Genomic DNA, 56623 nt, shown 5'->3' with positions numbered 1-56623 from the left:
CCTGATCTCCGCGATCCAGGTGCTGCTGCCGGGGCTGCTGTTGATCGCCGTCGTCTGGTACGGCGTGCATCTGGCCCGCCAGGGCCGGATCACCATCGGCGAACTGGTCACCGTCTACAGCTCCGTCATGATCATGACCTACCCGCTCAGGCACTTCGAGGAGATCGCCATGGCGTACTCCTTCTCACGTCCGTCGGCCCGGCGGGCCGCACGTGTGCTGGCGCTGGAGCGCGCCACGGACACCGGCGGATCGCGGGCCGCCGAGGTGCCGTCCGGGGACCTCTACGACCCGGCGACCGGTCTGCTGGCTCCTGTCGGCCGGTTCACCGCGGTGGTCTGCGGCGACCCGGACGCGGCGGGGCGGCTGGCGGAACGGCTGGGCGGGCACCCCGCGGAGGAGGGCACATCGGTGCTGCTGGGTGGAGTGCCGCTGGACGAGCTGCCGCTCGACTCCGCCCGGACGGCCGTCCTCGTCCAGGACAAGGACCCGGTACTGCTGTCGGGTTCGCTGCGCGAACTGCTCGACGTGCCCGCGTCCGGTGCCGTGGGCGCCGAGCAGGCACTGGCGGCGGCGCAGTGCGACGACGTCCTCACGGCGCTCGTGCAGGGTTCGCTCGACGCCGAGGATCCGCTGGACGCCCGGATCACCGAGCGCGGACGCTCCCTGTCCGGCGGCCAGCGCCAGCGGCTCGCACTGGCCCGGTCGCTGCTGACGGACCCTGAGGTACTCGTCCTCGACGAACCGACCTCCGCCGTCGACTCGCACACCGAGGCACGGATCGCGGGAGGCGTGAAGGAGCTGCGCGAGGGGCGCACGACCGTCGTGTTCACCTCCTCGCCGCTGCTCCTGGACCGCGCCGACCGGGTCGTGCTGGTGCACGAGGGCGAGGTCGCGGCAGTCGGCGTACACCGCGAACTCCTGCTCAAGGCGCCCCGGTACCGCGCCGTCGTCACCCGCGAGACCGACGAAGAGGCCGCGCTGGACGACGTATGGGAAGAACTGGAAGAGATCGAGGAGACAGCATGATCGGCGTGGCGCCACCGGCGTACGACCCGGCGGCCCCGACTACGGCGAACACCCTGCCCGTCGGCGCCACCGCGACCGTACGCGCCTATGTGTCCGAACTCTTCCGCCGGCACCGCCGTGCCTTCCTGCTCCTCGTCGGCGTCAACACGGTCGCCGTGATCGCGTCGATGGCGGGCCCGTACCTGCTCGGCGGGCTCGTGGAGCGTGTGTCGGAGGGGGCGCGCGAGCTTCATCTGGAGCTCACCGCCGCGCTGTTCCTGGTCGCGCTCGTCGTCCAGGCCGTGTTCGTACGAGAGGTGCGGCTGCGCGGGGCGATGCTCGGCGAACGGATGCTGGCCGATCTGCGCGAGGACTTCCTCGTGCGGTCGGTCGGGCTGCCGCCGGGCGTCCTGGAACGGGCCGGGACCGGCGACCTGCTGTCCCGGATCACGACCGACATCGACCGGCTGGCCAACGCGATGCGCGAGGCCGTGCCGCAGCTGGCGATCGGTGTGGTGTGGGCGGCTCTGCTGCTCGGCGGACTCGTCGTCACGGCGCCGCCGCTCGCCGCGGCGGTACTGCTCGCCCTGCCGTTGCTGGTCGTCGGCTGCCGCTGGTACTTCAAGCGGGCGCCTGCCGGCTACCGGTCCGAGGCCGCCGGATACGCGGCCGTGGCCGCCGTGCTCGCCGAGACCGTGGATGCCGGGCACACCGTCGAGGCCCACCGCCTCGGTGACCGTCGTATCGAACTGTCCGACCGGCGGGTCAAGGAGTGGACGGCCTGGGAGCGCTACACGCTGTGGCTGCGGTCGGTGCTCTTCCCGGTCATCAACATCACCCATGTGATGGTGCTCAGCTCCGTCCTGATGGTCGGCGGAGTGTTCGTCCTGCACGGCTGGATCGACGTCGGCCAGCTGACGACGGGTGCGCTGATCGCGCAGATGCTCGTCGACCCGGTGGGGCTGATCCTGCGCTGGTACGACGAGCTCCAGGTGGCCGAGGTGTCGCTGGCCAGGCTGGTCGGGGTCCGGGAGATCGAGCCGGACGCCGGTGACGCCGGGCTCGACCCCGACGGGCGCGAGGTGCGGGCGGACCGGGTCCACTTCGGCTACCTCGAAGGCGTGGACGTGCTGCGCAAGGTGTCCCTCGACGTCGCCCCGGGCACCCGGCTGGCGCTGGTCGGCCCGTCCGGCGCGGGCAAGTCCACGCTGGGCAGGCTGCTCGCCGGGATCTACGCGCCCCGGGACGGGCGGATCACCCTGGGCGGCGCCGAACTGTCCCGGATGCCGGCCGAGGCCGTCCGCTCGCACGTGGCGCTGGTCAACCAGGAACACCACGTGTTCGTCGGCTCCCTGCGGGACAACCTCCTGCTGGCCCGCACCGACGCAACCGACGCCGAGCTGTGGGCAGCGCTGGGCGCCGTGGACGCGGACGAATGGGCGCGGGCGCTCGATGAGGGCCTGGACACCGAGGTCGGCTCGGGCGGGGCGGCGCTCACTCCGGCGCAGGCCCAGCAGATCGCGCTGGCCCGCCTGGTGCTGGCCGACCCGCACACACTGGTCCTGGACGAGGCGACGTCCCTGCTCGACCCGCGGGCGGCGCGTCACCTGGAGCGGTCCCTGAGCCGGGTCCTGGACGGCCGCACGGTGGTCGCGATCGCCCACCGGCTGCACACCGCCCACGACGCCGACGTCATCGCCGTCGTCGAGAACGGCCGGATCAGCGAGCTGGGCAGCCACGAGCAGCTCGTCGCGGCGGAGGGGGCGTACGCGGCGCTGTGGCGGTCGTGGCATGGGTGAGCGGGGGCGGGTGGCCGCGGTTGGCGGGTGAGCTGCCGTTTGTCTCGTACGGCAGCCCGGGCGTGCTCAGTAGCCGTAACCGCCGGTGCCGTTGTCGTCCGCCGGCGGAACGGCACCGGTGACGGCCTTGCCTCCGGCGTCGAGCACGTACCAGATCCTGTCGATGCCCTGCCCCTTCAGATCGCCCTCGGCCCGGTCCTCGGCGTAGTAGTACAGCGGGTGCCCGGCGTACGTCGCCTGCGTCTCGCCGTCGCCCTTCGTGGTGCCGATGAGGTTCGCGTCGACGCCGGGGCCCGCTTCCGGCTTGCCTTCCATGGGCGGCCACAGCTTGAGACAGGCCGCGTCGCAGTCCATGGAGTTGGTGTTCTCGCCGTCCTCGGTGAAGAGGTACAGCGTGCGGCCGCTGCCGTCGACGAGGATGTCCCCCAGCGGCGACTCGCTCGTCCTGACGGTGGAGGTGTCCGTGGCCGCCGATGTCCCGCCGCCGGCCCCGTCCCCGCCTCCACCGCCACAGCCGGCCAGCGCCAGTGCCGCCGCGAGCGCGAACCCGGCCACGGTGATCCTGCTTCGCCTCATGATCTCTCCGTCCCTTCTGACGGAGGTTGTACGGGCGAGCGGCGCGAAGGGATTGTCCGGGAACAACTCAGGGGTCCGGGAGGCAACCCCTGAGGCGTCACCCTGAGCAGAACCCTGATCACGTCCCGGTGCCTTCCCTGATTCCCGTCTCGCACGGTTGCGACCCCGGTCGCCTCGCTGCCAGGTTCGCCCAACGGGCGACCCCGTGATCCATTTCGCAAGGCCCTCGGAAGGGACTTCATGCAACTGCTCTTCAGAGCGCTCACTGGAGTGCTCGCCGCTGGAGTGTTAGCCGGAGCGTCGGCGCCGGGCGTGGAGGCGGCGGACGCCGACCTTCGTGGCACGAGCGTGCCGACGCAGGAAGCGATCGACTGGAAACCATGTCCTCAGGACCCCTCAGCCGAATGCGGCACCCTCCGCCTGCCCGTCGACTGGGCACGCCCGTCGGCCGAACAGTTCGATCTCGCGGTGGCCCGTCGCAAGGCCACCGATCCCGATCGCCGGGTCGGTGTGCTGCTGGTCAACCCGGGTGGGCCGGGGGAATCCGGTGTGAACTTCGCCGTGGGACGTGCCCCGTCCCACTTCAGCGCGGACATCCAGGAACGGTTCGACATCATCGGGTTCGACCCGCGAGGTGTCGGTGGCAGCAGTCCGGTGAAGTGCTCGACGAAGCTGCTGGCCCAACGCCCGGCGCCATACCCCCGCAACCAGGCGGAGTTCGATCGACTCGCCGAGTTCAACCGCACATTGCGCGAGGACTGCCGACGACACAGCGGTCCGGTCTTCGACCACGCCGACACCTTGAGCGTCGTCCGGGACATGGACGCGATCCGCAGGGCGCTGGGCGAGCAGAAGATCAACTTCTTCGGTCACTCCTACGGAACGTTGATGGGTGAGCAGTACGCGGAGCAGTACGGCGACCGGATCCGGTCCATGGCCCTCACCGCGAACATCGACCACAGCCTCGGCACCCGGGAGTTCCTCGTCTCCTCGGCCGCCACCGCGGAGGACTCGTTCCGCCAGTTCGTGAGGTGGTGCGATCGCACCAGCTCCTGCGCACTGCACGGCCGGGACGTCACCGCCCTGTGGGACAGCCTGCTCGCCAGGGCGGACCGGGGCGAGATACGCGATCCGAAGAGTCCGGACCAGGTCCTCACGGCACACGCGATCGCACTCGCCGCCTTTGCGGAGTTCTACGGCCCGGACTGGGACGAACTGGCCGCGTATGTGGCAGCCCTCGACGCACAAGGGCCGAAGGAACCGCGGCAGCCCCAAGCGGGGACGTCGCAGGGGACGGGGACAGGGCCGGAGACGACCGCCGAACCGTTCCACGCCGTGTTCTGCCAGGACTGGCGATTCCGGCCGAAGAACTACCGGGAGTTCGCCCGTCTGACCGAGGCCGAACTGCGGGCCGCACCGCACATGCGCGGCACCCCACGCGTACACGCCGCGGTAGCCGGCTGCGTCGGCGGGCCGAACGACGTGAACAATCCCCAGCACCGTCTGCGCATCACCGACGCACCCAAGATCCTCATGCTGCATTCGCTGCACGATCCGGCGAACAATTACGCATGGGCGATCAATGTGCACCGTCAGACCCGCGGGACGACCGTCCTGGTGCCGTACGAGGGCGCGGGACACAGCGTCTACGGCCGCAGCGACTGCACACGCAACGCCGTTGACGACTACCTCACGGAGCTGAAGATCCCGAGCGCTGGAACCCGTTGCGCCCCCGCCGCGGAGAACTGATGCGGAGTGGGGCAGCCCCGGGCCGACGACTGGACGGCTGGACGACTGAAGGCGCTTCGCCTCTGAGCCAGGCTCCTCACGCACCAGCTCGTCGACAGCAGCCGAGTCGGGCGTACGTCCCATTCAATCCCTTCGGCTCTCTCGTGCGTACATAGGAGTGTGGAGCTGTTCCCGCGCGCCGACCGGGTGGACGACGCCTCGCTCGTCGCCGGCCTCGCGCTGGGCGACGAGCAGGCGGCGGTCGCCTTTGTCCGCCGCTTCCAGGACGCGGTCTACGGCCTCGCGCTGTCGGTGACCCGCGATCCGGGCCTGGCCGAGGACGTGAGCCAGGAGGTGTTCGTACGGGCCTGGCGAGCCGCGGGAAACTACGACGCCCGGCGTGCGTCGGCCCTCACCTGGCTGCTCACCATCACGCGCAACGCCGCCATCGACGCGGTCCGGGCCCGGCGCTCCACCCCCGTACTGGCCGACACCCTGGAGCGGCTGCTCACCGTGACCCTCCGAGCCGACGCCGAGGCCGACGGCGCCGCACGGCCGGCGCTGGCCGCGCTGGAGAGCGAGCGCGCCCTGCGGCGGCTGCGCTCGCTGCCGATCGAGCAGGCACGCGCGGTGGCACTGGCCGTGCTCGGCGGCAGTACGGCCGCCGAGGTGGCCCGGCACGAGAACATCCCGCTCGGCACCGCCAAGACCCGCATCCGCACCGGTCTGAAGAGACTGCGCGACTCGCTGAAGGAGGGAAGCCCCGATGGCACACCACCCTGAAGAGGACGAGCTGATCGCTCTGGCCCTCGGTGCGCTCCGCGGCGAGCAGGCAGAACTCCTGCACCACCTCGCCACCTGCCCGACCTGCCGCTCCTCGTACGACGACGTCTCGGCGGCCGTCGACTCCGTGCTGCCGGCGGCCCCCGCGGTCGCCGCCCCGGCCGGGTTCGACGCCCAGGTCCTCGACCGTCTGGAACTGCGCCGCCCGCCCGCCGCCCGCCGCTCCTACCGGAAGCCCTTGCTGGTCGCCGCGGCCGCCGCGGCCGGTCTCTGCCTGGGCGCGGCGGGCGCGACGCTGCTCGACCGCGACCCCGGCCCGGTGCAGGTGACCGCGAGCGACCGCGGAGCCCTGCTGGTCACCGGCGCCGGGACCACGGTCGGCACCGTGGAGCCGAGCCGCTTCGGCACCGAGCGCGTGGTGGTCATGCAGATCACGGACGGTCCTCCCGGTACCCACTACACGTGCCGGCTCCTGCTCGCCGACGGAACCACCCGCGACGCCGGCGCGTGGTGGATGCCGTCCTCCGGCCGGGCCACCTGGATCGCGTACGGGGATGCCGCCACCGTCGATCGTGTCGAACTCGTCGCGGACGGCGGGCAGGTCTGGTCGTCTGCGGACCTGGACGACTGACGTCGCGCCACCCGGTCTCCCCTTGACGGCACGGGCGGACACGGGCCAGTCCTCGCCGCTCGGCAGGCGGTCTGACGTACGGGCCGATCCAGTGGCCGGGCGGGCGGGCACACGGGCCGGCCCGTCTAACCCGGACCGTCTCCGCCTCGTGCCGTTGCGCGGTCCCGAACCGGGGTGGAAGGCTGGATATCGGTACCGGCTCGCGGAGTGCGCCGGGGAACCGCTCGGTTCCCATCGGGTGCCACCCGTGCCCCGCGCACCGGCCGCCCGCCGCCGACCATGGTCGGAACGGGCCCGTCCCCATCACCTGGAGGTACCCGTGAACAGCGCCGACGGATGGGGAGACGACGTCTACCAGCCCGACGGATCCGAGGTCCAGGACGACGCGGGGCTGCTCGACGCGGAGGACACCCTGGACAACGACGGTGTCGACGACCCCCTCGACCGGGGCTGGTCTCCTCCGGACAGACCATGGGCGGTGGAGCGCTCCGATGTGACGGCCGCCGAGCGACAGCAGGGCGAGACGCTGGACCAACGGCTCGCCGAGGAGCTTCCGGATTCCGCCGAGCCGGACGGGGACGGCATCGGCGACTGCCAGGGCACCGATGGGGAACTCTGGGACAACGAGGTCGGCGTCGTCCGCTCCGGCCGTCTCGTGGCCCCCGACGAGGGGGCGCACGAGGACGAGGAGAGCGCAATGGTCGCCACGGATGTCGGCATCGACGGAGCGGCCGCCTCGGCCGAGGAGGCAGCGATGCACATCGTCGACGAGGACACCCTCTCCGGCTGACCCCGTCGTTCCCGCGCCGCCGCCGGCGGCCATCCGCACGCCGTACAAGGAGGCCCCATGCAGCAGGACAAGCACCCCGACTACCACCAGGTCGTCTTCCGCGACCGCGCCGCCGGCTACGCCTTCCTCACCCGGTCCACCGCCACGAGCGACCGGACCATCGAGTGGGACGACGGGGAGACCTACCCGGTCGTGGACGTGGAGATCTCTTCCGAGAGCCACCCCTTCTACACCGGCAAGGCACGGACAGTGGACACAGAGGGCCGCGTCGCCCGGTTCGAGAAGCGCTACGGCGGCACCGGCCAGGGCGGCTGACGACAGACCCGATTCATGACGTACGGCGGTCACCCAACCCCCTCAAGCTCGTCCCCGAGTTCGGTCCGGCCACCGGTGCCCTGTTCAAGGCCGGCGAGTCCGAGGGGCTGATCACGGGCGTGGCGACCTGGCAGGACGCGCCGTACGCCCAGGGGGTGGGGAAACGACAGCCGGGCCCCACCCCTGTGAGCGGCGTGGTCAGATGAAGTTCAGCGCCGCCGCACAACCCACGCCGCCGAGCAGCATGAACACCGGCATCAGCACCTTGAGCTCGACCCAGCTGCCCGCCCGGAAGCGCATCACCTTGGGCGGCCCGATCGGGTACCAGCGCTTGCGGCCCACCGGTATCGGCCACAGGATCGGGCAGCCGGAGACCGTCAGGGCATCCCCGATGTCGTGCACCAGCGCGCCCAGCAGGATCGGCAGCCCCAGCCACAGGTACTCCTGACCAGGTGCCGTGAACAACCAGTCCGCGCCGTTGCCCGGCTTGTCCAGGACACCCGCGAGAATCCACGCACTGGTGGCCGCCAGCAGCCAGACGAGGACGTCGGCGCTGGATCCCCGGGTGGCCCGCCACAGCAGGCCCTCGATGGCGAGAACTATGTGCGCGAACAGAATCCCCAGCACCGCCCAGCGGCCCCCGGTGATCGCCAGGGCCGAGGCGCCCGCACCGATCAGGACCGCCCACAGCCAGGTGTGCGTGAGCGTGCGGTGTCCGCCGGAGCGGCGCGGGTCGCCCTGCTTCTTCGTGGCCTTGTAGACGCCGTACGACAGCTTGTCGACGATCTCGCAGAGCCCGCGGGAGAGCGGCCCGAAGGCCCGCGAAATGGTCGCCGCCTTGTGGTCGAGGTCCGGGGCGAGCGCGGCGCCGGCGCAGATCAGGGCTCCGACCAGGAGGACCGGCCAGGGCATGGTGCGCCCGGTCGCGGCGGCCGCCGCACCGACGCCCAGCCAGGCCGCGGCTCCCGACAGAGAGTGTGCTGGTCCCATCATCGCCGTTGCCCGCCCCATTCCTCGTGTACCACTGTCCAGTTGACTTGCTGCGCTGACATTCCGTCGGCGACACAGCGTAGCGTTCGCGATCTTCGGGCCTGCATCCGATTCCCCCATCGGGCAGGAGGGCAGGCAAGATGGGTGCGTGACCCTCATCGATCAGCTGCCGCCGACCGCCGACCCCGACGCTCTCTATGAGGCCTTCGAGTCGTGGGCCCAGGAGCGCGGCCTCACCCTCTACCCCCACCAGGAGGAGGCGCTGATCGAGGTGGTCTCCGGTGCGAACGTGATCGTGTCCACGCCCACCGGCTCCGGCAAGAGCATGATCGCGGCAGGTGCGCACTTCGCCTCCCTCGCCCGTGACGAGGTCACCTTCTACACCGCCCCGATCAAGGCGCTCGTCTCGGAGAAGTTCTTCGAGCTGTGCAAGCTCTTCGGCACCGAGAACGTCGGCATGCTCACCGGCGACGCGTCCGTCAACTCCGACGCTCCCGTCATCTGCTGCACCGCCGAGGTGCTCGCGTCGATCGCCCTGCGCGACGGCAAGAACGCCGATGTCGGCCAGGTGGTCATGGACGAGTTCCACTTCTATGCCGAGGCCGACCGGGGCTGGGCCTGGCAGATCCCGATCCTCGAACTTCCGCAGGCGCAGTTCGTCCTGATGTCGGCCACACTCGGCGATGTCTCGATGTTCGAGGAGGACCTCACGCGGCGCACCGGCCGCCCGACCTCGGTGGTCCGCTCGGCGACCCGCCCCGTCCCCCTCTCCTACGAGTACCGGCTCACCCCGCTCACGGAGACGCTGACCGAACTGCTGGACACCAAGCAGGCGCCGGTCTACATCGTGCACTTCACCCAGGCACAGGCCGTGGAGCGGGCACAGGCGCTGATGAGCATCAACATGTGCTCGCGCGAGGAGAAGGACCAGATCGCCGAGCTGATCGGCAACTTCCGCTTCACCACCAAGTTCGGTCGCAACCTCTCCCGTTACGTCCGGCACGGCATCGGTGTCCATCACGCCGGCATGCTGCCCAAGTACCGCCGCTTGGTGGAGAAGCTCGCGCAGGCCGGACTGCTGAAGGTCATCTGCGGCACGGACACGCTCGGCGTGGGTGTCAACGTGCCCATCCGCACCGTGCTGTTCACGGCTCTCGCCAAGTACGACGGCAATCGTGTCCGCACGCTGCGCGCCCGTGAGTTCCACCAGATCGCGGGGCGTGCCGGGCGGGCGGGCTTCGACACGGCGGGCTTCGTCGCGGCGCAGGCGCCCGAGCATGTCATCGAGAACGAGAAGGCGCTCTCCAAGGCGGGCGACGACCCGAAGAAGCGCCGCAAGGTGGTCCGCAAGAAGGCACCCGAGGGTTTCGTCGGGTGGACCGAGAACACCTTCGAGAAGCTCATCACCTCCGATCCGGAGCCGCTGACCTCCCGCTTCCGCGTGACGCACACGATGCTGCTGTCGGTGATCGCCCGGCCCGGCAACGCCTTCGAGGCGATGCGGCATCTCCTGGAGGACAACCACGAACCGCGCAAGCAGCAGCTCAGGCACATCCGGCGGGCGATCGCCATCTACCGCTCGCTGCTGGACGGCGGCATCGTCGAGAAGCTGGACGAGCCGGACGCCTCGGGCCGCATCGTCCGTCTCACGGTCGATCTCCAGCAGGACTTCGCGCTCAACCAGCCCCTGTCCACGTTCGCCCTCGCCGCGTTCGAGCTTCTGGATCCCGAGTCGCCGTCGTACGCCCTGGACATGGTGTCCGTCGTCGAGTCGACGCTGGACGACCCGCGGCAGATCCTCGCCGCCCAGCAGAACAAGGCGCGCGGCGAGGCCGTGGCCGCGATGAAGGCGGACGGTGTCGAGTACGAGGAGCGCATGGAGCGGCTCCAGGACATCTCGTACCCGAAGCCCCTGGAGGAGCTGCTCTTCCACGCCTACGACACCTACCGCAAGAGCCACCCCTGGGTGGGGGACCACCCGCTGTCGCCGAAGTCCGTCATCCGTGACATGTACGAACGGGCGATGTCGTTCACGGAGTTGGTGTCCCACTACGAGCTGGCCCGCACCGAGGGCATCGTCCTGCGCTACCTCGCCGGCGCCTTCAAGACCCTCGACCACAACATCCCCGACGACCTCAAGTCCGAGGACCTCCAGGACCTGATCGAGTGGCTCGGCGAGATGGTGCGCCAGGTCGACTCCAGCCTGCTGGACGAGTGGGAACAGCTCGCCAACCCGGAGGAGATGACCGCCGAGGAGGCCCAGGAGAAGGCCGACGAGGTCAAGCCGGTGACCGCGAACGCACGCGCATTCCGGGTCCTCGTCCGCAATGCCCTGTTCCGCCGCGTCGAGCTGGCCGCACTCGACCAGGTCGAGGAGCTGGGCGAGATGGACGCGGAGTCCGGCTGGGACGCGGACGCCTGGGGCGAGGCGATGGACAAGTACTGGGACGAGTACGACGACCTCGGCACCGGCCCCGACGCCCGCGGCCCCAAACTGCTCGTGATCGAGCAGGAGCCGCAGAACGGTCTGTGGCGCGTACGCCAGATCTTCGACGACCCGAACGACGATCATGACTGGGGCATCAGCGCGGAGATCGACCTCGCCGCCTCCGACACGGAAGGCCGAGCGGTCGTCCGGGTCACTGACGTCGGCCAGCTGTGAGCACAGGAGAATCCCACCCATGACGAATCCGGCCGAGAGCCTCGTCGACCTGCTCGACCTGGAGCAGATCGAGGTCAACATCTTCCGGGGCCGCAGCCCGCAGGAGTCCCTGCAACGGGTCTTCGGCGGGCAGGTGGCGGGCCAGGCGCTGGTCGCCGCCGGGCGCACCACGGACGGCGACCGCCCGGTGCACTCGCTGCACGCGTACTTCCTGCGCCCGGGCCGACCGGGCGTGCCGATCGTGTACCAGGTCGAGCGGGTCCGGGACGGGCGGTCGTTCACCACTCGCCGGGTCACCGGCGTGCAGCAGGGCCGCACGATCTTCAATCTCACCGCCTCCTTTCACAAGCCTGAGGAAGGTCCCTTCGAGCACCAGCTGCCGCCGGCCCGCAAGGTCCCGGACCCGGAGTCCCTGCCGACGGTGACGCAGGAGATCCGGGAGCATCTGGGCGCGCTTCCCGAGCAGTTGGAGCGCATGGCCCGGCGTCAGCCCTTCGACATCCGCTATGTGGACCGGCTGCGTTGGACCACCGAAGAGGTCAAGGACGCCGAGCCGCGCAGCGCCGTGTGGATGCGTGCGGTCGGGCCGCTCGGTGATGACCCGCTCGTGCACACCTGCGCGCTGACCTACGCCAGCGACATGACCCTCCTGGACGCTGTCCGGATCCCGGTCGAGCCCCTGTGGGGCCCGCGGAACTTCGACATGGCGTCGCTGGACCACGCCATGTGGTTCCATCGGCCGTTCCGCGCGGACGAGTGGTTCCTGTACGACCAGGAGTCACCGATCGCGACGGGCGGACGGGGCCTTGCCCGTGGTCGCATCTACGACGTGGAGGGGCGGCTGCTCGTGTCCGTCGTCCAGGAGGGGCTGTTCCGGGCGCTGTAGGTCACGCTCCTCTGCGGCGCAGCCAGCCCAGCAGTCCTCCCCGTGATCGCCCGGGCTCGTCGGTCCGGGCCGGGGTGCTGTCCGGGGCGGCGGGTGGATCGGGCTGCTTCGCTTTTGGCCGTGGCGCGGGGCGGTATGCGCGCGCCTCGTTCAGCGCCTGTGTCAGGTCCGCCCGCAGCCAGCTGATCTCGTCCGGGTCGTCCGCCGTCATGATCCGCTCGGCGAGATGCGCGGCGGGCGATCCGGGTGAGCCGTGGGCGGGCGGACCGGGCCGGAACCTGTTCAGGTGGGCCCGCTCGTACGGGTCTGTGGCGATCTCCGCGATCTGGACGGGGTCGAGCAGGGCGGCCACGGCACCGGCATGCTGCCAGGGGTCGTCGGCCTGCCGCAGAAGGAATCCCAGGTGCCGGCCACGCCAGTTGCGGGGCCGTAGGTCCAGGCCTGCGTCCAGCTGGTCCTTCAGCCCCTCGGGCGTCCGGCCGTTCAACAACGGAGCGTTCTTCGCATCGGCCGCGAACTGGCGTAGTTCCTCGGCCAGATAGAGCCAGACCACCGCTCGGTAGCGGTTGAGGTAGAACTTGACCGGCACCACAAGACCGAGCCGCGCGAGGCGGGTGAACCTCGCTGGGGTCACCTCCATGATGTGGGCACCCTCTGTGGTTCCCACGGCCTTGACAGCCCCGAGCAACCCCTCGGGGAAACCCTCGTCCGCGCGCAATCGCTCGATTTCCTCGTGGGACACGCGGCGGCCCACGCCCCCTTCGTCGGGCACGGTCCGGATGCGGCCGAGGTGTACGGCCAGTTCGAACTCTCCCCGTTTGAGCCCGAGTTCGCGGGCGGCGCGGCTCGGCGCCCAAGAGAGTCGGTGCGGTTTTGTGATGGTGTCGCCGGACATGTCTCCCCCGTGGAGTCAGCGGCTCACGCCGTGTGCGCTCGCCGTGAAAAAACCGTAGCCGGTCCGGCGGATCTCGTGGCGAGCCTGTGGATAACTCCACGGATGAGGGTAAACGCGCAGGTCAGGTCTCTGTGACCGGCCCCTGCTCGGGCTGGCGGGCGTCCACGCCGAGGTGCTCGCCGACGCGATTGACGAGCAGGGTCATCTCGTAGGCGATCTGGCCGATGTCTGCCTCCGCACCGCTGAGGACGCAGAGACAGCTGCCGGTGCCGGCCGCGGTGACGAACAGGACCGCGTCGTCGAACTCCACCATGGTCTGGCGCACTCTGCCCGCGCCGAAGTGGCGTCCCGAGCCCTTGGCCAGGCTGTGCAGCCCGGACGAGACGGCGGCGAGATGTTCCGCGTCCTCGCGTCGTAAGCCCGTACTCGCTCCCGTGACCAGCCCGTCGTTGGACAGGACCAAAGCGTGCCGTACCTGTTCGACGCGCTCGGTCAGATCGTCCAGCAGCCAGCCGAGTCCCTGGTTCTGCGCCATGGTCCTGTCTCCCCGTGTGATGTCTCCCCCTGGCTGGAGGATCTGTCGGCCAGCCTTCCGGACGAGCGGGCGTCGGAGCAAGGAGGATGGGCGGCATGGCGCAGAAGATGACTGATGACGAATGGCGGGCGTTCGTCTCGCACGGCACCCGCACCGGGAAACTGTCGACCGTCCGTGCAGACGGGAGCCCACATGTGACGCCGATCTGGTTCGTGCTCGACGGGGACGAGGTGGTGTTCAACACGCACGGCAGGAGCGTGAAAGGGCGCAATGTGGCCCGTGACGGACGCGTCGCGCTGTGCGTGGACGACGACCGGCCGCCGTACGCCTACGTGGTGCTGACCGGTCGCGCCCGCGTCTCGGAGGATCTCGCGGAGCTGCGGCACTGGGCCGGACTGATCGGTGCGCGGTACATGGGCGAGGAACGCGCCGAGGAGTTCGGGGACCGCAATGGCGTGCCGGGCGAACTCCTCGTCCGTGTCTCGATCGACAAGGTCCTGGCGGAGAAGGACATCGCGGACTGAGCCGAACTCCCTTCTCAACCCACTGAGTCGAGCAGCCGGGCGGTGTGCACGCGCCCGGCGTACTCGACGAGTCGGATCAGCACCTCCTTTCCCGAGTCGCGGTCGCGGGCGTCGCAGAGCACCACGGGCGTTCCTTGGTCGAGGTCGATTGCGCGGGAGACGTCATGGGCACCGTAGGTGCGCGCGCCGGCGAAGCAGTTCACGGCCACCACGAACGGGATATGCCGGTGTTCGAAATAGTCGACTGCGGGGAAACAGTCCTCCAGGCGGCGGGTGTCCGCGAGGACCACGGCACCGAGCGCACCCTGCGACAACTCGTCCCACAGGAACCAGAAACGGTCCTGGCCCGGCGTACCGAAGAGGTAGAGGGACAGACCGGACCGGATGGTGATGCGTCCGAAGTCCATGGCGACGGTCGTGGTGACCTTCTGGTCCACACCGCCGGTGTCGTCCACCAACTGACCGGCTTCACTGAGCAGTTCCTCGGTGCGCAGGGGCCTGATCTCGCTGACCGCGCCCACCAGGGTGGTCTTGCCCACGCCGAATCCGCCGGCGACCAGTATCTTCAGCGCCAGGGGGGCAGATTCGCCGCCCTGGGCGTCGGAGTGCTCGGAGACCATCGATCACTTCTCTCGGGAGTGCCGGCAACGGTCGACGTGTGAAGTCAGCATCATGGCAACTGCGGATTCGTCTTGAGGGATTGGACCGCTATTGGCCTGTTTCCGAACGTTCATCTACAGCGCCCGCAATCCCTCGATCACCTCGCGCAGAATCCGTTCGTCGGGCAGCTGCGCCGGCGGCACCGGGCGGGTGACGGTGACGCAGCCCAGTTCCAGCAGGTCTCCCAGAAGCACGCGCACCACACCCACGGGCAGTTCGGCGCCCGCGGCGAGTTCGGCGACCGACTGGGTCTCGGTGCGGCACAGGCCGATGAGGGCGCGGTGTTCCGGCCCGAGCGCGGTGTCGTCGTCGAATCCGGGTGCGCTCGCGTCCAGACTGACAAGGGCGATGAGGTCGAACCGCACTCCGGTGGGGCCGGGTTTGGTGCGCCCACCGGTCATGGCGTACGGACGGACCAGGGGCCCGGCCTCGTTGTCGTACCACTGGCTGCCCTGCTCCCGCTGGGCGCCCGTGATGTCCTCGGTCATGTGCGCGGACCGCCCTCTCGGCTCATCCGGCGGCGGGCGGCCGTGCGGCGACGCGCGGCGCCGCGTAGAGATGTTCACCGACGCGCTTGACCAGCCGCGCCATCTCGTAGGCCACCAACCCGATGTCGGCGGTCGCGGCGGTGAGGACGGCGAGGCAGGAACCGTCGCCCGCCGCGGCCACGAACAGGAAGCCGTCGTCCATCTCCACCATGGTCTGGCGTACGCCGCCCGCGCCGAAGTGCCGGCCGGCGCCCTTGGCCAGGCTGTGGAAGCCGGATGCGACCGCGGCGAGGTGTTCCGCGTCCTCTCGACGGAGGTCGGTGGAGGCGCCCACGGCCAGTCCGTCGTTGGACAGCACCACGGCATGCCGTACTTCGCTCACGCGCAGCACCAAGTCGTCCAGCAGCCAGTCGAGTTCGCCGGACCTCTGGGCTGATCTCATGCTCGGGTCCTGGATCATGCGGGGTCTCCTTCGCTGCTGTCGCTGCCCACTGGGGTCTCTGGGGTGACTCCGTGTCCCGGCTGCCTGCCGCCGCCGCGCACCCAGCCGTCGCGGTACGCCGCCATGCGGTCCCGCACGAGTTCGGGTGTGCGCTCGTCGTCACTCCGGGGGGCGGGTCCTGGTGCCGGATCCTCGGGGCGTCCGTCGCGCAGTTGAGGGGCGAGGCTCGCCTGCCGTACTCGGCGGGGGAGATCGTCGGAGGCTTCGGAGTCGTCCGGGGGGCGGTGCAGTCGCAAGGTGGTGACTCCGGGGGGTGGTGTGTCTTCCGCGGTGTCCGCAGCGGCCGTTACGGGGGCCACCAGTGCGGGGCGGTCCGCGGGCGCGGTCACCGACTCCTGGTGCCGGGCGGGGCCGGGCACACGCGTGTACTCACGCTCCGGGGGCCGTTCCGCCTCGGCCGCCTTGCGGGGGGAACGTTCCGCCGCGCCACTGTGCAGCAGGGCCGTGGGCAGCAGGACGACCGCGGTCGTGCCGCCGTAGGGCGAGGTACGCAGGTGCACCTTGATGCCGTGCCGGGCCGCGAGCCTGCTGACCACGAAGAGGCCGAGCCGGTCGCTGTCGAACAGGTCGAGGGTCTCGGACTGCTCGATGCGGCGGTTTGCTTCGGCGCGGGTCTCCTTGCCCATGCCGAGGCCACGGTCCTCGACCTCGAGGGCGTAGCCGTTGCCGACAGGTTCCCCGGTGATGCGCACGCGCGTGTGCGGGGGCGAGAACTGGGCGGCGTTCTCGACGATCTCCGCGAGGAGGTGGGTGAGGTCGGCGACGGCCGCGCCGATGACGGAGGCCTCGGGGAGTTGTCGTACCTCCACGCGCGCGTAGTCCTCGACTTCGGAGACTGCCGCCCGGACCACGTTCGTCAGGGAGACCGGCATACGCCACGCCCGGCCGGGCGCCGCTCCGGAGAGGATGATCAGGCTCTCGGCGTGACGCCGCATACGCGTGGTGAGGTGGTCGAGCCGGAACAGGTCGCTCAGCTCGCCCGGGTCCTCGGAGCGGCGTTCCATGCTGTCGAGGAGGCTGAGCTGACGGTGGACGAGGACCTGGCTGCGACGGGCGAGGTTGACGAAGACCCCGGAGATGCCGCTGGCGAGCTCGGCGCGTTCCACGGCGGCCCGCAGGGCTGCGCGGTGCACGGTGCCCAGGGCCTCGGCGACCTGACCGGCCTCGTCCTCCGCGGGCGGACCGGGCGGCGCCTCGGCACTGACGTCGATCTCCTCGCCCGCGCGCAGTTTCCCCATGGCCTCCGGGAGTTTGCGCCGGGCGATCTCCAGGGCGCTGTTGCGCAGACTCACCAGCTCGACGACGAGGGCGCGGCCGATGCGTACGGAGATGACGAGCGACGCGGCGACGGCGGCGAGGCCGAACAGGACCGCGGCACCGGCCGGGGTGAGCAGACCGCGGGTGAACGGGTCGGCCCGGACGGCGCCGCCGCGCCCGGCGTCCTCCTCGATCGTGCGCATCGCGTCCTGCACGCGCGCGTGCGCCTGGTCCCAGGTGGCTTCCGGTGCGGCGTCGACCGCCCGGGCGCCCGACCCGGTGGCGAGGACTTTGTCCTCGGCGGCGCCCACGGCGGCATAGGCGCTGCCGTCGGCGAGTTCCCGCCAGGCGGTGCGTTCGGGGCCGCGCAGGTCCGCGACGGCGGATTCGGTGAGGGCGCGGCGGGTGTCGACAGCTCCGGTGAACAGCCGCATCCGCTCCCCGTCGAGCCGGCCGGCGAGGCGTGCGCCGGCCAGCACGACGTCCTCTTGAGCCAACGCCTCTCCCGCGCGGGAGAATTCGAGCAGCACGCGCGCGTCCGAGCCGAGTTCGGCATCCTGGATGCCGGTGAGCGCGCCGCCCACACCGAAGGCCGTCGCGATGGTCTTCGTGTACTGCCCGTACGTCTCGTCCCACCCCGCGCGCCGGTCCAGCACCGCGGTTCGCAGCGGACGCAGTTCCTCGGCGGCGGTGACGAACGCCTCCAGACGCGCGGCCACTCCTGCGGGCAGCTCTTCGCTTTCGGCGACGGTGTTGCGCTCGCCGAGCCGCAGTTCCGCGACGGCCCGGTCCGTGCGCTCGGAGAGCCGCTTGATGTCACCGCTCTGCCCGGCGGACGGATCGGTCGCATGGCGCACGGCGGCCTCCCGCTCGGCCTGGAGCGCGGCGACGGCGTCCGCGACGGGAGCCCGGATCGCTGAGTCCACGCGCTGCAACTGCCGTAGCCGGGAGACGTCCTGGGCGGTGCTGACGGTGGCGTACGCCCAGAGGGCCAGCAGCGAGACCACCGGCACCATCAGCAGGCAGACGATCTTGGCGCGTACGGTGCGCGGTCGTATTCGCCATCGCCCCCCGCGCACGGGGGCATCGTCCACGACCGTGCCCGCGGGCTCGTCCGGACCTTCGTCAGCGGGTGGTCCGGCATGGGCGCGGCGGCCGCGCACGGTGGGCTGGGGCGGCGTCTCGGCGCCGGCTTCACGGGTCCTACGGGGTGTACGCATGGCCTCCTCGCTCGGAAGTCGTTCGGGGCTGCCGGTCCGTCACCGGGCCGGACCCGCCGCTAGCGGGCGACGCTCTCGACCGGACGCTGGGCCGAGGCGGATGCCTCGCGCTCGCCCTTCGTGGGCGACAGGGCGACGAAGGCCGAGGTCAGGAACAGATAGGACCCGAGGCCGACGGCGAGGGGGAAGATGAACTGCATCGCCGTGGCCCCGGGCAGGACGTCGCCGGACGGCGTGACCTGCACGCTCACCGCGAACATCCCGGTGTAGTGCATGCTGCTCACCGCCGCCCCCATGATCAGCGAGGCGATGGTGACGGCGACCGGCGACTTGATGTTGAGCGCCGCCCACAGGGCCGCCGTGGCGGCGATGACGGCGATCAGCACGGAGAGTCCGACAAGGACCGGGTCGTAGTCGACGTCGCCATGGAGGCGCACCGCCGCCATGCCGAGGTAGTGCATGCTCGCGACGCCGAGGCCGGTGGTGAGCCCGCCGATCAAGAGCGCACGGCCGCGGTCGCGGCTGTAGCCGACGGCGAAGACGCCGGCACAGACGACGGCCATGGCGACGAGGAGGCTCGCGATGGTGAGCGGCACGTCGTAGTGGATGTCGGTGCCGCTGACGCTGAAGCCGAGCATGGCCACGAAGTGCATGGTCCAGATGCCGGTTCCGATGGCCGAGGCGGCGGTGATGAGCCAGTTGCGGCGCGACCGGCCACCGGCGCCGAGCGCTCGGACGGTGCAGCGCAGTCCGAGCGCGGCGCCTGTACACGCCATGAGGTACGACAGCACAGGTGTCAGCCAGCCGAGGGCGGCGTGGTCCAGGTGTCCCATGGCTCAGGGACGCTAGCCGGGGCAGGGGCGCACAAGGGGGGCGCAGTTCGAAAGGTGCTGGAATATGACGCAGAGAGGTACCTGAACGATCGCGTCACGCTCGAACGTGTGCGCCGCGACGTCACCCCTGTCGGTGAGGGATCATGCGGACCATGAGCGACGACCACACACACGTCCAGGAGTTCTTCACCGCCCGCGCCGCGGACTGGGACGCCCGCTTTCCGGACGACGGCCCGGCCTACGCGTCCGCGGTCGCCGAACTCGCTCTGCACGAGGGAGCTCGTGTGCTCGACGCGGGCTGTGGCACGGGCCGCGCCCTGACGCCGCTGCGCACGGCCGTGGGGCCCTCCGGAGTGGTCCTGGGAGCCGATCTGACCCCGGCCATGCTGGAGGCCGCCGTGCGGGCCGGACGGGACCGTGACGGGCTACTGCTGCTCGCCGACGTCGCCGCGCTGCCGCTCCACTCGGAGTCACTCGACGCGGTGTTCGCGGCTGGACTCGTCGCCCACCTGCCCCAACCGGCGCAGAACCTACGGGAGTTGGCGCGTGTGGTGCGACCTGGCGGCACGCTGGCGCTGTTCCATCCGATCGGCCGAGCGGCGCTCGCGGCACGCCAGGGGCGGCAGATCACCCCGGACGACCTGCGCGCGGAACCCAACCTGCGCGCTCTGCTGGCGCGTTCGGGGTGGCGGATGACGTCGTACGTCGACGAGGACGCCCGGTTCTTGGCACTGTCCGTGCGCGAAGGCTGAGCCTCACACCTGTCCGGTGACAGCCGCCGCGAAAGCGTCGGGACGGTCGAACATGACGTTGCGACCGGCGCCGGACACGCTCACCACGCGCACGCCCGCAGCCTCCAGGCCCTCCCTGCCTTCGATGAGCGTGTAGCCGAAGCGGGCGGGCCGGGCAGCGATGTGCGCGTGGTACACGGTCGAAACCGATCCCAGGCCGTGCACGTAGACGCACGCGGGTTCCGCACCCGGCGTCTCCGTCCATCGGATGCAGCTTCCCTTGCCGTCGAACTCCGCCTGTTGCATCGCGTCCTCCCCCGCAGGGCTACGTCTGCCCTCTCAAGAGAATACATCGAAACCGATGTATCAAGGTAGCGATGTACCCTTCCTTGGATGTACCGCGAACGTGCGAGACAATGCGCTCATGCTGGAGCTCGCCATCCTCGGATTCCTGTACGACGCCCCACTTCACGGCTATGAGCTGCGTAAACGCATTACCGCGCTGACAGGCCATGTGAGACCCGTCGCCGAGAGCACGCTGTACCCGGCGATCAAGCGCCTGGAGCAGGCGGGGCTGCTCGAACGCGCCACCGAGCCCGGCTCCGTGGCCGCTCCTCGGCACGTTCTGACGCTCACCGAGGAGGGAAGACGGGAACTGCGCCGCAGGCTCGCCGAGCCCGTCCAGCGCGACATCACCGACGAGAACCGCTGGTTCGCGGTGCTGGCGTTCCTCCGCCACCTGGACGCCCCGGCGGCCCAGGCAGCCGTACTGCGGCGCAGACTGGCGTTCTTGGAGGAACCCGCGAGTTTCTTCTACGAAGGTGACCGGCCGCTGCGCCCCGAGGAACTGGACGACCCGTTCCGGCGCGGCGTGCTGACCATCGCGCGTGCCACGTCCCGCGCCGAACTCGCCTGGCTGCGGGAGACGATCGACTCACTCGACGCAAGGCAGGTCTAGGAAACCTCGGCGAGCCTGCGGCGCAGCTGTACGGTCCATCCGCCGCATCCGTTCGAGTCACTCGAAACGCTTCACTGCGCCGTCCCCCTTATGCCGCGGGAACTCCAACTCTACGTTGAGGAGCAGGAGATGAAGGATCAGCCGTGGCAACCACGCAGGGGGAAGGTGGTCAGCATGTTCGGGAGGGTCCGCAAGTCCGGTGCGAGGGTTCTCAACGCCTTGCGCGCGGAGCGGGAAACCGGTCGGGACAGGCGTACGCACAATCTGTTCGAGGCCGCCGCCGCGTATGTCTCGGCGTGCGCCGAGGACGACCAGGAGCAGATCGAGGAGACCTCGGGCTGGGTGTCGCCGGAGGCACTGTCGTTCGGGGTGAGCGAGCTCGCCTGCCGGGCCGTCATCGCGCTCGCTCGGGAGCGCGACGAGTCGCCACGGACCGTGGCCCGGGAGCTCCTTGGACTGCCGGCGGCCTGACGCCCGGGAGCACCTACGGTCGATTCGCCCCGTCGGGACGGAAAACTGCAGCTCCGGCTGCGCCTGTGAGTCGTGACAACGGCCTTCCGGTCGCACTAGGGTGCGCCGTTGTACGAACCGATGGGGAGGCTGGGATGGCCGGGACGGACGAGGACGCCGTCGCCGCCGAGGACGACGCACTCTTTGTGCTCACGGCGGTGCTGCTGACGCCGGCGAAGTTCCCGAGCGTGCTGGGCGACGACTATCCGGCGGCCTGCGCGTCGCTCGGTCTTGCGCCGCTGGCCGACGGGTACGGCCTGGTACTCGGCCAGGACGGCGACGGCGCCCGCTGGACGGTCGCCATCGACGACGTGTCGCTGGTCGCCGTCGCCATCGCGTCCTGGGACTGCGGTATGGAGTACGACCTGTCGCCCGACGAGCGGACGGTCGTGGCCGCCCTGCCCGGCTGGCCGCTCGATGTCGCCGTCGCGGCTCCCGGTGTGCCCGCGCCGCACGATCCCGGCCCCGACATCGCGGACGGCCCCCCGCTGATGCCGCCGGACACCAGCATCTGGGGGCCGGCCCAGCGCCGCCTTGGCGCGGATGAGATCGCACGCCAATGGGCGATGTGGCGCGAGCAGATCAACGATGCGGACTTCACGAAGCCGAACGGCTCGTCCGCCACGGCCGCGGACACGGACGAGGCCGAGCAGGACGAGAAGAACGAGAAGTCCGAGGAAGACGCCAAACCCGGCAACAGCAGCATCCGGCGCGTCCTCGCGGAGGCCCGCGCGTACGTCGACACCCCGCCGCCGCTCGGCCGGGTACGGTCGTCCTTCGCGCCGGGCGACGCACGGATACTGCGCGCCGACGGCCCCGGCTGGTCTCTCGTGGCCAGGACCGACGACATCGCCTTCGTGCTGCTCGACGAGGAGCCCGGCGAGGTCATGCCGGTGGGCCGGGGACCTGAGCTGCCAGGGCTGCTTGAGGCACTGGACAAGATGGCCGTACGCCCCAGCTGAGCAGGCCGCTGCCCGGGGCTCAGCATCGCGTGGCGGCCGGGCACGGTATCCGAGCCGAGTCCTCCCCTCTGCACGCCTGTTATGAACCTCCATGCGCTGCCGCCGTTCCATGTGGTCCCAACCCATGGATGGTCTACAGGCGGGACCGCACCATGCTCTGGACACCCCGCTGTCTCGCGTCCGCCTGGAGGCTGTCATGCGTCTGTCCCGAGGTGCTCCCCTCCTCGCCGCCGCGGTGGTGGCTGCGGCTGTCACCTGGCCGATTCCCGCCGCGGGCACGGCCGTCCGGGACGGTCACTGTGCACGCCAGGAGCAGGTACGGGTGCCGGGTTCGGCCTTCCAGCGGAGTGCCTGCCTCCCGGATCTGACGACCGCCGGACTCGCCGGCACTCCGTACACGGACCTGGCCGACCAGGCGGGTCTGACCGCGGCCGGCACACGAACGCCGTCCGGTGTGCCCGGTCTGCAGATCGACGGCTACTTTCCGGACTCCTCGCACTTCAACGCCACGCACGGCTGGCGGCACGACGCCCAGTTCGTGATCCGGTTGCCGCACCGCTGGAACGGCGGCCTGGTCGTCACCGGCGCGCCCGGCACGCGCAGGCAGTACGCGACGGACAAGGCGATCTCCGACCAGGTCCTCGCGCAGGGCTACGCCTATGCGGCGACCGACAAGGGCAACAGCGGCTCCGACTTCTACCGGGACGGCACCCGCCCCGGTGACGCGGTCGCCGAGTGGAACGCCCGGACCACGCAGCTCACACGGGCGGCGAAGCGGACGATTGCCCAACGCTATGGGCACGCCCCGCGGCGCACCTATGTCACCGGCATCTCCAACGGCGGCTATCTCACCCGCTGGCAGTTGGAGAACCACCCGGAGCTGTACGACGGAGGCGTGGACTGGGAGGGCGCGCTGTGGACCACGGACGGACCCAGTCTGCTCACCTCGCTGCCCACCGCAGTGGCGCGGATGCTCGGCTCGGCGCGGGACGAGGACCTGTACGCGGTGGGCTTCGCACACGGCTCGGAGTTTCTGTGGCCGTACCACGAGAATGCCTATTGGGGAGTCACACAGAAGATCTACCGCGCCGAGTTCGACCCCACCTACGACCCCGCCTGCCCGGGCCCGTCCGCCGGGAACACTCCGGAGCAGATTCTCGCCCCGTGTCCCGGCGACGCGGCCTACGACTACGCGTCACGTCCCGCGTCCGTCCGGCGCGCCGTGGCCAGGGTGGCGCTGACCGGGCACATCGGCAGGCCGCTGATCACACTCCACGGCGATCTGGACGCGCTGCTGCCCAAGACCTCCGACTCGGACGTGTACGCGCGCATGATCGACGCGAGCGGACGGGACGCGCTGCATCGCTACTACACGATCCGGGGCGGCACACATGTCGACGGGCTGTACGACACCTTCCCCGACCGTTTGCGGCCGATCCTGCCCTGCTACCGGTCGGCGTTCGACACGCTGGTGACCTGGGTGGAGCGGGGCACCAAGCCACCCGCGGACCGTACCGTCGGCAGGCCCGCGGGCGGCGATGTGGTCGACTCCTGCGCACTGGCCGACCGAGATGCGCCGATGCCGTAATGCCTCAGCGGCCGAGCTCCTTGCGGGTGACGCGGCGCAGCCTGCGCCGCTGCGAGGGGTCCAGCGCCAGGTAGGCGCCGGCCGGGACTCCCACCACGATCAGCAGCACTGCCCACAAGGGCAGCCAGATCCACAGGAAGAGCCCGACCGCTACACCTCCTATGGCGATCTTCGCGTTCTTCGACATGCTGTCGCCTCCTTCGCGGCCACTGCCGCTCTCTGTCCTGAAAACGGGTCCGCGCTTCCCGCAGTTCCGGACCACGACCCTGAGACGCCCCTGAGGTGCGACCCCGAGACACCCCTGATTGTCCGTCTCCACAGTGGGTGGATACCCAGCCGGAGCATAGAGTGACCCGGTTCACTGCCCGGTCCTGCCGGGCACGCCGCCGCAGTGCTGTACCCTCGGCGACCCCGACCACGGTAGTCAAATTTGAGGAATAAGTCATCGCTGTGCAGATGCCGCCCGTCGCAACGCCGGCCGAGATCGCTGAACTGGCCCGTTGCTGTGCCGTCTTCGTACCCGGCGATCCAGCCCGCACCGGCCGCGTCGCCTTCTGGCGGCCCGATGGTGAAGCCCCCGCTGTCGTCGCCTCGGGTTCCGTCGAGGACCTGACTGTCGCTCTGCCCGGCCAGAACGGTGTCGAGCCGGTCACCGTGCCCGCCATGCTGCTGCCGATGCGGGCCGCCCTGCCGGTGCTGACACGCGCGCGTGCCTCCGCGCACGCACACAGGGCGCCCGTGTTCTGGGGCGCGGCCACAGTGCAGGCACTACAGCTCGCTGCCCGCGGGCTTCTGTTGCCCGGCCTGTCCGAGCGTGACCACGACGCCTGGCGGGTCGGCCCCCTGCGCACGGCCGACGTCGAGCGCCTGCGCGAGCTCGCCGCCGCCATGCCGCCCGAGTCGCACGCCGTGCCGGTGGAGGGCGACGGGCCATTGCAGCTGCCCGACCCGGAACGACTGCTGCGCGCCTTCCTCGACGCGGTCGCCGACGCGCTGCCTCGCTCCCCCGCCGCCTCATTGGTGACCGGCGGACCCGCCTACGCCGCCCATGAGCCGCAGCGTCTGCCGGATCAGCGCGCGTGGGCCACCGATGTCGCCGCGGGGCACGATGCGGGCGTACGGCTCTCGCTGCGCATCGAGGTGTCCGGTCTGGCCGCCGTGACGCAGGACGACCAGGCACTGTCCTTCCTGGCCGTGCCTCAGGTGCACAGCGTCAGCGATCCCGCCCTCGTCGCGGACGCCGCTCAGGTGTGGGCGGGATCCGGCGCCTTCGGAACGCGCGCCCCGATGGACGCCCTCCTGGCTCTCCGCCGCGCCGCCCGAGCCTGGCCCCCGCTCACACCCTTGCTCTCGGCGGCCGTGCCGGACGCGGTCGAACTCGCCGACGAGGACGTCACCGACCTGCTCGGCGAAGGTACCCGCGCACTCGCCGGTGCCGGAGTCGACGTGCACTGGCCCAGGGAGCTCGCCCGCAAGCTGACCGCCCACGCGGTGGTCGGCCCGCCGGACGACGACTCGGTGCCGGGCACAGTCCCCTCGAACACACCCTCGTTCCTGTCGGCGGACGCCCTGTTGGCGTTCAACTGGCGGTTCGCGCTGGGCGACCAGCGGCTCTCCCGAGAGGAACTGGATCACCTCGCCGAGGCGAACCGCCCGGTCGTGCGGCTGCGTGACCAATGGGTCCTGATCGACCCTCGGGAAGTGCGTCGCGCCCGCGCGGAGCAGGACCGCAAGGTCACACCCGTCGACGCCCTGAGCGCCGCCCTGACGGGCTCCACCGAGATCGACGGCCGCCCGGTCGACGTACACCCCACCGGGTGGCTGGCAGCCCTGCGGGAGCGGCTCGCGGACCCAGAGGCGCAGGAGCCCGTCGAGCAGCCGGCCGCGCTCGCGGCCACCCTCCGCGACTACCAACGGCGTGGCCTGAACTGGCTTGCTCGCATCACGTCCCTGGGTCTGGGCTGTTGTCTGGCCGACGACATGGGGCTCGGCAAGACGATCACGTTGATCGCCCTGCATCTGCACCGGCAGACCGACGAGTCGGCGGCCGGGCCCACACTGGTGGTGTGTCCGACGTCCCTGATGGGCAACTGGCAACGCGAGATCGAGAGGTTCGCGCCCGGCACTCCCGTGCGCCGCTTCCACGGCCCGCGGCGCGATCTGGGGGCGCCGGCCGCCGGGGAGTTCGTGCTCACCACGTACGGCACGATGCGCCTGGACGCGGGCCGGCTCGCCGAGGTGCCGTGGGGCATGGTCGTGGCGGACGAGGCCCAGCACGTGAAGAACCCGTACTCGACGACCGCCCGGGAGCTGCGCTCGATCGGCGCACGCGCGCGCGTGGCGCTCACCGGTACCCCGGTGGAGAACAACCTGTCGGAGCTGTGGGCGATCCTCGACTGGACGACCCCGGGTCTACTGGGCCGGCTCGGCGCCTTCCGCACCCGCTACGCGCAAGCCGTCGAGGGTGGTCAGGACCCGGCCGCCGCGGAGCGGCTCGCCCGGCTCGTACGGCCGTTCCTGCTGCGCCGGCGAAAGTCGGATCCTGGGATCGCGCCCGAGCTGCCGCCCAAGACCGAGACGGATCGGGCCGTGTCGCTCACGACGGAGCAGACGGGTCTGTACGAGGCCGTGGTACGCGAGACGCTGGCGGAGATCTCCGGTGCCGACAGCATGGAGCGGCGCGGGCTGATCATGAAGTTGCTGACTGGCCTGAAGCAGATCTGCAACCATCCGGCGCAGTTCCTCAAGGAGGAGCGGCCCAGGATCGCCGGGCGCTCGGGGAAGCTGGAGCTCCTGGACGAACTGCTCGACACGATCCTCTCCGAGGGAGCAAGCGTCCTGGTCTTCACCCAGTACGTGCAGATGGCGCGGCTCATCGAACGGCACCTCACGTCCCGTGGAATGCCCTCGCAGTTCCTGCACGGCGGTACACCCGTCGCGGCACGGGAAACGATGGTGCGGCGTTTCCAGGATGGTGAAGTGCCTGTCTTCCTGCTGTCGTTGAAGGCTGCGGGTACGGGGCTGAACCTCACCCGCGCCGAGCACGTCGTGCACTACGACCGCTGGTGGAACCCGGCGGTGGAGGCGCAGGCCACCGACCGCGCCTACCGGATCGGGCAGAACAGGCCGGTGCAGGTGCACAAGCTGATCGCCGAGGGAACCATCGAGGACCGCATCGCCGAGATGCTGAACCGCAAGCGGGAACTGGCCGACGCGGTGCTCGGCTCCGGCGAGGCCGCACTGACCGAGCTGACCGACGCCGAACTGGCCGATCTGGTGGAGCTGCGAGGGGGCACGCGATGAACCGGCCCGACCATGACGCAGAGCGCACGTTCGCGGCGCTGCCTCCCGCGCACGGGAGGGGCTTCGCGCAGACCTGGTGGGGCCTGGCCTGGTTGAAGGCACTGGAGGACGCGGCGCTGGACTCGGAGCAGGTGAAGACGGGCCGCAGGCTCGCGCGCGCGGGTGCCGTGGGCGCGGTGTCCGTGCGTCCGGGACGTATTACGGCCGTCGTCCAGGACCACGATCGCACGATGCACCGCGCGGACGTCCTGCTGGAGGAGTTGACCGCCGATCAGTGGGACCGTTTCGCGGTCATGGCCGTCGAGCGTGCCGGTCATGTCGCGGCGCTGCTGGACCACGAGATGCCTCCGCACCTCGTCGAGGACGCGGCGGCCGCGGGGATCGAACTGCTGCCGGGCCTGGGCGATCTGGAGCCGGAGTGCGACTGCGACGCCTGGGACCACTGCGGACACACGGCCGCGCTCTGCTATCAGGTGGCACGGCTGCTGGACGAGGATCCCTTCGTGCTGCTGCTGATGCGGGGACGGGGCGAACGCGCCGTGGTGGACGCCCTTCAGGCCCGCAGTGCCACACCCGCCGAAGAGCCCTCCGCGCCGCAGGGAGTGGACGCCGCGGAGGCCTACGCGGCCGGGGACATCCTGCCGCCGCTGCCGGCGCCGCCCGAACTTCCCGACGAGCCCGGAGTTCCTCCGTCGCTGGACACCGAGGCCCCGCCCGCGCCCGGCATCGATCCGGCCGCTCTGGAGTACCTGGCCGCGCGAACCGCCGCCCAGGCGCACCGCCTGCTCGCCGAGGCGCTGCGGCCGAGGTCGGAATCGGACGCGCCCGAGACTGAATTGACCACTGCTCAGGACGCCGTACGCCTCGCCGCGGGCACCCCTGAACAGGGCGTCCTGGAGCGGCTCGCAGAGGGTTCGGGTCGCAGCCGGGACTCACTGGACCTGGCCATCCGCGCCTGGCGGCTGGGAGGTACGGCCGCGCTGTCCGCGCTGGAGGAGGAGTGGTCTGTCGCAGGAGAAGCACTCGCACGCGCGCGTGCCGCCCTGGAGTCGGCCTGGGAAGAGGACGAACGGCCGCCGCTGCGCGCGCGGAGCAACCGGTGGACGGTCGTCGACGCGCCCGCTCAGTTGCGCCTGGGCCGGGACGGCCGCTGGTGGCCGTACCGGAAGGACCGGGGCCGCTGGGTGCCCGCGGGGAGGGCGGCCCAGGATCCGGCGACGGCACTGGCGTCCGCGGAGATCCACTCGCCTGAAGAGGCCGTCTAGGAAAGTGAGTTGGTGCGCCGTGAAGCACTTCGGCCGGGACGTCCTCACCGTCGCCGACGACCTCAGCGCGGCGTACACGGAGGTCTTCACCGCGCCTCCGTGGGAGCACCGGGAGCCCGAGGCGACCCGGGTGGAGTTCCGGGAGCGACTGGAGACGGACGCCCGTCGTCCCGGATTCCGCGCCGTACTGGCGCTGTCCGACGCCGGTGAGGTGGACGGCTTCGTCTCGGGATGGATCACTCAGGCCCCGTTCCGCACCGACCGCGCCTACGGAAAGGTGACCCGCCGGCTCGGCGCGGACCGAGTGAACCAACTGCTCGTGGGCGCCTTGGAGATCGACGAACTGGGAGTGCGGGCACGCGCGCGTGGCGCCGGTCTGGGCCGCCGGCTGCTGTCCGCCCTCACCGCCACTGCACCCGGCGGCCGGGCATGGTTGCTGACCTGGAATCAGGCACATGACACGCTGGCCTTCTACCGGCACATCGGCTGGCAGGAGCCCGAACCGCTGCCGGGCAGCGAGACGGACATCGTGGTGTTCCTCTCGACGAGCGCCCGCCGCCCCTCGTTCACCTGACGGTCGCACGGCGTTCGATGCGAGGCCGAAATCTGGCCGCTGTCATCGAACTTGCTCCTCAGGAGGCCCTGATGTCCCCGTATGCCACCGGCCGGCGCCGCGTCCACCGTTCGCTCGCAGCGGGCGTTCCGCTGGCGGTGGTGGCCGCCGCGCTGGTGGCGGCCGGTCCGGCAGCGGGATCGACGACCGCGGCTCCGTACGTCACCCGTACGGCCACGCTCGGCGACATCCCGCTCGGCACGTTCAGCAACGCGCTGCTGGCGGGGACCGTGGCCGACGACCGGGGTGTGGACCTCGGCGGCATCGGCAGTGACATCTATCCGACCGGCCGTAAGGGCGAGTTCTGGACGGTCACCGACCGCGGGCCCAACGGCCAGATCAAGGTGGACGGCACCAAGCGCCGTACCTTCCCGGTACCGGGCTTCGATCCGGCGATCGTGAAGATCCGGGTGTCCGGCGACACCGTGAAGGTGCTGGACGCGATCCCGATCACCACGTCGTCCGGGAAGCCGGTCACGGGCCTGTCGAATCAGGAGGGGCGTGACGAGGCGCCGTACTCCTTTGACGCACAGACGCCCCAGTCGTACAACGCGAACGGGCTGGACACCGAGGGCATCGTGCGGGCCGGGGACGGGAGTTTCTGGCTCGTCGACGAGTACGGGCCCTCTCTCGTGCATGTCTCCGCACGCGGGAAGGTGCTGGCGCGCTATGTGCCCGAGGGGCTGAACCTCACGGGTGCGGACTACCCGGTCGTGGAGGCACTGCCTTCCGTCCTGCTGCACCGCAAGATCAACCGGGGCTTCGAGGGACTGGCCCAACTGCCGGGCGGTGACCTCGTGATCGCCGGGCAGAGTCCCCTGTCACTCCCCGACGGTGATGCGGGAGACGCCTCGCTCACCACCCGTCTGCTGCGCTTCTCGCCGAAGAAGAAGGCGGTCACCGCCGAGTACGCGTACCGCTTCGACCCGGTGAACGTGGTCGACCCGAGTGAGGACGACACCTCCGAGCTCAAGATCTCGTCGGTGGTTGCCGTGGGCCGGGACCGGCTGCTGGTCGAGGAGCGCACGGACAAGGCCGCGCGACTCCAGATCGTGCACCTGGGACGCGCGGCGAACATCCTCGGTGGCCCCTGGGACGACGACACGATCTCTCCGTCACTGGAGCAGCTCGACGACCCGGCGGCCTCCGGTGTGCCGGTCCTGGCCAAGCGCCTGGTCGTCGACCTGGGCACGGTCGACGGCGTGCCCGGGAAGATCGAGGGCGTCGCGCGCGTGGATCGCGACACTCTCGCCCTGATCAACGACAACGACTTCGGCATGACGGACGGCAGCGGCGCGTTCGACGCGAACGGCCTGCTCGTGGACAGCGGCATCGAAACGACGGTGACCTACGTGCGGCTGCCGCGCGGCATCTGATCCCGGGCCCGGTCAGTGAGAGTGCGGCACGCACGCGTGCCGCACGAACACGCCGCCCTACGGCAGATCGACCCCCAGCGACGGCAACAACGACTCGAGGTCGCTCGGCAGCTCGCTCGGGAAATCCGAAGGCAGCGACGGCACCTCGCTGGGCACTCTGCTGGGCAGCTCGGTCGGGATGCCCAGGGAGGGGCCCGGCGAACTGCTGGTGCTGCTCTCGGCAGGCGCCTTCTCGTCCGGCGAGTCGTCGCTTCCCGAAGCGACCAGCACCACGGCTACGACGACCGCGATGCCCACGAGGGCGGCGATCAGGATGAAGAGCGGATTGCGGCGCCGTCCGGAGCCACCGTCCGGTGGCTGCTCCGGCGGCGGCCAGTCACCGTACGAGGGCGGTCCGAAACCGCCGCCCGGAGGCGGCGTCCCACCCGGTGGCCCGGGCGGCTGAGGCGGTACGGGCGGCATGGCCATACCCTCAAGCGTCGCCTCGGACGGGGCAGGGCGCGACCCCCGCACGGCAGTTGATACGGGCTCATGGCGTGGACCGCATGATTCCGGAGCATTCCCGCGCGGAGATCGTCCAGCAGCCGGCTCTCACCGGCACGCGCGCGTACTCAGCCGCGCGCGCCCAGCAGATGGTCCATGGCCAGCTGGTCGAGCCGCTCGAAGGCCATACCGCGCGCGGCGGTCGCCTCCACGTCGAACTCCTCGAACGCCGAGCGGTCCGCGAGCAGCGCCTTCAGACCGTCCGCCGCCGTGGGCTGCGCCAACTCGTCCAGACGCGAGGCGCGCAGCGCCTCCTGGACCTCCGGGTCGGCGCGGAAGGCGGCGGCACGCTCCTTGAGGATGAGGTAGTTGCGCATGCAGCCCGCGGCCGACGCCCACACACCGTCGAGGTCCTCGGTCCGCGGCGGCTTGAAGTCGAAGTGGCGGGGCCCGGCGTACCCGGCGGTCTCCAGGAGGTCGACCAGCCAGAACGCGGCACGCAGGTCGCCGGCGCCGAAGCGCAGGTCCTGGTCGTACTTGATGCCGGACTGGCCGTTGAGGTCGATGTGGAAGAGCTTGCCCGCCCACAGGGCCTGCGCGATGCCGTGCGGGAAGTTCAGCCCGGCCATCTGCTCGTGCCCGACCTCGGGGTTGACGCCGTACAGCTCGGGCCGCTCCAGGCGCTCGATGAATGCCAGGGCGTGGCCGACGGTGGGCAGCAGGATGTCGCCGCGCGGCTCGTTCGGCTTGGGCTCGATCGCGAACTTCAGGTCGTAGCCCTGGGAGGTGACGTACTCGCCGAGAAGGTCGAAGGCCTCCTTCATGCGGTCGAGGGCGACACGGACGTCCTTGGCGGCGCCGGACTCGGCACCCTCGCGGCCGCCCCAGGCGACGTAGGTCTTGGCGCCGAGCTCGACCGCCAGGTCGACGTTGCGGATCGTCTTGCGCAGGGCGTAGCGGCGCACGTCACGGTCGTTCGCCGTGAAGGCTCCGTCCTTGAAGACCGGGTGCGTGAAGAGGTTCGTCGTGGCCATCGGCACGGTCATGCCGGTCGTGTCGAGCGCCTGACGGAAGCGCTTGATGTGGGACTCGCGCTCGGTCTCCGAGGATCCGAAGGGGATCAGGTCGTCGTCGTGGAAGGTCACTCCGTGGGCCCCGAGCTCGGCCAGGCGCTGCACCGACTCGACCGGGTCGAGGGCGCGCCGCGTGGCGTCGCCGAACGGGTCCCTTCCCTGCCAGCCGACGGTCCACAGGCCGAAGGTGAACCTGTCCTCGGGGGTGGGCTGGTAGTTCATGCCGCGGCTCCCTTGCTCGCTTGCGACTGTCGCACACGACTATTTCGTCATGGCGCTTTACAAATTAGTATGCGGAGGCATCTCTGGGAAGAGACACAGGTGTCTTTCGTCAGACATGAGCCAGACATGAGCCGGGCATGAGCCGCAGAAAAGGGAGAGCCTGATGTCAGCAGCCGAGGGTCCGCTCGTCGTCGGCGTGGACACGTCCACCCAGTCCACCAAGGCGCTGGTCGTCGACGCGTCCACCGGTGAGGTCGTCGCGAGCGGCCAGGCGCCGCACACCGTGTCCTCCGGGGCGGGCCGGGAGAGTGATCCGCGCCAGTGGTGGGGCGCCCTGTGCGAGGCCCTGAGCCAGTGCGGTGACGCGGCGCGCGAGGCCGCGGCGGTGTCGATCGGCGGGCAGCAGCACGGCCTCGTCACGTTGGACGCCCAGGGCGACCCGGTGCGTCCGGCCCTGTTGTGGAACGACGTGCGCTCGGCGCCGCAGGCGCGTCGACTGACCGAGGAGCTGGGGGGCGCGAAGTTCTGGGCCGAGCGCACCGGGCTGGTGCCCGCCCCGTCCTTCACTGTCACGAAGTGGGCCTGGCTGGCCGAGCACGAGCCGGACGCGGTCCGCGCCACCAAGGCCGTACGCCTCCCCCACGACTACCTCACCGAGCGCCTCACCGGGCAGGGCACGACCGATCGGGGTGACGCGTCGGGAACGGGCTGGTGGGCGTCCGGATCCGAGGCGTACGACGCGGAGATCCTGGCGCACGTCGGGCTCGACCCCGCGCTGCTGCCCCGAGTGGTGCGGCCCGGCGAAGTCGCAGGCACCGTGCGCGACAGCCACGACCTGCCCTTCTCCAAGGGCACGCTGGTCGCTCCGGGCACCGGTGACAACGCCGCCGCCGCGCTGGGCCTCGGGCTGCGCCCCGGCACCCCGGTGCTCAGCCTGGGCACGTCGGGCACGGTGTACGCGGTGTCGAAGCGGCGCCCCGCCGACCCCACCGGAACCGTGGCGGGATTCGCCGACGCCCACGGCGACTGGCTGCCCCTGGCCTGCACCCTGAACTGCACGCTCGCCGTCGACCGCATCGCGTCCCTGCTGGGCCTCGACCGCGAGGCCGTGGAACCCACCGCCGACATCACGCTGCTGCCCTACCTGGACGGCGAACGCACCCCCGCACTCCCCCACGCCTCGGGGCTGCTGCACGGCCTGCGCCACGACACCACCGCGGGCCAGCTCCTCCAGGCCGCCTATGACGGCGCCGTCCACGCGCTGCTGGGCGCACTGGACCTGGTCCTCGACGAGGACGCGGACCGTTCGGCCCCGCTGCTGCTGATCGGCGGCGGCGCCCGGGGCACGGCCTGGCAGCAGACCGTACGGCGGCTGTCGGGGCGTCCCGTCCAGGTGCCCGAGGCCAAGGAGCTGGTCGCGCTCGGCGCCGCCGCGCAGGCGGCCGGGCTGCTGACCGGCGAGGATCCGGCCGCGGTGGCCCGGCGCTGGCGCACCGCCGAGGGCCCGGTGCTGGACGCGGTGGAGCGGGACGAGACGACCCTGGCCAGGATCTCCGGGGTACTCTCCGACGCGGCCCCGCTGCTGGAGCGGAGCGCTGAGAACCACTGAGGACGACGGGGGCGTGACCGCACCGCTGCACGACGCCCACCCGGCAGGTGCTGCTGGAACGGAGCGGGGGAAACCATTGAGGACGACCGAGGCATGACCGCACCGCTGCACGAGGCCCACCCGGCAGGTACCGGGCGCGCGCTGCCCAACACACAACAGGGCATGCGCCGCCGCAACCTTGCCCGGGTGATGCACACCGTCAGCGCCGAGGGGCCCCTCTCCCGTGCCGCGGTCGCCTCACGCATCGGGCTGACCCGTGCCGCGGTGTCGACCCTCGTCGACGAGCTGATCCGCTCGGGGCTGCTCGATGAGCTGGGCCCCGAGCGTCCGGGCCGGGTGGGACGGCCCGGCTCGGCGCTCGCCGTCAGCGGACGCGGCCCGGCCGGGATCGGTGCGGAGATCGGGGTCGATCACCTAGCGGTGTGCGCCGTCGATCTGCGCGGAGAGGTCCGGGCGCGGGCCGTTCGGTACGGCACGAACCGTGGGCGCTCGCCCGAACCGGTGATCGAGGAACTCACCGAGCTGGTGCGCCGGATGGTCGCGGAGACAGGGCGCGAGGGCTTGTGGCCGGCCGGGCTCGCCGTGGCCGTGCCGGGCCTGGTGGCGCGCGACGCGCGAACGGTCGTACGCGCCCCGAACCTCGACTGGCACGACACGGACCTCGGCGCCCTGCTGCCCGCGGACCTCCCGCTGACCGTGGACAACGAAGCGAACTTCGGCGCGCTCGCCGAACTCCGGCTCGGCGACGGCACTCCGCGGGACTTCCTGCATGTGTCCGCCGAGATCGGCATCGGCGCGGCGGTCGTGGTGGACGGGCAACTGCTGCGAGGTACGCGGGGTTTCGCGGGCGAACTGGGGCATGTGCCGGTCCGTCCGGACGGACCGGCGTGTCCCTGCGGGGGCCGCGGGTGCCTGGAGCAGTACGCCGGTGAGGAGGCGGTGCTGCGTGCCGCCGGTCTGGAACCGGGCGAGGACCGCGTCGGGCTCCTCGCGGGGCGCGCGGCGGACGGCGACACGGACGTACGACGTGCTCTGTACGACGCGGGAGAGGCGCTCGGTATCGCGCTGACCGGGGCCGTCAATCTGCTGGACCCCGAGGGCGTGGTGCTGGGCGGTGCGCTGGCCGGGCTCGCGCCGTGGCTGCTGCCGTCGCTGGAGGCCGAGTTGGCGCGGCGGACGGCGGGGCCGGCCTGTCCGGTGGCCGTGTCGCGGCTGGGCCCGCACGGGCCGTTGCTCGGTGCCGCCCACTCGGTCGTCCGGACGGTGCTCGACGACCCGGCGACTGTGGCCGAACGGGCCTGATCACCAAAGGACTTCACCCGTTCGAGTGAGCGAGTTTTCCACAATCCCGCACCCGTCCACGGATACGCGGCGCGCACTTCTGCCCAACCCGCATGCGCCGTACCGTGATCCACGCGAGGCGCAGCTGTCGTGTCATGGCGGCGGTGGGCGCGGCGAGGTGAGCGAGAGGGAATTCACATGTCGGGGGAGACGGCACCATCCGGGAAGGCAGGGGTTGGGCTGCGGCGCGACGCGATCGGCTTGCGCGAGGTCCTCTTCCAGAGCGTCACAGCGATGGCGCCGGCCGCGGCGGTCGCCGCGTCCATTCCGTCGGGCGCGGGCTTCGCGGGCGGAAGTCTGCCCTTGTCCGTGCTGATCGCGTTGGTCGCCTGTCTGTTCACCGCGTCCAGCGTGGCCGAGCTGGCCCGGGAGTTACCGGCCGCGGGCTCGGTGTCCACCTACGCGGCGCAGGGTCTGCACCCGACCGTCGGCTTCCTCGTCGGCTGGGGCTATGTGTTCGTCGAGGCCCTGGTCCCGCCGCTGCTCCTGCTGCAACTGGGCTTCACGACGGCGGGCACGCTGCACCAGGAGTGGTCGTCCTATCCAGCGGATCTGTGGTGGCCGTGGTCGCTCCTGGGTGCGGCGATCATCGCGGCCGCGGGCTGGTTCGGGGTGCGCGCCTCGGCCCGCTTCGGCACGGTCCTGGGCGTCTTCGAAGTACTCGTCTTCCTGGTCTTCGCCGTCTGGCTGATCGGCAAGGCGGGCGGTGACAACACCTGGTCCGTGTTCGGTACGTCGCACACGGCCGACGGCTATGAGGGCATCACTGGGGTGTTCGCCGGTTCGGTCTACACGGTGCTGGCCTTCGCCGGATTCGAGGCCGCGGCACCGCTGGCCGAGGAGACGCGCAACCCGCGCACGACGATGCACCGCGCGGTGCTCGGCGCGGCATTGGCGATCGGCGTGTTCTACGTGGTCACCACCTACGCCATGACGGTGTACTTCGGGCCGGACCGCTTCGGGGAGTTCGGGGCCTCCGGCGCGGCGTCCTGGGAAGGCGTGGCCCGGGCGTCGTTCGGGTTGTTCTGGGTGCTGGTGTTCCTGGCCGTGATCAACTCGGCGATCGCCAACGCCAACGCCTGCGCGAACGTCTCGACCCGGACGGCCTATGCCCTGGCCCGCATCCGTGTCCTGCCCCGTTTCCTCGCCGCACTGCACCCCAAGTACCGCTCCCCCGTCGCCGGTATCGCCGTACAGACGGTCGTGGCGGTCGGCGCGGTGCTGGGCCTGGGGTTCGGCTATGACCCCGTGACGGCGTTCCTCCTATTGGCTACGGTGATCGTGACCGTGGTGATCGGCGTCTACATCGTGGTGAATCTCGCCTGCGCCGGCTACTTCCTGCGCCGCAGGCGCGAGTCGCTGAAGCCGGTACGGCATCTGCTCCTGCCGCTCCTAGGCATCGTCGCGTTCGTCCCCGCACTGCTGACCGCGGCCGGGCTGCCCGTCTTCGACTTCGTCTCCGAGCTGACCGCACCGGTGTCGTACGCGGGTCCGGTCGTCGGGGTCTGGATGGCGGCGGGAGCCGTCGTACTGGTCGTGCTGCTGCGGCGCCATCCCGAGCGAATAGCCGAGACCGCGCGTGTCCACCTCGACGAACCCTCCCCCACCGACCTTCCGCAGAACGGAGCTGTGCAGCGATGAGCGACCCCCGGATTCTGACCGTGCGCCCCGAACCGGGCGAGTACGCCTGGACGTTCGGCGGCGCGCCGCCCGTGGCCCGTATCGCGCCAGGCACCGTCCTCGACCTCTACACGGAGGACTGCTTCGACGGACGGGTGCGCTCCGAGAAGGACCTGGTGTCGGAGGTGTGCGAGTTCCCGTTCCTCAACCCGCAGACCGGCCCCTTCCACATCGAGGGCGCGGAACCGGGTGACACCGTCGCCGTGCACTTCGTGTCGATCGAACCGGCCCGGGACTGGGCCGCGTCGACGACGGTCCCGCTGTTCGGCGCGCTCACCTCGACGCACACCACGGCCACTTTGCAGCCGCCGCTTCCGGAGACGGTCTGGATCTGGCAGCTCGACCGGACCCGCCGCACGGCACTGTTCCGGGCGCACGACAGCGACATCGAGGCCGAGCTGCCCCTCGACCCGATGCACGGCACCGTGGGCGTGGCTCCCGCCAATCTCGAAGTGCGCTCGGCCCTCGTGCCGGACGCGCACGGCGGGAACATGGACACGCCCGAGATGCGGGCCGGCGTCACCTGCTATCTCGGGGTGAACGTCGAGGGGGCTCTGCTCAGCCTCGGTGACGGTCACGCCCGGCAGGGCGAGGGCGAGACCTGTGGCGTCGCCGTCGAGTGCGCGATGAACACGATCGTGATCGTCGAACTGCTCAAGGGCCTCGCCACTCCGTGGCCGCGCATCGAGTCGGACACCCACATCATCTCGACGGGCTCGGCACGACCGCTGGAGGACGCGTTCCGGATATCCCAGCTCGACCTGGTGCAGTGGCTGGTGCGCGACTACGGGTTCAGTGAGCTGGACGCCTACCAGTTCGCCACCCAGTCCGTCGAGTCGCCGCTGGCCAACGTGTGCGACACCAACTACACGTGCGTGGCCAAGCTCCGCAAACAGTGGCTGCCCGCCCGGGAAACGCATCGCGGCGTGCATGCCCAACTGCGGGAGACGGCGGCAACCCTACGGCGCTGAGCAAGACCGACCTTCCATGTCGCGTACGGCGAGACGGCCCGTGTGATCGTCCGCCCTGACCACCGAAAGGCACCGCCCCCTATGGAACGGGCAAGACCGCTCCCCACGAGGCGTCGGCTCCTGAAAGGCGCCGCCCTGGCCGCCGTACCGTACGCGCTGCTCCCCGACGCGCGGGCCGGAGCGCGGATCCAGGCCGTCGACCACCCGTCGGCCGAGTGGCAGCCGGCCACGACCGCCAACTACACCGCCGCACCACGCCCTGCGGACCGACCCGTGGATCGAGTGATCATCCATGTCACGGAGACGGTCTACGCCGCCACCCTGTCCATCTTCCAGAACCCGAGGAAGCAGGTGTCCGCGCACTACGTCGTCCGCTCGGCCGACGGTCATGTGGCGCAGTCCGTCCGGGAGTCCGATGTCGCCTGGCACGCGGGGAACTGGGAGTACAACACGCGCAGCATCGGTATCGAGCACGAGGGCTGGGTGGACCGGCCCGGCTGCTTCACCGACGCGATGTACGAGGAGTCGGCCGCGCTCACCGCGGCGATCTGCACAAGACACGGCATATCGAAGGACCGCGCGCACATCATCGGGCATCACGAGGTGCCGGGCACGGATCACACGGATCCCGGCCCCAACTGGGACTGGGCTCGCTACCTGAGACTGGTGAACCATGTCTGACCCCGCAGCACATGCCTGATTCCGGTGGCCCCGGTCGAAGTGGTTGTCCACGCGCGCACCCGGAGTGACGATGTCCTCAGCCGCATCGCCGTCCGGGGAGGCCGAGTTGACGGATCCATGGGTGGCCCTGGAGCCGGGGGCCGACCCTGCCGAGCGCGTGCGGATGCTGCGTCGTGCGCATGAGATGTTCACCGAGGCGGGCACGGTGCCGCGGCCGGTGCGTTCGGTGGTGGCCGACTCGTGGCGGCGTTCCGCGCGGGCCGGGGTCGGTCCCGACGGCACCGCGAGAGTGGAGCTCGCGGACGGTGACCTCGGTGTCTATCGTGCCGAGCATCCGCTGGCACGGGTGATGCCGCTGTTCCGGGAGCTGATGGGCACGTTCGCGGCCGACGGTGAGCATCTGCTCGCGGTGTGCGACGCGCGCGGCAGTCTGCTGTGGGTCGAGGGCCATCCGACCACCCGCAGGCGGGCGGACCGGATGAACTTCGTGCCCGGCGCACGCTGGGCGGAGACCGCGGTCGGGACGAATGCGCCGGGCACGGCTGTCGCCGTCGACCGTCCGGTGCAGGTCTTTGCCGCCGAGCACTTCATCCGGCAGGTGCAGCCGTGGACCTGTGCGGCGGCTCCGGTGCACGATCCGCGGACCGGGCGGGTGCTGGGCGCCGTGGACATCACCGGGGGTGACGGGCTCGCGCATCCGCACAGCCTGGGCTTCGTCCAGGCGGTCGCTCGGGCCGCCGAGTCCCAACTGGCACTGCTCACTCCAGGGCAGCCGGCCGCCGGCACGCCCGAACTGACCGCGCTGGGCCGGGATGAGGCAGTGCTAGTCGCGGGTGGCCGCACGATCAGGCTCAGTCGCCGGCACAGCGAGATCCTGGTGCTGCTGGCCCGCCACCCGGAGGGGCTGACCGGCGACGAACTGCTGTGCGCGCTGTACGAGGACGAGTCGGTGACACCGGTGACCCTGCGCGCCGAACTGGCCCGGCTGCGCAGACTCCTCGGTCCCGGGCTGCTGGCCTCGCGGCCGTACCGGCTGACCTCGCAGGTCGAGTCCGACGTCGCCGTTGTCGAGCGGCGCCTGGAGGCCGGTGCGGTCACGGCGGCGGTGACGGCGTACGCCGGCCCGCTGCTGCCCGCCTCACAGGCACCGGCGGTGGCGCGGCTCAGGCGGCGTCTGGCCGACGGCCTCCGGACGGCGCTGATCGCCCGCAGCGACCCCGATCTGCTGGCCGACTGGGCGCACGCGCCGTGGGGCGAGGAGGACATCGACGTATGGCGCGCGCTGGCCGCCGTACGTCCGATGGCCACGGTCCGCTCGCGGCTGGCCGCGCTGGAGTCGGAGCTGTCGGCGCCGGCCGACTGGGCACGTGGGGCTGCCGATAGCCGGACCTCCCACGTGCGGAGCGAGGCCGCCCCCGCAACGTACTCGCAACCTCCGCGTCCCTAGCCTCGCGCCGAGAGCTGCCCAACGGCGGGCAGCGCAGCTCCGGGAGGCAGAGCACCATGACCCGTTACGCGGCGCCCGGCACACAGGGCGCGATCGTCTCCTACCAGGCGCGCTACGACCACTTCATCGGCGGCGAGTGGGTGCCGCCGGCTCGCGGGCAGTACTTCGAGAATCCGTCTCCGGTGAACGGGCAACCGTTCACGGAGATCGCGCGAGGCACCGCTGAGGACGTGGAGCGGGCGCTCGACGCGGCGCACGCGGCCGCCCCCGCCTGGGGCCGCACCTCGGTGACCGAGCGGTCGGACATCCTGCTCAAGATCGCCGACCGTATGGAGGCGCATCTGGAGCCGCTGGCGGTCGCCGAGAGCTGGGAGAACGGCAAACCGGTCCGCGAGACGCTCGCCGCCGACATCCCGCTGGCCATCGACCACTTCCGCTACTTCGCGGGTGCGATCCGTGCCCAGGAGGGCTCGCTCGGCGAGCTCGACGACGACACGGTGGCGTACCACTTCCATGAGCCGCTGGGCGTGGTCGCGCAGATCATCCCGTGGAACTTCCCGATCCTGATGGCGACTTGGAAGCTCGCGCCCGCCCTCGCCGCGGGCAACGCGGTCGTCATCAAGCCCGCCGAGCAGACGCCGGCGTCCATCCACTACTGGATGAGCCTGATCGCGGACCTGCTGCCGCCGGGCGTGGTGAACATCGTCAACGGTTTCGGCGCGGAAGCGGGCAAGCCGCTCGCGTCGAGCTCGCGAGTGGCGAAGGTGGCGTTCACGGGCGAGACGACGACAGGGCGGCTGATCATGCAGTACGCCTCGGAGAACATCAAGCCCGTCACGCTGGAGCTCGGCGGCAAGTCGCCCAACATCTTCTTCGACGACGTGTGGGCGAAGAACGACGACTTCCGTGACAAGGCGCTCGAGGGCTTCACGATGTTCGCGCTCAACCAGGGCGAGGTGTGCACCTGTCCGTCCCGGGCGCTCGTCCAGCGCGGTCACTACGCCGAGTTCCTCAAGGCGGCCGTCGCCCGCACCGAGCAGATCACGACGGGCCATCCCCTCGACACCGACACGATGATCGGTGCTCAGGCCTCCAACGACCAGCTGGAGAAGATCCTCTCCTACCTCGACATCGGCAGGCAGGAGGGGGCCCGGATCCTCACCGGCGGCGAACGCGTCGATTACGACGGTGAGTTGAAGGGCGGCTACTACGTCCAACCGACGATCTTCGAGGGCGACAACCGTATGCGGGTCTTCCAGGAGGAGATCTTCGGACCCGTGGTCTCGGTGACGTCCTTCGACGACTTCGACGACGCCATCAAGATCGCCAACGACACGCTGTACGGTCTCGGCGCCGGCGTGTGGACCCGCGACATCAACACCGCGTACCGGGCCGGCCGCGCGATCCAGGCGGGCCGCGTCTGGACGAACTGCTACCACGCCTACCCGGCACACGCGGCGTTCGGTGGATACAAGCAGTCCGGGATCGGCCGTGAGAATCACAAGATGATGCTGGAGCACTACCAGCAGACGAAGAATCTGCTGGTGTCGTACTCACCGAAGAAGCTGGGCTTCTTCTAGACACAGCAAAAGGGCGCCTGAACAGGGGGCATTCCGGGCATTCCCGTCAGGCGCCCTTCTGGGCGCGCACCTGCGCAGCAAGCCGAAACGCGCGCCGGACCCGGCGGACTCTGGCGCCTTGCGCGCAAGGCGCGGCCAAGTTCTTCGCCGTCCTGGCCGTCGCACCGCTCGATGGTGTCGTCCAGGGAGAGTCACCCCTCGCCCACGAGCTGGAGAACGACGGTGGCGAATTACGTCTTGGTGTTGCTGGCCGTGCGCAGCGTGGGCCGGTGCGGCATCGGCGCCTCGGTCTTTGTGTCGGCGACCGCGCTGACCGCGGTGCGGATGCCGGCCGGGGCCCGTATGTACGCGCTGGCGCCGGTGACGCCCGCGTGCTCGCAGAGCGCGTCCAGATCGGCCTGCAATCGGTCGCGGCGGCGCGGGAGGCCCGGGACCGGGTGGATTCCTGGGAAGCCGTGGCGACTGTGGCTCCGGTGGCGACGGCAGGGAAGGTGATGGCGGCAACAGCTGCGGACAGCAGTGCATGGCGTCCGGTTCATGATCATGCAGAAATGGTGCCGCCGCGGAGCCGGGCTCGTCACGGTGGCCGACCCACTTGTCGGGCGCCGGGATGGCCTCAGGCGCGAAGGTGGGGCTAACCAACCCCACCCTCGTCGGCGTCCGCCGCCCGCGGCCCGTGAGCCGACGCCGTGAGCGCTGCCGACCTGGCGGATTCACCGCCGACGGCACGGAGCCACCTGGCGCGGGGTGTTTTCAGTCGTCCCGCGCGGCACCGCGATCGGGTGCGCTCATGTCCCCCGTCCCGGGCGTGCCGTCGGCGAGCCCGTAGCGCAGGTACACGGTGCCCTTCGGACCGGCTGCCGGCGGTTCGAGGAGTGTGACGTTCGTGGGCACCTCGCCGCCGTCGAACACCTTCTTCCCGACGCCGAGCACGATCGGGTGCACCCAGAGGTCGAGACGGTCGAAGAGCTTCTCGCGCAGGAGGGTCTGCACCAGGTTCAGGCTCCCGACGACCTTCACGTGTTCGTGCCGGTCACGGATCTCACGTACCGCGCCGGCCAGATCGTCCGGGTCGAGCTGCGTGGACCCGGCCCACGAGAGGTCGGGCTTGCCGCGGGAGGCCACGTACTTCGGGACGCTGTTGAAGAGCGTGGCGATCTCGTTGTCCTGGCCGCCCTCCTGGTACGGCCAGTACGCGGCGAAGATGTCATACGTCTGCCGGCCGAGCAGGAGGGCGTCCGTGCCCTCGTACGCGGCACCGATCTGCGCCCCGGCGACCTCGTCCAGCAGGGGCGCCTGCCAGCCGCCGAACGGGAATCCCACCGGGTCCTCGTCGGGGCCGCCGGGCGCCTGGCCGACGAGGTCGAGGGTTGCGAACATCTCGATGTGAATGAGGCCCATGCCGTACTCCCGATGAGCTTGGTCTTCTCGGTCGGAAGGTAGACCTGTGGGCGTCGGCAGACTCATCGCTGCGACGGCACCCCGCTTCGTACTCGTGGGCCGCCTGGCACACGCCAACCGATCTCGAAGCGCGCAGCACGATGCCCTGGCCTACTCCACCAGGCCGGGGTCACATCCGCGGAACTCCCGCTGTCCGCCGGTCCTGCCCGGGCATCAGTTGCGCCTGGCGGCGTCCTCGATGCGGTCGAGAAGCTGCTGGCGGCGGTGGGCGTGGGTGAAGTCGGCGACTCGGTGGGTGCCTTGGTTCAGGTCTTCGCGGATGCCGGAGTAGGCGTGGCCGACGGTGTAGGCCGGGCTGGTCCGGGCGTCGGCGAGGGCGGGCAGTTCGTAGGAGGCGGGCAGGGGCAGCTCGGCCAGTTCGCTGTTGTCGCCGCGGGCGCCGCGGAGGGCGATCGGTCCGACCTGGAGATGACCGTTGGGCCCGGTGATCTGGATGTCACCCTGCGTGCCGTTGATCTCCCACAGGAAGTTCGTGCCCCGGCTCAGTCCACCGCGGTAGTGGGCGGAGACGACAGCGCCGGACTCCAGGACACCCTGGACGGCGATCTGGTCGGCCGTGCCCATCGCCACTTCCTCGCCGGTCTGCGCGACGCGGACAGTGGTGCGGCGCGTGACGGCGGTCGCGTCGAGGTCGGCGAACTCCCCGAGCACCATGGTCAGCGCGTCGATGGTGTGGCCGAAGGGGATCGTCAGCAGCGTCGCGCCGTTCGCGGGGTCGAGCAGGTAGAGGGCGCTCTGGTCGACGGTGTCGCCGTATGCGAGTCCCGAGCCGACCAGGGTCGTGGACAGTACGTCGCCCACGTAACCGTCCGCGATGAGGTCCCGCACGTACTGAACGTGCGGCGCGGTGCGGGCCTGGAGACCGACGAACGTACGGATGCCCTTGGTCTGAGCGGTCTCTGCCATCTCCTTCGTCTCAGCCGCGTTCTTGCCCAGCGGCCATTCACTGAGCACCGTCTTCCCGGCGTTCAGCGCGGCCATCACGTTCGCGTAATGGTCGGGAGCCTTGACGCTGACCACGACGAGGTCGACGTCCGGGCTCTCGGCCAGTTCCTTGGCGCTGCCGAAGGCGAGCGGCACCCCGTACCGCTCGCCCGCCCTGCGAGCGGAGTCGGGGTTGGACGTGCTCAGTGCGCGTACGTCGAACCCGTCAAGGGCCCGCAGTGCGGGCAGGTGGGAGGCGGCCGCCCAGCCGCCGGAGGCGCTGAGGCCGATGATCCCCACGCCGATGGAAGGTCCGGACGCATCCGAGGAAGAGGGCAAGGACACAGATATCTCCTGTACACGGAGGAACGGGATGCCTGGATCACCCCCGCCGCCCCACCGTAGCCCATGTACACATTCTTGCGAACATAGCGATGGGTGGCCCGGTACCCTTGCTCCATGGCCAGCCGCACGTCCTCCCCGCTCACCCACCCCGACGCAGAGGACTTCGACCTCTTCAAGATCATGAGCGCACTGACCGACCCCACCCGCCTGGCCATCGTCATGACGCTCGCCTCCCTGCCCGGCCTGGCCTGCAAGGGCTTCTATCCGGCCGTCGCGAAATCGGCCCTCACCCGCCACCTCCGCATCCTGCGCGAGGCCGGCCTCATCCGACAGCAGGACGCCGGCACCCTTCGCGTGAACACCCTGCGCAAGGACGACCTCGACGAACGCTTCCCCCACCTGATGGACCTGGTCATCAAGGAAGGCGCCGGCCACCCGATCCTGGTGGCGGACACCGAAAGCGCCTGACACCGACCGCGAAGAAGGGCGCGTGACGAGGACTGATCGCCCGTCAGGCGCCCTTCTCGACCTCGGACCGGGTCGCGAGCCGAAGTATTGAGCGTTTGGTGCGGTACGGGGGGGCATCGCCGTACGGCAGGTCAGCATCCATGAGGCATGCCTCACCGACTTGCCTGACTTGCCTGACTTGCCTGAGTCGAAGCCAGGGGGCTCTCAGCCCCTGCGATCAACCCGCTCGGGAATGCGTGACCCTATGACTGAACAGGCGCATAGAAGACGTAGATTGCCGAATACTCCACGCCGACCTGCGCTCCTTCCGAGCAGGATCCCTCGGGGGCCAAGCCCCCTCGTGTGGCCAGGCGCTGAATGTAGGAGACAGAGCCGAAGACTCCGCTCCCACGGGTGGCCGTTGCCTTGAGCAGCAACTGCGGGACGGCGTCGGTGCTGGGGACGCTCGCTCCGGGCACGGCGGCGGCGTTGACGGCGCTGCCGTCCACCGTGGAGACCCACACCGGGCCGCGCGAGTGAAGGGCGATCGGCCGGTGGCGAATGTCCCGGGCGTCGGACAACGTGGCGGCCGGCTCGACGAATGTCCAGGCGCCGTTGGTGCACGCGTAGGTCTGCACGCCCTGCGCGTCGAACACGGCGGTCTTCTTGTTGCCGTCCGGTACCTGAAGCTCGGGCGGGATCGTCGGCTTGGGCGCAGGCGCGATGGCGTGCGTCTCTGCGCTCGGTCTGCCGGATGCCTGACCGGCAGCCGCACTGCCGATCACCGCGGCCGCGGCGGTGACTATGGTTCCCGTCACCAGAGCGGCCCGCTTGCTGAAGAGCATGAGAAATAACTCCACGTGTAGATGAAGGATGTGCCGAAAGCGGCGCTCCGACACCTGAACTGCCATTCCCTCGCCGCTACTTGGATCGTACGAACGGATCACCTCTCTCACTCACCCGTGGCGAATCCGTAATGATTTGGCAAGGCGCCGCCGGAACGGCGACCGAACACCAGGCGAACAACACGGTCCGCGCCGCCCCGCCTCTCATCTGCGGCTCAACACCAACATCCGTCCCAGGGGTTGACAGGGAGCTCATAAGAACCACAGCCTTTGGCAACGTTGTCATAGATGCTCGGCCCGGAGCGTACGGAGCCGGCTCGGCTTGCTCTGCCCTTTTTTGATGGGAAGTCAGACTCATGACTGATCAACTGGATCCGTCGCTCAATCCGTCGCGCCGGTCCATAGTCGCCACAGGCTCCACCCTGCTGGCCGGATTCGGGCTGAGCTCGTTGCTCCCCATGTCGACCGCCGCCGCCGGCACCGGCAAGCCGACGGCACCCGCGTCACCTCATGAACTCGCGCTCAACCGGCCCGTTTCGGTCTCCTCGACGGCATACGCCCCCACGCCAGGATCCTTCGTGGTCGACCGCCTCACCGCACCCGGCGTACGGGGCAGCGGATGGCGTGCGGAGACCGGCGACCCGCAGTGGATCGCCGTCGATCTCCAGGCCGCGTGCGATGTCACCTGGATCCGCCTCACCTTCGAAGCAGACGCCAGTGACCCGGTGTTCACGCCGCCCACCAGCGGAAACCCGGCCAACGGCACCACCGGCAAAGAGATCCTTTCGAGCTACGCGCACGATTTCCTGGTCGAGACGTCCCTCGACGAGAAGTCCTGGACGAGCGTCTACCGCACGATCGCCGGCACCGGCGGAGTGGTGAACGTCCAGCTCCCCCACCCGGTGTCGGCACGCTGGGTGCGCATGACGTGCCGCAAGCGTTCCAGTCCCCTGCCGCTGGGCCTCAACGGCTTCGAGGTGTATGGCAACCCCCGCGGGCACCGCCCCTCGGCCACGGGCTGGACCGACTGGGGCACCCACCACGGCAAGGTGCCCAAGCTGACCGTGGCCGACGACGGCACCGTGCCGGTGGAGTCCGGCTGGCGGCTCACCCTGGACGACTGGGCGGGCGCGGACGGTGCCGGTCTGTCGAAGACCTCCGTCGACACGAGCGGCTGGCTGCCCGCCACCGTCCCCGGCACGGTCCTGGGCTCCCTCGTGGACCAGGGCAAGCTGCCCGACCCGGTCGCCGGGCTGAACAACCTGCACATCCCCGAGGCTCTGTCGCGGCACTCCTGGTGGTACAAGCGGGACTTCGAGCTGCCGCGGAGCCTGCGCACCGGTTCCGGCCGCCGCATCTGGCTGGAGTTCGACGGCGTCAACCACAAGGCCGACGTCTGGCTCAACGGCGAGCAGGTCGGCGACCTGACGTACCCGTTCGCCCGCTCCTCGTACGACGTGACCCGCCTGCTCACCGAGGACGGCACCAACGCGCTGGCCGTGAAGATCACGCCGATGCCCGTGCCCGGCAGCCCCGGCGACAAGGGCCCCCTGGGCGAGGCCTGGGTGGACGCGGGCGCCGGGCAGATGAACCTCAACTCCCCCACATACCTTGCCTCTTCGGGCTGGGACTGGATGCCGGCCGTCCGTGACCGCGCGGCGGGCATCTGGAACCACGTCCGGCTGCGGTCCACCGGTCAGATCGTGATCGGCGACCCGCGCGTGGACACCTACCTGCCCAACCTGCCGGACGTGTCGGTGGCCGAGGTGACGGTCGTCGTCCCGGTCCGCAACGCCGACTCCGCGGACCACAAGGCCACGGTCTCCGCGGCCTTCGGCGACGTCCGGGTGTCCAGGGTCGTCACCGTGCCGGCAGGCAAGAGCGTCGACGTGGTCTTCGCCCCGGACGCCTTCCGGCAGTTGCGGCTGCGCAACCCGAAGCTGTGGTGGCCGAACGGCCTGGGCGAGCCGGACCTGCACGATCTCCGGCTCACCGCGTCGGTCGACGGCGCCGAGAGCGACGTACGGACCACCCGCTTCGGCATCCGCCAGTTCGGCTACGAGTACGAGGTGCCGCTGCCGTTCACCGCGACCGGTGACTCGTACACCCAGTCAGTCACGTTCGACCGGCAGCAGGCCCGCTACGTCCGTATCAACTGCCGGACGCGGGCCACCTCCTGGGGCAGTTCCCTGTGGACGCTGTCCGTGCTGGACAGCAGTCGGCCGACCACCGACCTGGCCCTGCACGCGCCCGCCGACGCCTCCAGCACGGACGGGGACGACCACGGCGCGGCCAAGGCGACCGACGGTGATCCGGACACCCGCTGGTCCTCGGCGTTCGAGGACGACCAGTGGATCAGCGTCGACCTGGGCTCGGCGCAGTCCTTCGACCGGGTCGACCTCACCTGGGAGCAGGCGTACGCCAAGTCCTTCGTGGTGCAGGTGTCCGCGGACGGTACCGAGTGGACCGATGTGACGTCGGTGGACAACGGAGCCGTGCCGCTGCCGTTCAACAACGGCAACGCCAGCCTTCAGGTCGAGGACTTCGACCGGCGGACCGCCCGCTATGTGCGTATCAACTGCGGGCTGCGCAACACCAGTTGGGGCAACTCCCTGTGGTCTCTGGGCGTGGTCGACCGCAGTGACCCCGGAACCGACCTCGCCCTGCACAAGGAGGCGACGGCCTCCACCGAGGAGTCCGACAAGCCCGCCTCGCACGCCACCGACGGCGACGCGGGCACCCGCTGGTCGTCGCAGTACGAGGACCACCAGTGGATCCGGGTGGACCTGGGCTCGGCGCAGAGCTTCGACCGGGTGGCGATCGTCTGGGAGTCGGCGTACCCGAAGACGTATGTCATCCAGGTGTCCGACGACGGCGAGCAGTGGACCGACGTCAAGTCGGTGTCCAACGCCCCCGATCCGCTGAAGATCGTCGTCAACGGTGTGCGGGTGCTGGCCCGCGGCGGCAACTGGGGCTGGGACGAACTGCTGCGCCGGATGCCCCCGGAGCGGATGGACGCGGCGGTGCGGATGCACCGCGACATGAACTTCACCATGATCCGCAACTGGGTCGGCACCAGTGACCGGGAGGAGTTCTTCGCCGCGTGCGACCGGCACGGCATCCTCGTCTGGAACGACTTCCCCAACGCCTGGGCCATGGACCCGCCGGACCACAACGCGTTCAACTCGATCGCCCGCGACACCGTACTGCGCTACCGCATCCATCCCTGCGTGGCCGTCTGGTGCGGGGCCAACGAGGGCAACCCGCCGGCCGCCATCGACAAGGGGATGCGCGAGGCCGTCGAGCAGCAGGTTCCCGGGCTGCTCTACCAGAACAACTCCGCCGGTGGAATCGTCACGGGCGGCGGCCCCTACGGCTGCGTGGACCCGGAGAAGTACTTCGACCCCGCCACCTACGGCAGCAAGGACTTCGGCTTCCACACCGAGATCGGCATGCCGGTCGTCTCCACCGCGGCCAGCGTGCGCAACATGACGGGCGACGAGCCGGAGTGGCCCATCCGCGGCGCCTGGTACTACCACGACTGGAGCGAGCGCGGGAACCAGGCGCCGCAGAACTACAAGGCCGCCATCGAGTCCCGCCTGGGCGAGGCCGCAGGCCTGGACGACTTCGCCCGCAAGGCGCAGTTCGTCAACTACGAGAACACCCGCGCCATGTTCGAGGCGTGGAACGCCAACCTCTGGGACAACGCGACCGGCCTGATGCTGTGGATGTCCCACCCGGCCTGGCACAGCACCGTCTGGCAGACCTACGACTACGACTTCGACGTCAACGGCACCTACTACGGCGCCCGTTCCGCCTGTGAGCCGCTGCATGTCCAGGCCGATCCGGTGAAGTGGCAGGTCCTCGCGGTCAATCACACGCGTGCGGACCTCAAGAACGCCACCGTCACGGCCCGGTTGTACGACCTGTCCGGCCGGCAGCTCGGTACGAAGCGGACCGCCCGGGTGGACGTGGCACGGGCCGCCACGGCGCAGGCCTTCACCGCCGGCTGGACCGAGGACCTGCCTGACCTGCACCTGCTGCGGCTGACGCTGGAGGACGCCGGCGGAAGGGAGCTCTCGCGCAACACCTACTGGCGCTACCGGAACCCCGCCGCCATGAAGGCCCTGAGCACGGCACGACAGGTGAAGGTGTCCGGCTCGGTCGGGCAGGTGTCCCGTTCCGGAGACCGTCGGAAACTGACGGCCACCATCAGGAACCACGGCTCGGCCGTCGCCGCCATGGTCCGGCTGTCCCTGGTGGACGAGGCGGGCGGCCATCGCGTGCTGCCGACGCTCTACAGCCACAACTACCTGTGGCTGCTGCCCGGAGAGACCCAGACCGTCAACGTGTCCTGGCCGGCGCAGGCTCTTTCCTCAGGCCGTCCGGCGCTGAGGGTGGAGGCCTACAACAGCCGCCCTGCGACGGCCCGTTCCTGACACGACGGACACGACGGACACGACGCACGTCCCGGCCGCAGGCATGCCCGGCTTGCCTGCGGCCGGACTCCTTGCCTCACCCCGCTTCCGGGGCCCGTGTTCCGTGCGGCAGCCCTGATCCATGGTCGAGTCACCAGCCCGGCACCATGGGCCGCCCGACCAGACTCCCGGTCACCGCTGACGGCCGCTGCGTGAAGATCCAGCTGTCCGGCACCGACTACCTGACGCTCGCGGAGGTCCAGGTCTTCCCCACTCGCTGAACCGGCGGACACAGGGCGCGGCCACCAGACAGCTGCCTGGTGGCCGCACCTTCAAAGCACCACCTCACGAATGCGTCACCTTGACGCTGTACAGGGCGACTTCGCCGTAGTTGGAACTGCTGCACGGCGCGGAGTTGGTGCAGTTCGCCTGCGTGTAGTCGCCGGCCTTGAAGTAGCCGCTGCTGAACTCGGCGGCGACGGTGGCCTTGAGAGCGCCGTTGTAGTAGACGTCGACCTTTCCGTCGTGGGCCACGAACTTCCCCTGGAAACGGGTGCCCAGCTGGTAGTTGGAGGTCACCAGCTTGTAGTGCGTGGTGTTGTACGAGGTGATGTACAGGCTGGTCCCCTCTAGCCGGAACGAGGTGACGTCGCTGTCGGAGTCATGTATCTGACCGGCCATCACATGCGGCTTCTCCTTGGGGAGATGGGTGATGGCCTCGTCGAACACCATGGTGTGGGTGCCCGACGTGGACGGCCAGCTCGCGTTCCCCGACCCGTCCGCGGTCATCTCGCGCAGCTCCGACCTCGGGTAGCCGCTGTTGCTCGTGGTGGCACCGTTGACGGCGGCCCGCATCAGGATCGCGTCGCAGGTCGACTTGGTCGTGAACCAGGGTGAGCTGTTGTACGTCGCCAGTGCGGGCTGCTTGACCTCCTGGGGAGAGCCGGAGCTGGTGGGCAGGGGCAGTTGGAGCTTCCACGCCTTGCTCAGACCGATGGCCGCGGCCGGCGCCGGACAGGCGGCGGGCTTCGCGGGAGCGGCCGACGCGCTGTGCACCGAGGGCACCAGGCCAAGGGTGAGCGCGGGAGCGGCGACGAGGACGAACGCGCGGCGGGGAGTCCTCCGCGATCGTGCATGCTGCTTCATGTACGGCTCCTTCTTGTGCGGGGCCACCACGTCGTGGCCCATGAGCGGAGTTGGACGGTCACACCTGCCCGCCGCTGCGGCTCAGCGCGCGAGCTCTCGTACGATCCCTTCGTCGATGCCGATGCCTAGGCCAGGGCCGGACGGCACCTCGGCCACCCCTGCACGCACCTGGATCACGGGGCCGGTGGCGTAGGGGCTGCTCAGGAACTGCCGACCGTTGAGGTCGGCGGGGGCGATGAGGTCGTGGGCCGCGAACAGGTGCAATGACGCGGCAAGGCCGATGTCGGACTCGGTCAGGCCCGAGCCCATGAGCGCCACCCCGCAGTCCTCGGCCAGTTGGCACTGGCGCAGGGACAGGGTGAGTCCGGCGCAGCGCTGCACCTTTGCCACGGCGATCCCGATGGCGCCCCTGCGGACGAACGAAGCCAGGTCGGTGGGGTGGCGCAGGCTCTCGTCCACGGCGATCGGGACCGGGCTGAGGTCGCGCAGGCGCCGGAGTCCCTCGATGTCGTTGGCGGGCAGGGGTTGTTCGAGCGCCGCGACCTCGAACGGCGCGAGCAGACGGGCGAGTCGGAGCGCTGAGTCCTGGGTGCCGGCCTGGTTGGCGTCGACGATCAGACGGGCGTCGGGGGCCGCCTCCCGTACGGCCTTCACCCGGGCGGCTTCCACGGCCTCGTCCTGCCCCGGCACGAGCCCCGTCTTGATCTTGAAGTGGCGGTACCCGTGCGCCTGGCCCTCGGCGACGGATTCGGCGAGCGCGGCCGGATCGTCACCGGTGGCGATCCAGCAGAGGTCGACGGTGTCGTGGCGTCGTCTGCCCCACAGCTCGCCGAGGCTCACGCCGCGGGACCGCGCGAGGGCGTCGTGCCAGGCCACGTCCAGTGCGGCCCGGGCCAGCGGCATGCCGGTGGACCAGCCACGCCGGATCGCACGGTCGCAGGCCCGCACCAGCCCGTCGAGGTCCCACAGCGACAGACCCTGCGCGGCGGGCGCCAGATACTGCTCCAGGGTGGACACGATCGACTCCGTGGTCTCGTACGTCCAGGAGGGGATCGGTGTCGCCTCGCCCCACCCTGTGCTCCCGTCCGACGCCGTGACCTTGACGAGTACGCGGATGGAGGGGCTTCCTCGATCGGTGACCGCGCCACCCGCGACCGCGAAGTCCCGCAGGGTGGGCAGGGCGACTGTGAACGTCTCGATGCGCTGCACGATCACGGCGGGCGGGGCGTCGACTTCGGGCGTCAGAACCATTGCGTCTTGTCCACTACGTTGACCAGCGGCTTTCCGGCGGCGAACCGTCGCGCGTTCTCCACGAGCACCTCGAACCTGCGCTCCGCGGCGTGCGGTCCGGCTCCTGCCACATGGGGGGTGATCAGTGCTCTGGGGTGGCGCCACAGCGGATGCTCCGGCGGCAGCGGCTCCCGTTCCATGACGTCGAGGGCGACGCCTCGCAGCCGTCCCATGTCGAGGGCCCGGACCAGGTCGTCGAGGCGGACGGTGGGGCCGCGGCCCACGTTGACGAGACAGGCTCCGTCCTTCATCGTCGCCAGCCGGCGCGCGTCCATCAGCCCTTCCGTCCGCGGGGTGTGCGGCACGGTGAGGACCACAATGTCCGCCTCAGGAAGCACGCGGTCGAGGTGGTCCGGTGGCAGGACCCGGCCGAAACCGGGCGGTGGCGCGGTGACACGAGCGTCGACGCCCTCCACGCGGGTGCCGAACGCGGCGAGCAGCCGCCCGGTCTCGGCGCCGACGGCACCCGTACCGACGATGAGCGCCCGAGCCTCACCCAGGGGGACGACCGCGCCGTCCGACCAGTCCGGGGCCCAGTTGGCGGTGGCCTGTTCGCGCACGTAGCGCGGGAGTTGGCGGGCGAGGGCCAGGACCAGCGCCATCGTGTGCGCGGCGACATGGTCGGTGTAGGTGTCCCGCATGTTGGTCACCTCGGCCGGATGCCGCACGAGTTCCGGGTGGTAGAAGCCCGGAGGGGGCCCTGCTTGCGGGGCTTGCAGCCACCGCAACCGCAGTGCCGAGCGCAGGAGTTCGGGCGTGAGGGTGCCGTACACGGCGTCGGCCCGGCCGAGCGCGGCTCCGACGCCCTCGGGGTCCTTGGGACAGAGGACCTCGATCCCCGGGACCTCTTCGGTGAGCCGGTCGGGCCAGGACTGGGTCTCGTCCGGCAGCGGCGGGACCATGACCAGGGTGAAGGCTGCGGTGGTCATGCGGCGTGCTCCATCGCCGTGGCGATCACCTCGTGCCGCAGCGGGTTCCCGGCGACGTACCGTGCCAGGTCCTCGGCCATGGCCCGGCCGAGCAGACGCCGTTCCGGACCGAGGCTCCCCGCCAGGTGCGGAGTGACGACCACGTTGTCCAACTCGAAGAGCGGGGAGCCGGGCACGGCCGGTTCGGGGTCGGTCACGTCGAGTGCGGCGAACAGGTCGGGGCGTTCTCGGAGTACGGTCACGAGTGCCGCCTCGTCGACAAGGCCGCCGCGCGCGGTGTTGACGAGGGTGGCGTCGGGGCGCATGGAGCGCAGCAGCCGTGTGTCGACCATGCCGCGGGTCTCGTCGAGCAGCGGGGCGTGCAGGCTCACCACGTCGCAGTCGGCGAACACCCGGTCCAGCGAGGCGGGTTCGATGCCCTGGGCGCGGGCGTCGGTGTCGGACACGTACGGGTCGTGGCCCAGTACACGCACGCCGTGCCGGAGCAGGAGCCGCGCGGTGGCCCGTCCGGTGGCGCCGAGGGAGACGAGTCCGACGGTGGCTCCCGCGGTGCCGAGTTCGCTCCGGCGGGCGGCCGCCGATCCGGTGCGCCGGGCGGTGAGGACGTAGCGCCATCCGTGCTTGAGGGCGTACAGGATCTGGGCGAGGGCGAAGTCCGCGACCTTGTCGGCGATCACGCTGCCGGCGGACGCGATCCGCACCCCGCGCGCCCACGAGGCGTCGGTCACCACGGGACGCACGGATCCGGCGGCGTACAGAACGAGCGCGAGCCTCGGCGCCCTGTCCAGCAGGTCGGCGGTGAGCCGCGGGGCGCCCCAGCCGGTGACGAGCACATCGACGCCCGCCAGTACGTCCGCGGACAGGTCCGCCGCGGTGCACGGCGGCCGCTCGATGGTCAAGTACCGTTCGATCCCGGCGCGTTCGGCCGGCCCGTAGACATCGTCGAAGCGGTCCGGGTTCATGACGTACAGTCCGGTCAGCGGCTCGTGGGTCACGCTGCTCCCTCCTCGGTCGGTGCGGTCGCCGCGGTGATCGCGGTGACCGCCTGCTGTGCGTTGGCCGTGCGCAGCGCACGGAGACGGGCGGGCGAGGCCAGGCCCGCGTGGTAGTAGCGAATGGCCTGCGCTCCGGCGGCCCACAGCCGTGCCACCTTCCTGGCCAGGTGGGCGGGGTGCTCCTCCAGCACGGACACGTTGGCGATGACCGGCCGTGCCGTGGTTCGCACCGCTTCCTCGACGCGGGCCACCGCCCGGTCCTCGTCGTCCCAGCACTTGAGGACGACGGCCGTGGCCCGGCCGTCGAACCGTCCCAGGTCGAGTCCGCTGTCGGGGCCGGTGGCCTGCGGATCGCCGTCCGCCATCAGGAGGATCTCCCGGCCGGGCGCCGCGGCAGCGATCTGCCGCGTCAACTCCTCGATCACGGACCGGCGGTGCCGCAGCAGAGCCCTGGCTCCCCGCTCCCCCAGTGACTCGGCGAGCAGCCTCGGAGCGCGGACGCCGTCCCGCATCTCGGCGTCGACGGTGCGGCGTACCGCCTGTGCGACAGCGCCGGGATCTGCGCCGGCGGCCTCAACTCCCTTGCGGCAGGCGGGGCACAGACACACCGACAGCAGATCGCGGCAGCCTCTGCTCAGATCGGCACCGGCCGTCTTCTCATGGTGGCTGCCGTGCTCGAAGCCCAGCCATCCGCAGGCCTCCAGCATCAGCGCCGGCACCTCGGCGGCGTCGTAGCGTTCGCAGAAGGCACGGACCAACTGCGTGGCATACGCCCTCACTTCGGGCTGCGCCGGGCACAGGGCGTATCCGTACCTCTCGTCGAACGCGTTGCACACCGTCAGATCGGGCGCACGCTCCCCCGCCGCCGAGCTGTGGGTGAGGACCAGCCAGGCTTCGACCCGCAGTCCCTGGCCACGCAGGGCCGAGGCCGCCGTACCGAACCGGTCCGGGGTGTCGACGGCCCAGCCGGGCATGGCAGGTGTCAGGCGCATGCCATGCCAAGAGCGTGGGTCGAGCGGGAAGTACGCGGCGGCGTGCGTGGCGTGCACGGTGCGGTGGACCGGGTGGTACGGCGTCATGGCGCGCACCGAGTGGTAGGCGGTCTGTAGGACCACCGCGCCCACGCCGAGTGCGGCGATGCGTTCGGCGGCGGCGGGGTCGCCCACCAGGTCCCAGGTGTAGGCAAAGGCGCCGTTGAGATCGGCGGAGCCGGGCGGCTCGGTCGTCACGTGGTTCACTCCTTGGTGGCGCCGGCCAGGCCGCGCACGAAGTAACTCTGGAAGAAGATGAAGACGATCAGCATGGGAATGACGGACAAGGTCATTCCGGCGGCGAATCCGGTCCAGTCCACGGAGTGCTCACCCTTGAACGACAGCATTCCGACCGCCAGGTTCTGCAGATCCGGTTGGCCGAGTGTGAACACCAACGGGATATTGAACTCGTTCCAGTTGCTGATGAACTGGAAGATGACGACGACCGCGATGACGGGCTTCGCCAACGGGAGGACCAACCAGAAGGTGCGCAGGAATCCGGCACCGTCGAGCTTTGCCGCATCGAACAGATCGCTCGGTACGCCCGCGAAGAACCCGACGAAGAGCAGCACGTACAGGGCGCCCGCCGCACCGGACATGGCCAGGATGACGCCCGCCCGCGTGTTCAACAGGCCGAGGCTGTCCACCAGGACGAACTGCGGAATGATGATGGACGCCACCGGCACGAACAGGGTGGCCACGATCAGGCGGTGCAGAGCCTTTCGTCCCGGGAATTCGTAGCGGGCCAGAATGTAGCCGCACAGGGCCGACTTGAAGAGTTCGATGACGGTGGACGCGACCGCGTACAACACCGTGTTGAAGAAGTACTTGGAGAATCCCGCATCCACCCACGCGCGGCGGAAGTTGTCGAAGTTCCACTGGTCGGGCAGCAGGCTGGCGCCCCCGATGAAAAGGCCGTTCTGTGTCTTGAACGCCCCTGTGACGATCCACAGAAACGGATAGACCCAGATCAGACCCACCACGATCAGCAAGGGCAGCGCAATCAGGTTGGCCCGCAGGGGCCGTGACAGGCGCGTGGAGCGTGGCGCCCGGGGTTCGCGAAGTTCGGACATCAGACTCCGTACTCCTTCCGCAGCTTCTGCGCCCGGCGCACGAAGAGGCCCTGACTGGTCACGAGGAGGAACGCCATGACGGAGAAGAGCAGCGCGGCGGCCGACGCGTATCCGTACGCGAAGGGCAGCGAGCCGAACGCCTGTCGGTAGATGAAGTACGAGACGACATACGTGCTGGTGCCCGGTCCTCCCCCGGTGAGCGTGACGACGAGCCCGAACACGTGCATCGCGTTGACCAGGGCGAGC

Annotated in this window: 51 protein-coding genes and 1 pseudogene (2 of these 52 only partly in view); 28 read left to right on the top strand and 24 right to left on the bottom strand. The window is 70.4% G+C overall.

Going from position 1 to position 56623, the window contains the following annotated elements; translation table 11 throughout:
* Together KCH87_RS12895 and KCH87_RS12890 are read left to right on the top strand one after the other, a co-directional pair.
* Window positions 1–1027 carry the 3' portion of an ABC transporter ATP-binding protein gene (locus KCH87_RS12895; RefSeq protein WP_210586154.1) on the top strand. It extends 761 nt beyond the left edge of the window, so only the last 1027 of its 1788 coding nucleotides appear in the window; the start codon falls outside the window, past its left edge; it ends in the stop codon at window positions 1025–1027.
* Entirely contained in the window at window positions 1024–2805 is a 1782-nt protein-coding gene (locus KCH87_RS12890) for an ABC transporter ATP-binding protein (RefSeq protein ID WP_210586153.1), read from the top strand. Before KCH87_RS12895 ends, KCH87_RS12890 begins: the two co-directional genes overlap by 4 nt.
* 66 nt (window positions 2806–2871) lie before the next feature.
* Here the strand turns inward: KCH87_RS12890 and KCH87_RS12885 are convergent, their stop codons facing one another.
* Window positions 2872–3381, bottom strand: a complete 510-nt coding sequence (locus tag KCH87_RS12885; protein WP_210586152.1) for a hypothetical protein — start codon at window positions 3379–3381, stop codon at window positions 2872–2874.
* Between the two features lie 240 nt (window positions 3382–3621).
* On the opposite strand from KCH87_RS12885, the gene KCH87_RS12880 reads away from it, so the two are divergent.
* From KCH87_RS12880 to KCH87_RS12860, 5 genes are all read left to right on the top strand, one after another.
* On the top strand, window positions 3622–5130 hold the full coding sequence (locus tag KCH87_RS12880; RefSeq protein ID WP_247196116.1) for an alpha/beta fold hydrolase: 1509 nt from the start codon (window positions 3622–3624) through the stop codon (window positions 5128–5130).
* Between the two features lie 159 nt (window positions 5131–5289).
* A complete protein-coding gene (locus KCH87_RS12875) occupies window positions 5290–5892 on the top strand; it encodes a sigma-70 family RNA polymerase sigma factor (RefSeq protein WP_308298821.1) in 603 nt (200 codons plus the stop codon).
* Complete coding sequence (locus KCH87_RS12870; protein WP_210586151.1) at window positions 5876–6523, top strand: hypothetical protein; 648 nt, start codon at window positions 5876–5878, stop codon at window positions 6521–6523. The genes KCH87_RS12875 and KCH87_RS12870 overlap by 17 nt, the downstream gene beginning before the upstream one ends.
* Window positions 6524–6842: 319 nt before the next feature.
* Window positions 6843–7313 carry a DUF5709 domain-containing protein gene (locus tag KCH87_RS12865; RefSeq protein WP_210586150.1) on the top strand — a complete coding sequence of 157 codons (471 nt, stop codon included), beginning with the start codon at window positions 6843–6845 and terminating at the stop codon, window positions 7311–7313.
* A 57-nt stretch (window positions 7314–7370) separates the two neighbouring features.
* Window positions 7371–7628 carry a type B 50S ribosomal protein L31 gene (locus tag KCH87_RS12860; protein ID WP_210586149.1) on the top strand — a complete coding sequence of 86 codons (258 nt, stop codon included), beginning with the start codon at window positions 7371–7373 and terminating at the stop codon, window positions 7626–7628.
* A gap of 198 nt (window positions 7629–7826) precedes the next feature.
* Here the strand turns inward: KCH87_RS12860 and KCH87_RS12855 are convergent, their stop codons facing one another.
* A complete protein-coding gene (locus KCH87_RS12855) occupies window positions 7827–8621 on the bottom strand; it encodes a metal-dependent hydrolase (protein WP_210586148.1) in 795 nt (264 codons plus the stop codon).
* 145 nt (window positions 8622–8766) lie between these two features.
* Here KCH87_RS12855 and KCH87_RS12850 point away from each other — a divergent pair, with 145 nt between their 5' ends.
* The gene (locus KCH87_RS12850; RefSeq protein WP_210586147.1) at window positions 8767–11280 is read left to right on the top strand and encodes an RNA helicase; all 2514 of its coding nucleotides are present in this window, start codon (window positions 8767–8769) and stop codon (window positions 11278–11280) included.
* 19 nt (window positions 11281–11299) lie between these two features.
* Window positions 11300–12166, top strand: a complete 867-nt coding sequence (locus KCH87_RS12845) for an acyl-CoA thioesterase II (protein ID WP_210586146.1) — start codon at window positions 11300–11302, stop codon at window positions 12164–12166.
* Between the two features lies 1 nt (window position 12167).
* Here KCH87_RS12845 and KCH87_RS12840 read toward each other — a convergent pair whose 3' ends face one another.
* Window positions 12168–13061: a DUF6397 family protein gene (locus KCH87_RS12840; RefSeq protein WP_210586145.1), complete on the bottom strand. Its 894-nt coding sequence runs from the start codon at window positions 13059–13061 to the stop codon at window positions 12168–12170.
* A gap of 121 nt (window positions 13062–13182) precedes the next feature.
* On the bottom strand, window positions 13183–13596 hold the full coding sequence (locus KCH87_RS12835; protein WP_210586144.1) for a roadblock/LC7 domain-containing protein: 414 nt from the start codon (window positions 13594–13596) through the stop codon (window positions 13183–13185).
* A gap of 95 nt (window positions 13597–13691) precedes the next feature.
* On the opposite strand from KCH87_RS12835, the gene KCH87_RS12830 reads away from it, so the two are divergent.
* Window positions 13692–14120 (top strand): PPOX class F420-dependent oxidoreductase, encoded by a 429-nt coding sequence (locus tag KCH87_RS12830; protein ID WP_210586143.1) that lies wholly within the window; start codon window positions 13692–13694, stop codon window positions 14118–14120.
* A gap of 14 nt (window positions 14121–14134) precedes the next feature.
* On the opposite strand, the gene KCH87_RS12825 is transcribed toward KCH87_RS12830, so the two are convergent.
* The 5 genes from KCH87_RS12825 to KCH87_RS12805 form a co-directional block, all read right to left on the bottom strand.
* The gene (locus tag KCH87_RS12825) at window positions 14135–14740 is read right to left on the bottom strand and encodes an ATP/GTP-binding protein (RefSeq protein WP_210586142.1); all 606 of its coding nucleotides are present in this window, start codon (window positions 14738–14740) and stop codon (window positions 14135–14137) included.
* Between the two features lie 114 nt (window positions 14741–14854).
* On the bottom strand, window positions 14855–15268 hold the full coding sequence (locus tag KCH87_RS12820; protein WP_210586141.1) for a DUF742 domain-containing protein: 414 nt from the start codon (window positions 15266–15268) through the stop codon (window positions 14855–14857).
* A 22-nt stretch (window positions 15269–15290) separates the two neighbouring features.
* Window positions 15291–15728, bottom strand: a complete 438-nt coding sequence (locus KCH87_RS12815; RefSeq protein ID WP_210586140.1) for a roadblock/LC7 domain-containing protein — start codon at window positions 15726–15728, stop codon at window positions 15291–15293.
* Window positions 15725–18247: a nitrate- and nitrite sensing domain-containing protein gene (locus tag KCH87_RS12810; RefSeq protein ID WP_210586139.1), complete on the bottom strand. Its 2523-nt coding sequence runs from the start codon at window positions 18245–18247 to the stop codon at window positions 15725–15727. The genes KCH87_RS12815 and KCH87_RS12810 overlap by 4 nt, the downstream gene beginning before the upstream one ends.
* 59 nt (window positions 18248–18306) lie before the next feature.
* The gene (locus KCH87_RS12805) at window positions 18307–19080 is read right to left on the bottom strand and encodes an MHYT domain-containing protein (RefSeq protein ID WP_210586138.1); all 774 of its coding nucleotides are present in this window, start codon (window positions 19078–19080) and stop codon (window positions 18307–18309) included.
* Between the two features lie 152 nt (window positions 19081–19232).
* On the opposite strand from KCH87_RS12805, the gene KCH87_RS12800 reads away from it, so the two are divergent.
* On the top strand, window positions 19233–19832 hold the full coding sequence (locus tag KCH87_RS12800) for a class I SAM-dependent methyltransferase (RefSeq protein ID WP_210586137.1): 600 nt from the start codon (window positions 19233–19235) through the stop codon (window positions 19830–19832).
* A 66-nt stretch (window positions 19833–19898) separates the two neighbouring features.
* Here the strand turns inward: KCH87_RS12800 and KCH87_RS50735 are convergent.
* Window positions 19899–20117: pseudogene (locus KCH87_RS50735) on the bottom strand (alpha/beta hydrolase); the annotation flags it as partial.
* A 118-nt stretch (window positions 20118–20235) separates the two neighbouring features.
* On the opposite strand from KCH87_RS50735, the gene KCH87_RS12790 reads away from it, so the two are divergent.
* The 4 genes from KCH87_RS12790 (at window position 20236) to KCH87_RS12775 (ending at window position 23829) form a co-directional block, all read left to right on the top strand.
* Window positions 20236–20769, top strand: a complete 534-nt coding sequence (locus KCH87_RS12790; protein ID WP_210586135.1) for a PadR family transcriptional regulator — start codon at window positions 20236–20238, stop codon at window positions 20767–20769.
* Window positions 20770–20943: 174 nt separating this feature from the next.
* Window positions 20944–21240, top strand: a complete 297-nt coding sequence (locus tag KCH87_RS12785) for a hypothetical protein (RefSeq protein ID WP_210586134.1) — start codon at window positions 20944–20946, stop codon at window positions 21238–21240.
* Window positions 21241–21374: 134 nt separating this feature from the next.
* A complete protein-coding gene (locus KCH87_RS12780) occupies window positions 21375–22241 on the top strand; it encodes a hypothetical protein (RefSeq protein WP_210586133.1) in 867 nt (288 codons plus the stop codon).
* Window positions 22242–22437: 196 nt separating this feature from the next.
* Window positions 22438–23829, top strand: coding sequence for a tannase/feruloyl esterase family alpha/beta hydrolase (locus KCH87_RS12775; RefSeq protein ID WP_210586132.1), 1392 nt, complete (start codon window positions 22438–22440; stop codon window positions 23827–23829).
* 4 nt (window positions 23830–23833) lie between these two features.
* Here KCH87_RS12775 and KCH87_RS12770 read toward each other — a convergent pair whose 3' ends face one another.
* Entirely contained in the window at window positions 23834–24016 is a 183-nt protein-coding gene (locus KCH87_RS12770; RefSeq protein WP_210586131.1) for a hypothetical protein, read from the bottom strand.
* 269 nt (window positions 24017–24285) lie between these two features.
* Between KCH87_RS12770 and KCH87_RS12765 the strand changes: the two genes are divergently transcribed.
* From KCH87_RS12765 to KCH87_RS12750, 4 genes are all read left to right on the top strand, one after another.
* The gene (locus KCH87_RS12765) at window positions 24286–27132 is read left to right on the top strand and encodes a DEAD/DEAH box helicase (RefSeq protein WP_210586130.1); all 2847 of its coding nucleotides are present in this window, start codon (window positions 24286–24288) and stop codon (window positions 27130–27132) included.
* Window positions 27129–28397: an SWF or SNF family helicase gene (locus KCH87_RS12760; protein WP_210586129.1), complete on the top strand. Its 1269-nt coding sequence runs from the start codon at window positions 27129–27131 to the stop codon at window positions 28395–28397. Before KCH87_RS12765 ends, KCH87_RS12760 begins: the two co-directional genes overlap by 4 nt.
* 19 nt (window positions 28398–28416) lie before the next feature.
* Complete coding sequence (locus KCH87_RS12755; protein ID WP_210586128.1) at window positions 28417–28971, top strand: GNAT family N-acetyltransferase; 555 nt, start codon at window positions 28417–28419, stop codon at window positions 28969–28971.
* A 71-nt stretch (window positions 28972–29042) separates the two neighbouring features.
* Window positions 29043–30386, top strand: coding sequence for an esterase-like activity of phytase family protein (locus KCH87_RS12750; RefSeq protein WP_210586127.1), 1344 nt, complete (start codon window positions 29043–29045; stop codon window positions 30384–30386).
* Window positions 30387–30443: 57 nt separating this feature from the next.
* Here KCH87_RS12750 and KCH87_RS12745 read toward each other — a convergent pair whose 3' ends face one another.
* On the bottom strand, window positions 30444–30854 hold the full coding sequence (locus KCH87_RS12745; protein WP_210586126.1) for a hypothetical protein: 411 nt from the start codon (window positions 30852–30854) through the stop codon (window positions 30444–30446).
* A gap of 143 nt (window positions 30855–30997) precedes the next feature.
* Window positions 30998–32164: a xylose isomerase gene (gene xylA, locus KCH87_RS12740; RefSeq protein WP_210586125.1), complete on the bottom strand. Its 1167-nt coding sequence runs from the start codon at window positions 32162–32164 to the stop codon at window positions 30998–31000.
* Window positions 32165–32327: 163 nt separating this feature from the next.
* Here xylA and xylB point away from each other — a divergent pair, with 163 nt between their 5' ends.
* The 7 genes from xylB to KCH87_RS12705 all read left to right on the top strand — a co-directional run bounded on the left by xylB (window position 32328) and on the right by KCH87_RS12705 (window position 41473).
* The gene (gene xylB / locus KCH87_RS12735; RefSeq protein WP_210586124.1) at window positions 32328–33773 is read left to right on the top strand and encodes a xylulokinase; all 1446 of its coding nucleotides are present in this window, start codon (window positions 32328–32330) and stop codon (window positions 33771–33773) included.
* Between the two features lie 93 nt (window positions 33774–33866).
* Window positions 33867–35075: an ROK family transcriptional regulator gene (locus KCH87_RS12730; protein WP_210586123.1), complete on the top strand. Its 1209-nt coding sequence runs from the start codon at window positions 33867–33869 to the stop codon at window positions 35073–35075.
* A 177-nt stretch (window positions 35076–35252) separates the two neighbouring features.
* Window positions 35253–36755 carry an APC family permease gene (locus KCH87_RS12725; RefSeq protein WP_210586122.1) on the top strand — a complete coding sequence of 501 codons (1503 nt, stop codon included), beginning with the start codon at window positions 35253–35255 and terminating at the stop codon, window positions 36753–36755.
* Window positions 36752–37765, top strand: a complete 1014-nt coding sequence (locus KCH87_RS12720; RefSeq protein WP_210586121.1) for an acetamidase/formamidase family protein — start codon at window positions 36752–36754, stop codon at window positions 37763–37765. Before KCH87_RS12725 ends, KCH87_RS12720 begins: the two co-directional genes overlap by 4 nt.
* An 81-nt stretch (window positions 37766–37846) precedes the next feature.
* Window positions 37847–38446 (top strand): N-acetylmuramoyl-L-alanine amidase, encoded by a 600-nt coding sequence (locus KCH87_RS12715; RefSeq protein ID WP_210586120.1) that lies wholly within the window; start codon window positions 37847–37849, stop codon window positions 38444–38446.
* A 106-nt stretch (window positions 38447–38552) separates the two neighbouring features.
* A complete protein-coding gene (locus tag KCH87_RS12710; RefSeq protein WP_210586313.1) occupies window positions 38553–39893 on the top strand; it encodes a helix-turn-helix domain-containing protein in 1341 nt (446 codons plus the stop codon).
* 56 nt (window positions 39894–39949) lie between these two features.
* Window positions 39950–41473, top strand: a complete 1524-nt coding sequence (locus tag KCH87_RS12705) for an aldehyde dehydrogenase family protein (protein WP_210586119.1) — start codon at window positions 39950–39952, stop codon at window positions 41471–41473.
* A gap of 230 nt (window positions 41474–41703) precedes the next feature.
* On the opposite strand, the gene KCH87_RS12700 is transcribed toward KCH87_RS12705, so the two are convergent.
* From KCH87_RS12700 to KCH87_RS12690, 3 genes are all read right to left on the bottom strand, one after another.
* Window positions 41704–41877 (bottom strand): hypothetical protein, encoded by a 174-nt coding sequence (locus KCH87_RS12700; protein WP_210586118.1) that lies wholly within the window; start codon window positions 41875–41877, stop codon window positions 41704–41706.
* Between the two features lie 349 nt (window positions 41878–42226).
* On the bottom strand, window positions 42227–42874 hold the full coding sequence (locus KCH87_RS12695) for a dihydrofolate reductase family protein (protein WP_210586117.1): 648 nt from the start codon (window positions 42872–42874) through the stop codon (window positions 42227–42229).
* A gap of 213 nt (window positions 42875–43087) precedes the next feature.
* Window positions 43088–44158, bottom strand: a complete 1071-nt coding sequence (locus KCH87_RS12690; protein WP_308298820.1) for a Gfo/Idh/MocA family oxidoreductase — start codon at window positions 44156–44158, stop codon at window positions 43088–43090.
* A gap of 159 nt (window positions 44159–44317) precedes the next feature.
* Here KCH87_RS12690 and KCH87_RS12685 point away from each other — a divergent pair, with 159 nt between their 5' ends.
* Window positions 44318–44671 carry a helix-turn-helix transcriptional regulator gene (locus tag KCH87_RS12685; protein ID WP_210586116.1) on the top strand — a complete coding sequence of 118 codons (354 nt, stop codon included), beginning with the start codon at window positions 44318–44320 and terminating at the stop codon, window positions 44669–44671.
* 242 nt (window positions 44672–44913) lie between these two features.
* On the opposite strand, the gene KCH87_RS12680 is transcribed toward KCH87_RS12685, so the two are convergent.
* Window positions 44914–45495 carry a DUF3455 domain-containing protein gene (locus KCH87_RS12680; protein ID WP_210586115.1) on the bottom strand — a complete coding sequence of 194 codons (582 nt, stop codon included), beginning with the start codon at window positions 45493–45495 and terminating at the stop codon, window positions 44914–44916.
* A gap of 356 nt (window positions 45496–45851) precedes the next feature.
* Between KCH87_RS12680 and KCH87_RS12675 the strand changes: the two genes are divergently transcribed.
* On the top strand, window positions 45852–49934 hold the full coding sequence (locus KCH87_RS12675) for a discoidin domain-containing protein (protein WP_210586114.1): 4083 nt from the start codon (window positions 45852–45854) through the stop codon (window positions 49932–49934).
* Between the two features lie 324 nt (window positions 49935–50258).
* Here KCH87_RS12675 and KCH87_RS12670 read toward each other — a convergent pair whose 3' ends face one another.
* From KCH87_RS12670 to KCH87_RS12640, 7 genes are all read right to left on the bottom strand, one after another.
* Complete coding sequence (locus tag KCH87_RS12670) at window positions 50259–51059, bottom strand: polysaccharide lyase family 7 protein (RefSeq protein WP_210586113.1); 801 nt, start codon at window positions 51057–51059, stop codon at window positions 50259–50261.
* 81 nt (window positions 51060–51140) lie between these two features.
* The gene (locus KCH87_RS12665; RefSeq protein WP_210586112.1) at window positions 51141–52310 is read right to left on the bottom strand and encodes a mandelate racemase/muconate lactonizing enzyme family protein; all 1170 of its coding nucleotides are present in this window, start codon (window positions 52308–52310) and stop codon (window positions 51141–51143) included.
* Entirely contained in the window at window positions 52301–53278 is a 978-nt protein-coding gene (locus KCH87_RS12660) for a D-2-hydroxyacid dehydrogenase (protein WP_210586111.1), read from the bottom strand. Before KCH87_RS12660 ends, KCH87_RS12665 begins: the two co-directional genes overlap by 10 nt.
* A complete protein-coding gene (locus KCH87_RS12655; protein ID WP_308298819.1) occupies window positions 53275–54273 on the bottom strand; it encodes a hydroxyacid dehydrogenase in 999 nt (332 codons plus the stop codon). Before KCH87_RS12655 ends, KCH87_RS12660 begins: the two co-directional genes overlap by 4 nt.
* Complete coding sequence (locus KCH87_RS12650) at window positions 54270–55502, bottom strand: hypothetical protein (RefSeq protein ID WP_210586110.1); 1233 nt, start codon at window positions 55500–55502, stop codon at window positions 54270–54272. Before KCH87_RS12650 ends, KCH87_RS12655 begins: the two co-directional genes overlap by 4 nt.
* Before the next feature lie 5 nt (window positions 55503–55507).
* Complete coding sequence (locus KCH87_RS12645; RefSeq protein ID WP_210586109.1) at window positions 55508–56377, bottom strand: carbohydrate ABC transporter permease; 870 nt, start codon at window positions 56375–56377, stop codon at window positions 55508–55510.
* Window positions 56377–56623, bottom strand: partial view of a carbohydrate ABC transporter permease gene (locus KCH87_RS12640; protein ID WP_210586108.1) — the 3' end only. Its footprint extends 776 nt past the window's final position; only the last 247 of its 1023 coding nucleotides appear in the window; its start codon lies beyond the right edge, outside the window; it ends in the stop codon at window positions 56377–56379. Before KCH87_RS12640 ends, KCH87_RS12645 begins: the two co-directional genes overlap by 1 nt.

This window comes from Streptomyces sp. GESEQ-35 (assembly GCF_017948485.1).
Lineage (GTDB): Bacteria > Actinomycetota > Actinomycetes > Streptomycetales > Streptomycetaceae > Streptomyces.
This window is presented reverse-complemented; position numbering and strand designations above follow the sequence as displayed.

Coding starts and splice junctions, on each gene's coding strand:
- KCH87_RS12890 (WP_210586153.1), top strand. CDS start 1,024: ATGATCGGCGTGGCGCCACCGGCGTACGACCCGGCGGCCCCGACTACG.
- KCH87_RS12885 (WP_210586152.1), bottom strand. CDS start 3,381: ATGAGGCGAAGCAGGATCACCGTGGCCGGGTTCGCGCTCGCGGCGGCA.
- KCH87_RS12880 (WP_247196116.1), top strand. CDS start 3,622: ATGCAACTGCTCTTCAGAGCGCTCACTGGAGTGCTCGCCGCTGGAGTG.
- KCH87_RS12870 (WP_210586151.1), top strand. CDS start 5,876: ATGGCACACCACCCTGAAGAGGACGAGCTGATCGCTCTGGCCCTCGGT.
- KCH87_RS12860 (WP_210586149.1), top strand. CDS start 7,371: ATGCAGCAGGACAAGCACCCCGACTACCACCAGGTCGTCTTCCGCGAC.
- KCH87_RS12855 (WP_210586148.1), bottom strand. CDS start 8,621: ATGATGGGACCAGCACACTCTCTGTCGGGAGCCGCGGCCTGGCTGGGC.
- KCH87_RS12845 (WP_210586146.1), top strand. CDS start 11,300: ATGACGAATCCGGCCGAGAGCCTCGTCGACCTGCTCGACCTGGAGCAG.
- KCH87_RS12840 (WP_210586145.1), bottom strand. CDS start 13,061: ATGTCCGGCGACACCATCACAAAACCGCACCGACTCTCTTGGGCGCCG.
- KCH87_RS12835 (WP_210586144.1), bottom strand. CDS start 13,596: ATGGCGCAGAACCAGGGACTCGGCTGGCTGCTGGACGATCTGACCGAG.
- KCH87_RS12830 (WP_210586143.1), top strand. CDS start 13,692: ATGGCGCAGAAGATGACTGATGACGAATGGCGGGCGTTCGTCTCGCAC.
- KCH87_RS12825 (WP_210586142.1), bottom strand. CDS start 14,740: ATGGTCTCCGAGCACTCCGACGCCCAGGGCGGCGAATCTGCCCCCCTG.
- KCH87_RS12820 (WP_210586141.1), bottom strand. CDS start 15,268: ATGACCGAGGACATCACGGGCGCCCAGCGGGAGCAGGGCAGCCAGTGG.
- KCH87_RS12815 (WP_210586140.1), bottom strand. CDS start 15,728: ATGATCCAGGACCCGAGCATGAGATCAGCCCAGAGGTCCGGCGAACTC.
- KCH87_RS12810 (WP_210586139.1), bottom strand. CDS start 18,247: ATGCGTACACCCCGTAGGACCCGTGAAGCCGGCGCCGAGACGCCGCCC.
- KCH87_RS12805 (WP_210586138.1), bottom strand. CDS start 19,080: ATGGGACACCTGGACCACGCCGCCCTCGGCTGGCTGACACCTGTGCTG.
- KCH87_RS12800 (WP_210586137.1), top strand. CDS start 19,233: ATGAGCGACGACCACACACACGTCCAGGAGTTCTTCACCGCCCGCGCC.
- KCH87_RS12790 (WP_210586135.1), top strand. CDS start 20,236: ATGCTGGAGCTCGCCATCCTCGGATTCCTGTACGACGCCCCACTTCAC.
- KCH87_RS12785 (WP_210586134.1), top strand. CDS start 20,944: ATGTTCGGGAGGGTCCGCAAGTCCGGTGCGAGGGTTCTCAACGCCTTG.
- KCH87_RS12780 (WP_210586133.1), top strand. CDS start 21,375: ATGGCCGGGACGGACGAGGACGCCGTCGCCGCCGAGGACGACGCACTC.
- KCH87_RS12775 (WP_210586132.1), top strand. CDS start 22,438: ATGCGTCTGTCCCGAGGTGCTCCCCTCCTCGCCGCCGCGGTGGTGGCT.
- KCH87_RS12770 (WP_210586131.1), bottom strand. CDS start 24,016: ATGTCGAAGAACGCGAAGATCGCCATAGGAGGTGTAGCGGTCGGGCTC.
- KCH87_RS12765 (WP_210586130.1), top strand. CDS start 24,286: ATGCCGCCCGTCGCAACGCCGGCCGAGATCGCTGAACTGGCCCGTTGC.
- KCH87_RS12760 (WP_210586129.1), top strand. CDS start 27,129: ATGAACCGGCCCGACCATGACGCAGAGCGCACGTTCGCGGCGCTGCCT.
- KCH87_RS12750 (WP_210586127.1), top strand. CDS start 29,043: ATGTCCCCGTATGCCACCGGCCGGCGCCGCGTCCACCGTTCGCTCGCA.
- KCH87_RS12745 (WP_210586126.1), bottom strand. CDS start 30,854: ATGGCCATGCCGCCCGTACCGCCTCAGCCGCCCGGGCCACCGGGTGGG.
- xylA (WP_210586125.1), bottom strand. CDS start 32,164: ATGAACTACCAGCCCACCCCCGAGGACAGGTTCACCTTCGGCCTGTGG.
- xylB (WP_210586124.1), top strand. CDS start 32,328: ATGTCAGCAGCCGAGGGTCCGCTCGTCGTCGGCGTGGACACGTCCACC.
- KCH87_RS12730 (WP_210586123.1), top strand. CDS start 33,867: ATGACCGCACCGCTGCACGAGGCCCACCCGGCAGGTACCGGGCGCGCG.
- KCH87_RS12725 (WP_210586122.1), top strand. CDS start 35,253: ATGTCGGGGGAGACGGCACCATCCGGGAAGGCAGGGGTTGGGCTGCGG.
- KCH87_RS12720 (WP_210586121.1), top strand. CDS start 36,752: ATGAGCGACCCCCGGATTCTGACCGTGCGCCCCGAACCGGGCGAGTAC.
- KCH87_RS12715 (WP_210586120.1), top strand. CDS start 37,847: ATGGAACGGGCAAGACCGCTCCCCACGAGGCGTCGGCTCCTGAAAGGC.
- KCH87_RS12705 (WP_210586119.1), top strand. CDS start 39,950: ATGACCCGTTACGCGGCGCCCGGCACACAGGGCGCGATCGTCTCCTAC.
- KCH87_RS12695 (WP_210586117.1), bottom strand. CDS start 42,874: ATGGGCCTCATTCACATCGAGATGTTCGCAACCCTCGACCTCGTCGGC.
- KCH87_RS12685 (WP_210586116.1), top strand. CDS start 44,318: ATGGCCAGCCGCACGTCCTCCCCGCTCACCCACCCCGACGCAGAGGAC.
- KCH87_RS12680 (WP_210586115.1), bottom strand. CDS start 45,495: ATGCTCTTCAGCAAGCGGGCCGCTCTGGTGACGGGAACCATAGTCACC.
- KCH87_RS12675 (WP_210586114.1), top strand. CDS start 45,852: ATGACTGATCAACTGGATCCGTCGCTCAATCCGTCGCGCCGGTCCATA.
- KCH87_RS12670 (WP_210586113.1), bottom strand. CDS start 51,059: ATGAAGCAGCATGCACGATCGCGGAGGACTCCCCGCCGCGCGTTCGTC.
- KCH87_RS12665 (WP_210586112.1), bottom strand. CDS start 52,310: ATGGTTCTGACGCCCGAAGTCGACGCCCCGCCCGCCGTGATCGTGCAG.
- KCH87_RS12660 (WP_210586111.1), bottom strand. CDS start 53,278: ATGACCACCGCAGCCTTCACCCTGGTCATGGTCCCGCCGCTGCCGGAC.
- KCH87_RS12645 (WP_210586109.1), bottom strand. CDS start 56,377: ATGTCCGAACTTCGCGAACCCCGGGCGCCACGCTCCACGCGCCTGTCA.